This is a genomic window from Vibrio sp. BS-M-Sm-2 (genome assembly GCF_041504345.1).
GTDB classification, from domain to species: Bacteria; Pseudomonadota; Gammaproteobacteria; order Enterobacterales; family Vibrionaceae; genus Vibrio; species Vibrio satsumensis.
The window spans coordinates 3,344,941-3,402,611 of sequence record NZ_CP167894.1 but is presented as its reverse complement, the minus strand read 5'-3'; the positions used below and the strand labels follow the sequence as shown (position 1 = coordinate 3,402,611).

The 57,671-nt window shown below is 44.2% G+C and carries 47 protein-coding genes (2 of these 47 only partly in view); 23 read left to right on the top strand and 24 right to left on the bottom strand.

Annotation, left to right across the window (positions count from 1 at the left end; all coding sequences use genetic code 11):
- The 3 genes from AB8613_RS15500 to speA form a co-directional block, all read right to left on the bottom strand.
- Positions 1–1,481, bottom strand: the beginning of a protein-coding gene (locus tag AB8613_RS15500) for a retention module-containing protein (protein WP_372384087.1). The gene continues 16,462 nt to the left of window position 1, outside the view; 1,481 of the gene's 17,943 nt are visible here — the first part of the coding sequence; the start codon lies at positions 1,479–1,481; the stop codon falls past the left edge of the window.
- Positions 1,482–2,145: 664 nt separating this feature from the next.
- Positions 2,146–3,075 (bottom strand): agmatinase, encoded by a 930-nt coding sequence (speB, locus tag AB8613_RS15495; protein ID WP_371713916.1) that lies wholly within the window; start codon positions 3,073–3,075, stop codon positions 2,146–2,148.
- Positions 3,075–4,964, bottom strand: coding sequence for an arginine decarboxylase (speA, locus tag AB8613_RS15490; protein WP_372384828.1), 1,890 nt, complete (start codon positions 4,962–4,964; stop codon positions 3,075–3,077). The genes speB and speA overlap by 1 nt, the downstream gene beginning before the upstream one ends.
- A 441-nt stretch (positions 4,965–5,405) precedes the next feature.
- Between speA and AB8613_RS15485 the strand changes: the two genes are divergently transcribed.
- The 5 genes from AB8613_RS15485 (at position 5,406) to AB8613_RS15465 (ending at position 11,771) form a co-directional block, all read left to right on the top strand.
- On the top strand, positions 5,406–6,110 hold the full coding sequence (locus tag AB8613_RS15485) for a class I SAM-dependent methyltransferase (RefSeq protein WP_372384086.1): 705 nt from the start codon (positions 5,406–5,408) through the stop codon (positions 6,108–6,110).
- 233 nt (positions 6,111–6,343) lie between these two features.
- Positions 6,344–7,780 carry a coniferyl aldehyde dehydrogenase gene (locus AB8613_RS15480; RefSeq protein ID WP_372384085.1) on the top strand — a complete coding sequence of 479 codons (1,437 nt, stop codon included), beginning with the start codon at positions 6,344–6,346 and terminating at the stop codon, positions 7,778–7,780.
- A complete protein-coding gene (locus AB8613_RS15475; protein WP_372384084.1) occupies positions 7,777–8,355 on the top strand; it encodes a TetR/AcrR family transcriptional regulator in 579 nt (192 codons plus the stop codon). Before AB8613_RS15480 ends, AB8613_RS15475 begins: the two co-directional genes overlap by 4 nt.
- A gap of 487 nt (positions 8,356–8,842) precedes the next feature.
- Entirely contained in the window at positions 8,843–10,417 is a 1,575-nt protein-coding gene (locus AB8613_RS15470) for an ABC-F family ATP-binding cassette domain-containing protein (RefSeq protein ID WP_372384083.1), read from the top strand.
- Positions 10,418–10,532: 115 nt separating this feature from the next.
- The gene (locus AB8613_RS15465) at positions 10,533–11,771 is read left to right on the top strand and encodes a leucine-rich repeat-containing protein kinase family protein (protein ID WP_372384082.1); all 1,239 of its coding nucleotides are present in this window, start codon (positions 10,533–10,535) and stop codon (positions 11,769–11,771) included.
- Between the two features lie 132 nt (positions 11,772–11,903).
- On the opposite strand, the gene AB8613_RS15460 is transcribed toward AB8613_RS15465, so the two are convergent.
- The 7 genes from AB8613_RS15460 to AB8613_RS15430 form a co-directional block, all read right to left on the bottom strand.
- Entirely contained in the window at positions 11,904–12,353 is a 450-nt protein-coding gene (locus tag AB8613_RS15460; RefSeq protein WP_372384081.1) for a hypothetical protein, read from the bottom strand.
- Positions 12,354–12,402: 49 nt separating this feature from the next.
- Positions 12,403–12,717 (bottom strand): N(4)-acetylcytidine aminohydrolase, encoded by a 315-nt coding sequence (yqfB, locus tag AB8613_RS15455; RefSeq protein WP_017055195.1) that lies wholly within the window; start codon positions 12,715–12,717, stop codon positions 12,403–12,405.
- 208 nt (positions 12,718–12,925) lie between these two features.
- Positions 12,926–13,279, bottom strand: a complete 354-nt coding sequence (rplT, locus tag AB8613_RS15450; protein ID WP_004733517.1) for a 50S ribosomal protein L20 — start codon at positions 13,277–13,279, stop codon at positions 12,926–12,928.
- Between the two features lie 42 nt (positions 13,280–13,321).
- Positions 13,322–13,516, bottom strand: a complete 195-nt coding sequence (rpmI, locus tag AB8613_RS15445; protein WP_004738430.1) for a 50S ribosomal protein L35 — start codon at positions 13,514–13,516, stop codon at positions 13,322–13,324.
- Between the two features lie 104 nt (positions 13,517–13,620).
- Entirely contained in the window at positions 13,621–14,109 is a 489-nt protein-coding gene (gene infC, locus AB8613_RS15440; RefSeq protein WP_372384827.1) for a translation initiation factor IF-3, read from the bottom strand.
- 65 nt (positions 14,110–14,174) lie between these two features.
- Positions 14,175–16,103 carry a threonine--tRNA ligase gene (gene thrS / locus AB8613_RS15435; protein ID WP_016768282.1) on the bottom strand — a complete coding sequence of 643 codons (1,929 nt, stop codon included), beginning with the start codon at positions 16,101–16,103 and terminating at the stop codon, positions 14,175–14,177.
- A gap of 377 nt (positions 16,104–16,480) precedes the next feature.
- Positions 16,481–17,224: a sporulation protein gene (locus tag AB8613_RS15430; protein ID WP_371713913.1), complete on the bottom strand. Its 744-nt coding sequence runs from the start codon at positions 17,222–17,224 to the stop codon at positions 16,481–16,483.
- 181 nt (positions 17,225–17,405) lie between these two features.
- Between AB8613_RS15430 and hutC the strand changes: the two genes are divergently transcribed.
- The 6 genes from hutC to AB8613_RS15400 all read left to right on the top strand — a co-directional run bounded on the left by hutC (position 17,406) and on the right by AB8613_RS15400 (position 24,785).
- Entirely contained in the window at positions 17,406–18,119 is a 714-nt protein-coding gene (gene hutC, locus AB8613_RS15425; RefSeq protein ID WP_102393422.1) for a histidine utilization repressor, read from the top strand.
- Between the two features lie 113 nt (positions 18,120–18,232).
- Positions 18,233–19,483, top strand: coding sequence for an imidazolonepropionase (gene hutI / locus AB8613_RS15420; RefSeq protein WP_372384080.1), 1,251 nt, complete (start codon positions 18,233–18,235; stop codon positions 19,481–19,483).
- The gene (hutG, locus tag AB8613_RS15415) at positions 19,470–20,519 is read left to right on the top strand and encodes a formimidoylglutamase (RefSeq protein ID WP_372384079.1); all 1,050 of its coding nucleotides are present in this window, start codon (positions 19,470–19,472) and stop codon (positions 20,517–20,519) included. The genes hutI and hutG overlap by 14 nt, the downstream gene beginning before the upstream one ends.
- A gap of 72 nt (positions 20,520–20,591) precedes the next feature.
- The gene (gene hutU / locus AB8613_RS15410; RefSeq protein WP_372384078.1) at positions 20,592–22,286 is read left to right on the top strand and encodes a urocanate hydratase; all 1,695 of its coding nucleotides are present in this window, start codon (positions 20,592–20,594) and stop codon (positions 22,284–22,286) included.
- 14 nt (positions 22,287–22,300) lie between these two features.
- Positions 22,301–23,833 (top strand): histidine ammonia-lyase, encoded by a 1,533-nt coding sequence (hutH, locus tag AB8613_RS15405; RefSeq protein ID WP_048663594.1) that lies wholly within the window; start codon positions 22,301–22,303, stop codon positions 23,831–23,833.
- A 226-nt stretch (positions 23,834–24,059) separates the two neighbouring features.
- The gene (locus AB8613_RS15400) at positions 24,060–24,785 is read left to right on the top strand and encodes a DUF3581 domain-containing protein (protein ID WP_010438254.1); all 726 of its coding nucleotides are present in this window, start codon (positions 24,060–24,062) and stop codon (positions 24,783–24,785) included.
- Positions 24,786–24,918: 133 nt separating this feature from the next.
- On the opposite strand, the gene AB8613_RS15395 is transcribed toward AB8613_RS15400, so the two are convergent.
- From AB8613_RS15395 to AB8613_RS15385, 3 genes are all read right to left on the bottom strand, one after another.
- Complete coding sequence (locus AB8613_RS15395) at positions 24,919–26,574, bottom strand: trypsin-like serine protease (protein ID WP_372384077.1); 1,656 nt, start codon at positions 26,572–26,574, stop codon at positions 24,919–24,921.
- A gap of 145 nt (positions 26,575–26,719) precedes the next feature.
- Entirely contained in the window at positions 26,720–27,181 is a 462-nt protein-coding gene (locus tag AB8613_RS15390) for an isoprenylcysteine carboxylmethyltransferase family protein (protein WP_372384076.1), read from the bottom strand.
- A gap of 67 nt (positions 27,182–27,248) precedes the next feature.
- Positions 27,249–30,284 (bottom strand): FAD-binding and (Fe-S)-binding domain-containing protein, encoded by a 3,036-nt coding sequence (locus AB8613_RS15385; protein ID WP_372384075.1) that lies wholly within the window; start codon positions 30,282–30,284, stop codon positions 27,249–27,251.
- A 222-nt stretch (positions 30,285–30,506) separates the two neighbouring features.
- Here AB8613_RS15385 and AB8613_RS15380 point away from each other — a divergent pair, with 222 nt between their 5' ends.
- The 7 genes from AB8613_RS15380 to AB8613_RS15350 all read left to right on the top strand — a co-directional run bounded on the left by AB8613_RS15380 (position 30,507) and on the right by AB8613_RS15350 (position 36,675).
- Positions 30,507–31,190: a DUF3334 family protein gene (locus AB8613_RS15380; protein ID WP_019821868.1), complete on the top strand. Its 684-nt coding sequence runs from the start codon at positions 30,507–30,509 to the stop codon at positions 31,188–31,190.
- A gap of 209 nt (positions 31,191–31,399) precedes the next feature.
- Positions 31,400–32,089, top strand: a complete 690-nt coding sequence (locus tag AB8613_RS15375) for a DUF2786 domain-containing protein (RefSeq protein ID WP_123961915.1) — start codon at positions 31,400–31,402, stop codon at positions 32,087–32,089.
- A gap of 143 nt (positions 32,090–32,232) precedes the next feature.
- On the top strand, positions 32,233–32,898 hold the full coding sequence (locus AB8613_RS15370) for an OmpA family protein (protein ID WP_019821864.1): 666 nt from the start codon (positions 32,233–32,235) through the stop codon (positions 32,896–32,898).
- A gap of 163 nt (positions 32,899–33,061) precedes the next feature.
- The gene (locus AB8613_RS15365) at positions 33,062–34,162 is read left to right on the top strand and encodes a hypothetical protein (protein WP_372384826.1); all 1,101 of its coding nucleotides are present in this window, start codon (positions 33,062–33,064) and stop codon (positions 34,160–34,162) included.
- Between the two features lie 165 nt (positions 34,163–34,327).
- Positions 34,328–34,516 carry a hypothetical protein gene (locus tag AB8613_RS15360; protein ID WP_004733419.1) on the top strand — a complete coding sequence of 63 codons (189 nt, stop codon included), beginning with the start codon at positions 34,328–34,330 and terminating at the stop codon, positions 34,514–34,516.
- 369 nt (positions 34,517–34,885) lie between these two features.
- Positions 34,886–35,293 (top strand): SulA-like leucine-rich domain-containing protein, encoded by a 408-nt coding sequence (locus AB8613_RS15355; RefSeq protein WP_017055178.1) that lies wholly within the window; start codon positions 34,886–34,888, stop codon positions 35,291–35,293.
- Positions 35,294–35,571: 278 nt separating this feature from the next.
- Positions 35,572–36,675 (top strand): phosphoribosylaminoimidazolesuccinocarboxamide synthase, encoded by a 1,104-nt coding sequence (locus tag AB8613_RS15350; RefSeq protein WP_061018304.1) that lies wholly within the window; start codon positions 35,572–35,574, stop codon positions 36,673–36,675.
- A 172-nt stretch (positions 36,676–36,847) separates the two neighbouring features.
- Here AB8613_RS15350 and AB8613_RS15345 read toward each other — a convergent pair whose 3' ends face one another.
- Together AB8613_RS15345 and AB8613_RS15340 are read right to left on the bottom strand one after the other, a co-directional pair.
- Entirely contained in the window at positions 36,848–37,225 is a 378-nt protein-coding gene (locus tag AB8613_RS15345) for a hypothetical protein (RefSeq protein ID WP_019821854.1), read from the bottom strand.
- Positions 37,226–37,428: 203 nt separating this feature from the next.
- Entirely contained in the window at positions 37,429–39,807 is a 2,379-nt protein-coding gene (locus AB8613_RS15340; protein WP_372384074.1) for a helicase-related protein, read from the bottom strand.
- 184 nt (positions 39,808–39,991) lie between these two features.
- On the opposite strand from AB8613_RS15340, the gene AB8613_RS15335 reads away from it, so the two are divergent.
- The 3 genes from AB8613_RS15335 (at position 39,992) to AB8613_RS15325 (ending at position 44,242) form a co-directional block, all read left to right on the top strand.
- A complete protein-coding gene (locus AB8613_RS15335) occupies positions 39,992–41,680 on the top strand; it encodes an NAD-dependent malic enzyme (RefSeq protein WP_060982468.1) in 1,689 nt (562 codons plus the stop codon).
- A gap of 193 nt (positions 41,681–41,873) precedes the next feature.
- Positions 41,874–42,674: a vancomycin high temperature exclusion protein gene (locus tag AB8613_RS15330; protein ID WP_372384073.1), complete on the top strand. Its 801-nt coding sequence runs from the start codon at positions 41,874–41,876 to the stop codon at positions 42,672–42,674.
- Between the two features lie 197 nt (positions 42,675–42,871).
- Positions 42,872–44,242: a DASS family sodium-coupled anion symporter gene (locus AB8613_RS15325; RefSeq protein ID WP_048607137.1), complete on the top strand. Its 1,371-nt coding sequence runs from the start codon at positions 42,872–42,874 to the stop codon at positions 44,240–44,242.
- Between the two features lie 255 nt (positions 44,243–44,497).
- Here AB8613_RS15325 and AB8613_RS15320 read toward each other — a convergent pair whose 3' ends face one another.
- The gene (locus tag AB8613_RS15320) at positions 44,498–44,848 is read right to left on the bottom strand and encodes a GlpM family protein (protein ID WP_105057310.1); all 351 of its coding nucleotides are present in this window, start codon (positions 44,846–44,848) and stop codon (positions 44,498–44,500) included.
- Positions 44,849–44,967: 119 nt separating this feature from the next.
- On the bottom strand, positions 44,968–46,263 hold the full coding sequence (locus tag AB8613_RS15315) for a GGDEF domain-containing protein (protein WP_372384072.1): 1,296 nt from the start codon (positions 46,261–46,263) through the stop codon (positions 44,968–44,970).
- A 303-nt stretch (positions 46,264–46,566) separates the two neighbouring features.
- Here AB8613_RS15315 and AB8613_RS15310 point away from each other — a divergent pair, with 303 nt between their 5' ends.
- Positions 46,567–47,391 carry a DUF2797 domain-containing protein gene (locus AB8613_RS15310; RefSeq protein ID WP_017063586.1) on the top strand — a complete coding sequence of 275 codons (825 nt, stop codon included), beginning with the start codon at positions 46,567–46,569 and terminating at the stop codon, positions 47,389–47,391.
- A gap of 110 nt (positions 47,392–47,501) precedes the next feature.
- On the opposite strand, the gene AB8613_RS15305 is transcribed toward AB8613_RS15310, so the two are convergent.
- Both AB8613_RS15305 and AB8613_RS15300 read right to left on the bottom strand, forming a co-directional pair.
- Positions 47,502–48,752, bottom strand: coding sequence for a sensor domain-containing diguanylate cyclase (locus AB8613_RS15305; protein ID WP_146489890.1), 1,251 nt, complete (start codon positions 48,750–48,752; stop codon positions 47,502–47,504).
- Between the two features lie 302 nt (positions 48,753–49,054).
- Positions 49,055–49,939: a LysR family transcriptional regulator gene (locus tag AB8613_RS15300; RefSeq protein WP_372384071.1), complete on the bottom strand. Its 885-nt coding sequence runs from the start codon at positions 49,937–49,939 to the stop codon at positions 49,055–49,057.
- A gap of 185 nt (positions 49,940–50,124) precedes the next feature.
- Between AB8613_RS15300 and AB8613_RS15295 the strand changes: the two genes are divergently transcribed.
- Positions 50,125–50,796, top strand: coding sequence for a type 1 glutamine amidotransferase domain-containing protein (locus AB8613_RS15295; RefSeq protein ID WP_372384070.1), 672 nt, complete (start codon positions 50,125–50,127; stop codon positions 50,794–50,796).
- A 155-nt stretch (positions 50,797–50,951) separates the two neighbouring features.
- On the opposite strand, the gene AB8613_RS15290 is transcribed toward AB8613_RS15295, so the two are convergent.
- From AB8613_RS15290 to AB8613_RS15270, 5 genes are all read right to left on the bottom strand, one after another.
- Complete coding sequence (locus AB8613_RS15290) at positions 50,952–52,187, bottom strand: cysteine desulfurase-like protein (RefSeq protein ID WP_372384069.1); 1,236 nt, start codon at positions 52,185–52,187, stop codon at positions 50,952–50,954.
- Positions 52,171–52,827 (bottom strand): 2OG-Fe dioxygenase family protein, encoded by a 657-nt coding sequence (locus AB8613_RS15285; RefSeq protein ID WP_186728011.1) that lies wholly within the window; start codon positions 52,825–52,827, stop codon positions 52,171–52,173. The genes AB8613_RS15290 and AB8613_RS15285 overlap by 17 nt, the downstream gene beginning before the upstream one ends.
- A gap of 865 nt (positions 52,828–53,692) precedes the next feature.
- Positions 53,693–56,275 (bottom strand): AAA family ATPase, encoded by a 2,583-nt coding sequence (locus AB8613_RS15280; RefSeq protein ID WP_372384068.1) that lies wholly within the window; start codon positions 56,273–56,275, stop codon positions 53,693–53,695.
- Positions 56,276–56,560: 285 nt separating this feature from the next.
- Entirely contained in the window at positions 56,561–56,947 is a 387-nt protein-coding gene (locus AB8613_RS15275) for a DUF6575 domain-containing protein (RefSeq protein WP_372384067.1), read from the bottom strand.
- 316 nt (positions 56,948–57,263) lie between these two features.
- Positions 57,264–57,671, bottom strand: the 3' portion of a protein-coding gene (locus AB8613_RS15270) for a transcriptional regulator (RefSeq protein ID WP_372384066.1). 222 nt of this gene lie beyond the right edge of the window; the window shows 408 of its 630 coding nt (coding positions 223–630); its start codon lies off the right edge, out of view; its stop codon occupies positions 57,264–57,266.

Below are 57,671 nucleotides of genomic sequence, written 5' to 3'. Positions count from 1 at the left end.
ACTGGCGCCGTGCCCTCTTGTGAGCCGCCAACAATGCCCGCTTCATCAACATCAATACTGTCAACATTAGTGATAACAGGGCTATCACCATCAGTGATGGCAATGTTGATGGTATTGGTTACAACATCTTGGTCAAAATCGGTAACCGTGATTGGTAATGCAAACAAAAGAGTGTCGGAGCTCACTTCTTCGATTGGCTTAAACTGTTGGAAATTGTACGTGCCATCGGTATCAAGCGAGATAGTGAGAACAACCTCACCTCGGCCTTGGATGGACAGAGTAATCGTTGTTCCATCATCAGAAAGTCTGGCAAGCGTGTTTTGATTATCACTAAGCAACCCATCAAACTGGTCCAGAGCACTAGCATCAAAGACTGCCGATTGAAGATGATCACTTCCAATAATCGAAAAGGTCCCTTCGATAGCTGCACTACTAGTTTCAACGTTAGTGATAGTCACGCTTTCTGCTGACGGGTCCTCCCAGTCAAACACCGTAACTTGTGCGCTGATTGGTGCTGCTATCGGGTTTCCTGCGGAATCTTCACCTTGAACATCAAAGGCAATATTAATTTGATCGCCAGTATAAGAAACCTGGCCACCACCAATAGAAGGCACATGGTCAATAGGTTGAGAAACTGTTGTGGTCAGCGATAGTTCAATGTTATTTCCAACACTGATAGCTTCAATATCAATGCGTAGTACTTCGTCCGAACCTAGAACACCGACGATAGAATTGGTCGCCGCATCATAAGTGAACGTAACGGGCTGACCACTTGAGGTAATATCACTGTTTAGTTCATTGAGTAGTGAAGCAAGGGATAGTGCTTCTGGAGCGAAGGAATCAGGAGAGAGAGCCAAACTACCAGCAACAATCGTTTCGATAATCGTTAAGGATTGAGGATAGGTATTGCCTGATATCGAGCCTTCATGGAGCTCTTCACTAATAGATTGACCACCCGATGAGAGCGTGATCGATCTAAACTCTTCCCTATCTTCATCAACAGATTGATCTTCTAGGCCTGAAGTTTCAAAGAAGGTCGAAGGACGAGTTTCTATATAGTTGTAATCAATGGTGACAAAGCCCGCATTTGCAGAACCTAGACCGCCACCAGCTGCGGTAGCTTCTAAAATTTGAGTTGGATCGGCACCACCTAAAATGGCTTCTTGAATCGCCGCAAGATCGTCATCAGTAAATGAATCATCAGCAGCTTGCGCCAAATCGATATTCACCTCTCCGGCGACCGGCACATCTGCCCAAGCCAAGTCTTGATCGACACACCCAACACAATTGCCTTCAACCTCAACAGGGCCGCTAGGCAAGCCAATTAGGAGTTCAGCATCATGCGCAGTAATAACAATCTCATTTTCACGGATGATATCGCCAACTGAAATCTTTCTTGCGCTGCCGTCAGGCTTAACTACGACGACATCTCCACTAGTTGCTTCAACTACCGCAACCTGGCGCGAAACTTCGATATCCATACATCCCCCGATGTCACAAAGCACTATTCTCTAGAGCTGTGAAAATTATTTGTAATAGCAATTTCAGGTTTTAATTAAACACATATTTAGCTCTCATCAATGGCAATCCATTGTTATGCCCAATCGGCTTGAAAAGAGAGAAGTATTTCACCTGTTTTTTTATAGTTTACTTACCCTTAAGCCTAGTCTTCCTCATAAAAAATGCCATGTCTGTGCGACGAGACGTCTTTTCACAAATCTAAGTATTGTGGCTGGGATTTGAAAACCTGAGTTAAAAGTTAGTAGGATGCTGATTTATATGCAAATAAATGCACAATGTAATTGCACCTCTTCGTTTTATAAATATATACAGTAATAAGGTTGATAAATCATTAGCGAATATGGGGTATTAATAGAGGTGAGATATGCGTTAACAGCAAAGCAGAGGTAAGTCCCATATTTGAGACAACAGCCAGAGTAAAGATGATGTTTTTCTACCCAGAAAAAATTAAACGACTTGCATAAGCAACACCTGATAGCACATTAATTCATAACAGGGAGAAGCTGCTCATTTCCAACGATGAGTTACTCTATTTGTCCACCACCAAAAACAAAAAAGCCCACCAAGTTAAACCTGGTGGGCTTTTGAATCAGTATGCAGCGTTACGCATTTAGCTGTAAAAGATTATGATTTAGCTAGGCGATTTGCCGTCCAAACATAAAGAAGCTCAAGCGCAATCGTCGCGCCAGCCAATGCGGTAATCTCACTTTGGTCATACGCTGGAGACACTTCTACAACGTCCATACCAACCATATTGATGCCTTGCAGGCCACGGATGATTTTCAGAACTTTATCTGAGTTCAAACCACCACACACTGGCGTACCAGTACCCGGCGCAAAAGCAGGATCCAGACAATCGATATCAAACGTTAGGTAAACTGGCTTATCACCAACAATGCCTTTCACTTGAGCAATGATCTCGTCCACGCTCATGTCGTTCGCTTGCATCGCGTTAATTACGTTAAAGCCGTGACCTTCCTGCTTGTACTCTGTACGAATACCAATTTGCACTGAATGTTCAGGCGAAATTAAACCTTCGTTTGGCGCATGGTAGAACATAGTGCCGTGATCGTAACGACTGCCCTGACTGTAAGTGTCAGTGTGCGCGTCGAAGTGAATCAGAGCCATCTCACCGTACTTCTTGCCGTACGCTCTAAGCAAAGGCAGTGTAATGAAGTGATCGCCACCTAAACCTAACAAAGTTTTACCACTGTTTAAAATCGCATCAGCTGCTGCTTCCAAACGTTGAGTTAGGTCTTCTGCATCACCACAATCAAATACAAGGTCGCCAGCATCAATCACCGAGGTGTGTTCAAATACATTGAAGTCCCAAGGGAATTTTTTGCCTTCCCACGCCAAGTTAACTGACGCACGACGAATCGCATCAGGGCCCATACGAGCACCCGGTCGACCAGACGTCGCCATATCTAACGGCGCACCTAGCACAACCACATCAGCATTATTGTCGATTGGGTTCTGCACCAATGGACAGCGCATAAACGTCATCGCATTGGAATACAGCGAGTAATCTGGTTTCGTAAATAGATCGTTCATTAAAAATCCTCAAGATAGGTATAACCCATCAAGCCTTGCTCTAACTCTTCAAGTACGCTTTGCTGCTCTTGAGCTGGTACTTTAGCCGTTACCAATTCTTTGTAGTTCTGACGAATTAGGTCCATATCAATGTGAACGTAACGCATCATGTCTTCTACTGTGTCACCTTCATTGATGTAGTCAATGTTCGCTTCTCCGCTCTCATCAACATTCACCACGACACTGTGCGTGTCACCAAATAGGTTATGCATATCACCCAAGATCTCTTGGTATGCACCTACTAGGAAGAAGCCCATTAGGTATGGTTCATCTGGGTTCCACGCAGGCACTGGCAATGTTGTTTCAATGCCTTGACCATCAACATACTGGTCAATCGTACCGTCAGAGTCACAAGTGATGTCCAACACCACAGCACGACGCTCATCCGCATTGTCTAAACCGCTCAGTGGTAATACAGGGAACACCTGATCAATACCCCAAGCGTCTGGCAATGACTGGAACAGTGAGAAGTTCACAAAGAACTTGTCCGCTAGTCGCTCGCTCAACTCATCCAAGATAGGACGGTGGTAACGGTTCTTAGTGCTCATACGAGTGCTTAGCTCGTAGTTGATACGCAAAGACATCTGCTCAGCCCAAGCACGGTGCTGAAGGTTCAGCATACCGGTCGCAAATTGGTTGTGTGCTTCTGCAATATCACTTTGCGTATCGTTGTAAATCTCAATCAGCGCGCGGTCATCATTGCCTGCATCTAACTCCAAGAAGTTCTTCCACATATTATTAAGTAACAGTGGTGCGTCTGCTTCTGGTGCTGCCATATCTTCCGGCGAGTAGCTTTCAGTACCAATCACGTTGGTGATCAACACAGCATGGTGCGCAGTCAGTGAGCGACCAGACTCAGAAATAATCACAGGTTGTGGCTGATTGTAGAGCTTACAAATGTCCCCTACTGTCATCACGATGTTACGAGCGTACTCAAGCAAGCCGTAGTTCATAGAGTTCGACGATTGGCTACGAGTGCCGTCGTAATCGACCGCCAAACCGCCACCAACATCTAAGAACTTCAGTTGAGCACCAATGTCACGCAGTTCACAGTAGAAACGAGCTGCTTCACTCACGCCATTTCGCACGTCACGAATGTTCGCCATTTGCGAACCAAGGTGGAAGTGCACAAGTTCAAGTACATCCAGCTGGTCTTCTGCTTTCAAGCGATCGATAACGGTAAGCACTTGTGATGCGGACAAGCCAAACTTCGACTTCTCACCACCACTTGCTTGCCATTTACCCGCGCCTTGAGAAGCAAGACGGATGCGTAAGCCCAAACGAGGTTTTACACCCAGTGCTTTCGCTTCAGAAAGAACAAGATCAAGCTCAGACAGTTTCTCTAGAACGATAAAAACCTTGTGCCCTAGCTTCTCGCCAATCAGTGCAAGGCGGATGTATTCTCTGTCTTTGTAACCGTTACACACGATCACAGAGCTCGCTTTTTGAGCCAACGCCAATACCGCTAATAGTTCAGGCTTACTGCCCGCTTCTAGGCCTAGCTGCTTTTGCTCTAGTTGAGCTTGGCTCGCTAAGATCTCATCAACCACTTCTTTTTGCTGGTTAACTTTAATCGGATAAACAAGTAGGTAACGGTTGTCGTACTGATATTCTTCGATCGCTTGGTTAAATGCGTTACAGATATTGTGCACACGCTGATGCACGATTTGAGGAAAACGCACAAGAGCAGGTAAACCAATATTTCTTTGCTCTAACTGTTTTACGATCTTACTTAGTGGGACTTGATGATTCGTTTCGCTCGGTGATACATACACCTCACCGTTATCATCAATGCCATAAAAACCTTGGCTCCAGTGCTTTACGTTATACTCAGCACGGATGCGTTCCAAATTAACCGAATTTTCCAATTCTAGAGACCTCACACTATAGGGCCATCGACAGAAGATACCTCTTTGGAATAGCGAGGTATAACCCAACAAAAACGTTCGAATACGATTTGTTGGCTGCATTAACCGATATTATTAAGAGCGAGTCCAACCATTGATATTTGTGGTTACGATTACGTTTTTTTATCGACAGATCGACTTAAAGTGACAGGTAAGGAATTACAAGGTTTTAGGCTAAAAATCAGGCGGGAGCGCATTAAATTTAAAGCACTTTCTAACAAGAAATCAGGTAAACAAAATAGCAATCGCACCTAAAATTCCAAGCTAATTTGGTGATGTTAAGTCAGGGTTGTGACAAATATCGGCACTTCACTATCACAACTCTCGCTATCACCAAGATAGTCAGTATCCTGTTCTTCCATACCCATTGATGAGTGTTAAATCATGTCTGAAATGTACACCACCTACGCAAAGCAATACGACTCTGCTGCTCGCGATAATATTTATAATGCCCTATTAGAACGCCCATCAACCGTAGCCTTACTAGACGATGTTAAAGGGCTCGATATTGTCGACCTTGGTTGCGGCTCAGGTATATATGCACAGTGGTTTATCGACCAGGGTGCCAACAAAGTCACGTGTACCGACCTGTCTCAAGATATGGTTGACCTAGTGAACGGAAAACAAATCCCCAATGTGACCGCATACGCGCAAGATGCAGCTCTTGGTTTACCCAAGGAAGCTGATAACAGCGCTGATGTCATCGTGTGCCCATTGGTGCTGCATTACATTGAAGATCTAAAGCCTGTCTTTGATGACGTGTATCGCGTTTTAAAACCGGGCGGCTACATCGTGTTTTCCACTCATCACCCTTTTGCGGATTTTGAGTGCACCCTTTCAGGTAACTACTTTGAGCGCGAATTCATTCAAGAAGAGTGGAACACGGTTGGAACACCAGTTCAGGTAAGCTTCTACCGCCGTTCATTAACCGAGCTTTGCCAAGCTGTCAGCCAATCTGGCTTGCTGATTTCACAAATCACTGAAGGCACAGTCGACGAGAAAGCCAAAGCCATCTCTGAAGAAACGTACGAGCGCCTATCAAAAAACGTTAACTTCATCTTTATGCGTTGCGAGAAAATATCAGCCTAACCCGCAAGCAAATCGCGTGTGCCTTTAACTACCCCAAAGGCACACGATCACTTCTCGCAAACCTGTCATTTCTTCCTTAATACCCGCTTTTCCGTTGTTGGACCCACTTAACTAAATTGCCAGTTCATTACACAAAAAATAAACTTTTCTCATCCGTATCTTGTATTCGACCATAACTTCTTGTAATTTTAACTGACCAACCAATCGGTCAGCCTTAGAATTTAGGGGATACTATGAGCCATAATCTAGACCTTGAACCAAACACGTCGAGCACCAACGACATGGATCAAATATTCAACCGACAACAAGATCACTACCGTAACAACGTTAATCCAACACTTGAGCAGAGACGAAATGATCTCTCAGTCTTGAAAAAACTATTAATGCGCTACCAAGAGCAGTTAATTGAAGCGGTATCAGAAGATTATGGCCATCGAGCAAAGCACGACAGCTTAATTGCTGACATCACCCCTTCCCTACACCAGATCAATTACAGTGATAAAAACCTTAAGAAGTGGTTGAAGCCTTCACGCCGCAAAGCTGGCTTGATGCTAACCCCTGCCAAAATTACTGTGCATTATCAACCTGTAGGTGTGGTTGGCATCATCGTGCCTTGGAACTTCCCAGTTATGCTCTCTTTGGGTCCTCTCATCACGGCATTGGCAGCAGGTAACACTGCAATGCTCAAGATGTCTGAGTTTACTCCTGCAACCAACCGTATTTTGAAAACAATGTTGGCCGAAGGTTTCAGTGAAGAACAAGTGGCGATCATCGAAGGTGAAGCCGACGTTTCTGCTATGTTTAGTCAGCTGCCGTTTGACCATATCCTGTTCACAGGCTCAACCTCTGTTGGTAAGCACGTAATGAAAGCCGCAGCTGCTAACCTAACGCCAGTCACACTAGAGCTAGGCGGAAAGTCTCCAACCATCATCGCACCAGATTTCGATGTCGCTGACGCGGTTGAACGTATCCTATTTGCCAAGAGCTTAAACGCAGGTCAAATCTGTGTCGCACCGGATTACATCTTGCTGCCACGAGAGAAAGTCGATGCATTTATCACCGCTTACAAGCGCTACTTTAAGAAGCTCTACAAAGCAGGAATTGAGAGCAAAGACTTAACCTCAGTGGTTAACATGCGCCAGTACAATCGATTAAAAGGCGTGGTTGAAGATGCGAAGTCAAAGGGTGCTGTGATACACACCGTTACCGCGCAGGCACAAGACGACGTGAACCACAGAATGACACCGCACCTTCTCACCGAAGTGAATGACGACATGGTGGCAATGCAAGAAGAGTTGTTTGGCCCTGTGCTTCCTATCGTGCCGTATGATTCGATTGACGAAGCTATAAGCTACATCACCACCAGAGAACGTCCACTTGCCCTGTACCTAATGAGTCACGACAAGAAAACCCAAGACAGATTCCTATCGGATACACACTCAGGCGGCGTTTGTATCAATGACTCTTTGGTACATGTGGCAGCGGAAGACGCGCCATTTGGTGGTATTGGCCCTTCAGGCATGGGACACTACCACGGCATTGAAGGCTTCAAGACCTTTAGCCATGCAAAAACCGTGTTGACTCGAGGCAAGATCAACTTCACTAAGTTGATGCACCCTCCATACAACAATCCAATCAAGAAAATGATGTTCAAAGTACTGAATCGATGATTACAAAAAGGCAAAAAATCCTAGATGCTGCACTACTACTCTTTTCCCAACAAGGGTTAGAGGGCACATCTACTGGGCAAATAGCGAAGACCGCCGGTGTAGCAAAAGCGACACTGTTTCATCATTTTGAGAACAAATCTCTACTGATTGATGAGCTGTTTCGTGAGTTGAAAGTAGAGCTATTTTCTACTCTGGCTCAACACACAGAAATCGCTGAACAAAACCGCTATCAAGCCTTTAAATTCATGTGGATGACAGGGATTGAGTGGGCATTAGAAAACCCAGTCGCCATGAAGTTCTTCACCAATGTTCATTTTGACCCAACGACTCAAACTCGTGAAGTCATCGTGTCGCAGATGTTCGCATCACTCGATGACATCGTACTGAAAGGACAAGAGGCTGGTGAGTTAATGGTGTTAGACATTAATCTTGTTAGACACTTCATTCACAGCCATTTTTTGATTTGTGCAAACTGGCTAATCGAACAGGACGAGTTATCGCAAGAGCAATCAGCCAAGTACATCAATGATAGCTTTGATATGTGTTGGCGTGCTGTCGGCGGACAAAACCTGTAATCTCCACACTCTTCGAAGCTATTCTTTCAAAGAACACTCTAAAGCGCCTCAGGTTATCTCATGGTTATATAGGCGCTTTAATTATTTGGATACATTTTAATCAGGCCACCATATTGACTTTAAGCACCCTCTTTCAGTAACATCCCACCATCATTTCAAAAGAGAATAACGCCATAATGAAGTACTAACATCCTGACATCCGATTTATTTTTATAAAAATCATTTGGACACTCGGGGTTAGTGGGCGTTACTTCGTCATCTATTTTCGCGACAAATCAAGTTCTTAAAGAACCGTCTTTTGACAACATGAATCTTACAGAACTGTACCTCAAAGACAGAAATCATCTCATCACAGGTTTTCTATTTTTGATTGGTCATCTACCTAAGTAACGTCTTTGGCGATCTATTGTTAGATTCCTACATTAGAGTCTAGATAGAAAAGCGCCTCACCCCTTTTACTCGTTTACACGTAAAGGGAGGTATTCTTATGCCTACTATATTAGCCAATAATCTCTCATTTCAGCTTGATACTGGTGAGTGGTTATTCAAAGACATCACCTTTAATTTGAACATGCGCCTTACAGGACTAGTTGGAAGAAATGGGGCTGGAAAGTCGCTGCTACTTTCGTTACTCACCGGGCAAAAACAACCGACATCAGGCAGTGTTTCCAGACAAGGTTCGATCGGCTTTTACTCGCAATTACCTTCAGAGCTTTTGGATAGCGCAATCAGCATTGCTGACTTCTTAGGTATCACTGAAAAGCTCAATGCCTTGCAAGCCATCGAACGAGGTAGCTGCGAACTTGAGCACTTCAATATCGTTGGTGACGATTGGGATTTACAAGGAAGCATTCAACAGCTTTTAGCTACATTGAAAATAACCAGTGAGTTAACCACACCATGCAACACATTAAGCGGGGGCCAACTTGCCCTCTTGCAACTTCATCGCTTGTTTACGTCGAATCACGACATGTTAATTCTCGATGAACCTTCTAACCATTTGGATAACGACGGACGTCATTGGTTACTAGAGCAGTGCCAGTTGTTTGAAGGCAAAATACTAATCGTAAGTCACGATCGAAGCTTATTAAGACACATGGAAGGAATCTACCACCTCAACAGTTTGGGGTTACGTTTCTACAAAGGAAACTACGATGATTACTTCAAACAAATGTCGAGCCAAAGTGAAGCATTGGACAAGCAGATTGCGCATCATCAATCTGAAAAGAAACGTCTGGAGCGCCAAGCTCAGGCTAATAAGGAAAAAGCACAACAGCGAGAGGCGCAAGGAAATCGACTGCGTAAATCAGGCAGTCAGCCCAAGATCTTAATGGATGCAATGAAAGACAAAGCCGGACGAACACAAGCAGCGTCAGCTACTAGCCACAGTAACTTAAAGGAGCAAAATCAAAATCAGCTTCAATCTCTTAAAGAACAAAAAGAGCAGATGAAACCGCAGGCCTTGTATCTACAACAGAGTAATAGCAAGAAAAAGAACGCGCTGTTAACTGTTAAAGATTGCCGACTTGAGTATGGGCCTGGTACTGCTATCCACTTTTCTCTGTCACAAGGCGAACGCTGTTATCTAAGCGGTGCAAACGGCTGTGGTAAATCGACACTGTTGAAAGCGATTCACAACGAGCACAAGAACTACACTGGCACCATCAAACGCTTAGGATCTACGGTGTACCTTGATCAACACTTTGGTTTATTGGATACCCATAACACCATGTTCGATAGCCTCATGACACATAGTGATGGGCTCACAGAGAGTGATGCTCGGACATTGTTAGCTGGCATCGGCTTTAGGCGTGATTCTGTGTACCGCAAAGTCGCTCACCTAAGTGGTGGAGAGAAAATGAAACTGGCGATGTTGATTGTCAGCCATAAGCAAGACTCTCCACTACTGCTGCTTGATGAGCCAGACAATCATTTAGATATCGACTCTAAGCAGATATTAGCGTCAGCTTTGCGTGAATACCGAGGCGCTTTTATCTTAGTCAGTCATGACGTCGATTTTGTTGAGGAGGTCGGCGTTAGCCAAAATCGTATTCAGCTTTAACCTTGATACCAACGACCACTGAGCTTAGATAGGAGGGTATTGTTGCGGATACTCGCCTTTCTCGATTGAGACAAGTACACTACGCGCCTCGAACATCTATTCATAAGGCTAAGGTTTGCATACTCTAGAACAATTAAAATCAGGGCAACTTAAAGGTATTAAGCGCTTAAAACTATCAGAAGGTCTCACTGAGTTTCCATTAGAAATATTGGATCTCGCCGATTCACTAGAAATTCTGGATCTTTCGGGGAATCAACTATCAGACTTACCTGAAGAGTTATCACAGCTGACTCACCTGCGTATTATCTTCGCGTCGAATAACCTATTTACGCACCTTCCTGATGTTCTTGGGTCACTTCCTCAACTTGAAATGATCGGTTTCAAGACCAACCAAATCAAAACCGTGAGTGAAGAGTCTCTGCCACCTCAATTACGCTGGTTGATCCTGACAGATAATGCAATCGAGGTTCTGCCTAACTCACTGGGTGAAAGACCAAGACTGCAAAAGCTGGCACTCGCAGGCAACCAGCTTCGCGCTTTACCTGAGAGTATGGAAAAGCTATCCAACCTCGGACTGGTTCGGTTGTCTGCAAACCAACTGACGGAATTCCCAGAGTTCCTTATTAAGCTTCCGAAACTGGCTTGGTTAGCCTTTGCGGGTAATCCATTTTGCAAACACCCGAGCAGCTTAGATAGCGTGCCAGCGGTGAGCTCGCAATGCTACTCATTGAACCAAGTGCTTGGCCAAGGCGCATCAGGCGTGATATCTCATGCTAATTGGTCAAACAGTGATTTTGACTTCCCTCAGGAAGTGGCAGTTAAAGTATTCAAAGGCGAAGTAACAAGCGACGGCTACCCACATGATGAACTGGAAGCGTGTCTTCAAGCTGGTCACCATAGCAACCTAGTGAAGTCTATCGCTCAAGTGGACGAGCAAGATTACCTTGCGTTGGTAATGGAGCTTATCCCAAGCAGCTATTACAACCTAGGCTTGCCACCGACACTCGAGACTTGCACCCGTGATACTTTCCCAGAAGATTTCGAACTTCCAATCGCGCAAATCGACAACATCGTTACTCAAATGATTGATGTATTTAATCACCTACACGACAACAAGGTGTGCCACGGTGATTTGTATGCGCACAACACCCTAGTCAATAAGCAAGGCCAAATGATCTTTGGTGACTTTGGCGCTGCAACTATCTATGGCTACCTAACTGAAGAACAGCAACAAGGCATTCGTCGTATCGAAGCTCGCGCATTAAAGTACTTTATTGATGACTTGCTAACGGTTTGCGCGAAACAAGATGTTGGAAGTGAACTGCACTCTCGCCTAACAAACTTTGAAGCGTAAACGCCGTAGATAAACAGAACTTAAAGAATGCTAACGCTTAGTTAGCTTCGCCAGAAACAACAAAGCCAACATCACTGTTGGCTTTGTTATTTCTGGGAATATTGCTCACTTTAGTAAGCTCGACGAAAGGAGTTAACACTCAGCTTGCACCAGCTTCAGATACGAATGCAGGTCGCCGTTCTTATGTTCCACCGCTGAATGGATATTAAGATCTGCCCTAGCAACAACCGCAAATTGATATCGGTTATCGCCCTTAGTAATCTCAACGTGCAATAAGCCGTCTTTTAACTGCCATTGCCCTACCGTTTTAAAGCGGTCAAACAAACGGTACTCCGTTAGAGTGCCATCCGCTTTAAAATGCACTTCAGTAATGTAACCACCCGTGCAGCTTTTTACCCAAACACGGTTATCAATATCACTGATAACAAAGTCGCGCTTGGTTGCACGCCAAACTAAAAACGCTTCGCTGTCGTAAAGATCGATGTCGAGATCGGTACGAGGAATTAACGGCTGGTCAGTTTGCTCACGACAATAAAGTTGAAGCAAGATTTGCTGCTTAGTGTCGCTCGAGAACTCAGTCATAATCCCTCCTATCTATCCAAGAACTGTACTAAACGTGCGTTGTTAGCGATTAAACCAGCTCGTAAGAGACAACGTAAAGCTGAGAAATACCTGGGTAGATATCTTGAATCACATCTTTCAGAACTTGCAGCGTCATGTTCTCTTGTTGTGCATGAAACTCACCCAGTTCATCGAACAGGATTGGTTCTACGCTGATGATCTTAAGATTACAGAACACGCGACCTTCTTCTAACGTTGATACTTCAACAACGCTACCGGGTTGGTAATCGCGTTCAGATTCATCGCGAATGGTAATGGTCTTTTTGCCAGAAAGGATGTCAGCTTCAAAACGTCCAAAGAACGTCATAGTAGTTGGTGCGGTCATTTATTCAGTCGCTTAGCATTAAGGGTTAGGTAGATGTTTATATACCAGAATGCCTGTCCAAGCGAATAAAAATTAGATGCGGAAGTTTGTCTCGTCATTCCCAAAACTGACGGAGGAAGGAGTTGGGAATCTCTTGAGGCCAAATTACAGGCAATAAAAAAGGAGAACCGAAGTTCTCCTTTTCTTAAACCTTTAAGCTAACTCTAAATTATAGAGATGCTTTCGCTTTTTCAACTAGAACAGCAAATGCTGCTTTGTCGAATACTGCGATGTCAGCAAGAATCTTACGGTCGATCTCGATAGATGCTTTCTTAAGGCCATTGATGAAACGGCTGTAAGATAGACCATTTTGACGAGATGCCGCGTTGATACGTGCAATCCAAAGTTGACGGAATTGACGTTTCTTGTTGCGACGGTCACGGTAAGCGTATTGACCAGCTTTGGTAACTGCTTGGAAAGCTACGCGGTAAACACGTGAACGTGCTCCGTAGTAACCTTTAGCTTGTTTTAGAACTTTCTTATGACGTGCACGAGCTTGTACACCACGTTTTACGCGAGGCATTGTGCTTCTCCTAAACTAAACGAATTTATAAACTAAAAAGAATTAAGCGTATGGCATCATACGTAGAACTTGAGCAACTTCACATTTAGGAAGGATCGAGTTCGGACGTAGCTGACGCTTGTTCTTAGTAGTACGCTTAGTCAGGATGTGACGTTTACCAGCGTGCTTAAACTTAATACCACCAGCAGTTTTCTGGAAACGCTTAGCAGCACCTTTGTTGGTTTTCATCTTAGGCATGATGAATAACTCCGCATTGTTGAGTTGTTAATAACATAGTAATTAGGGCGAATAAAACCCCGCAACCTGAGGCTGCAGGGTTTAATTACTTGCAAAGCCGTTAATTACTTCTTTTTAGGGGCCAACACCATGATCATCTGGCGACCTTCAATTCTCGTTGGGAAAGATTCGACTACTGCAAATTCTTCAGTATCCGCTTTCAAACGATTAAGAACGTCAACACCGATTTCTTGGTGAGCCATTTCGCGGCCACGGAAGCGAATTGTTACCTTCACTTTGTTGCCGTCTTCTAGGAAACCAGTCAGGTTGCGTAGTTTTACCTGATAGTCTCCAATATCAGTTCCAGGTCGGAATTTAATTTCCTTGATCTGAACCTGCTTTTGCTTCTTCTTCTGCTCTTTCGCAGCTTTGCTCTTCTCGAAGAGGAACTTACCGTAGTCCATCACACGACAAACTGGCGGCTCGGCGTTAGGGCTGATCTCTACAAGATCCATACCAGCTTCATTTGCAGCTTCCATCGCTTCAGCGATTGATACTACACCAACAGCTTCGCCGTCTGCGCCAGTTAGACGCACTTCACGAACGCCACGAATGTCACCGTTTAAACGGTGCTGGTTTTGTTTGGCCGGTTGTTGGCCACGTCTTCCGCCTTTAATAGCTATTCCTCCAGATTGAGCTTACGGCTTGAAACCTCGGCTTGGATGTATGAAATAAAGTCATCCACTTTAAATTTGCCAAGGTCCTTACCTTTACGTGTACGTACTGCAATTTCGCCGGCTTCCATTTCTTGGTCACCACACACAAGCATGAACGGTACACGTTTCAAAGTATGTTCGCGGATTTTAAAGCCAATCTTCTCATTTCTCAAGTCTGCTTTGACTCTAAATCCACTTTTTTGCAGTTTTTTCGTAATTTCTTGTACATATTCAGACTGTTTGTCTGTAATGCCCATTACAACTGCTTGTTCTGGCGCCAACCACGTTGGGAAGAAACCAGCATATTCTTCAATAAGAATACCGATGAAGCGTTCTAGTGAACCTAAAATCGCGCGGTGGATCATAACTGGCGTGTGACGCTCGTTATCTTCACCTACGTAAGTCGCACCTAAACGTTCTGGTAATGCAAAATCGAGCTGCACTGTACCACATTGCCAAGCGCGGTCCAAACAATCATGCAAAGTAAATTCAATCTTAGGTCCGTAGAACGCACCCTCGCCTTCTTGAATCTCGTATGCAATGTCCATTGCCTCTAGCGCTTGCTTAAGGTCAGCCTCTGCACGGTCCCACATTTCGTCTGAACCTACACGCTGTTCTGGACGAGTAGATAGCTTAACAACGATGCTTTCGAAGCCGAAAGTTGTGTAAGTATCGTAAACCATTTCAATACAAGCTTTAACTTCTTGTTGAACTTGGTCTTCAGTACAGAATACGTGAGCATCATCTTGAGTGAAGCCACGAACACGCATAATACCGTGAAGTGCGCCAGACGGCTCGTTACGGTGACATGAGCCGAACTCAGCCATACGTAGCGGTAGATCACGGTAAGATTTCAAACCTTGGTTGAAGATTTGAACGTGACCAGGACAGTTCATTGGCTTGATAGCGTATTCACGGTTCTCAGAAGAAGTTGTGAACATTGCTTCAGCGTACTTATCCCAGTGACCAGAGCGTTCCCAAAGAACACGGTCCATCATTAATGGGCCTTTAACTTCTTGGTAATCGTACTCAGTCAGCTTCTGACGAATAAATACTTCTAGCTCACGGAAGATAGTCCAACCGTTATGGTGCCAGAACACCATGCCTGGTGCTTCTTGCTGCATGTGGAATAGGTCAAGCGCTTTGCCGATTTTACGGTGGTCACGTTTAGCCGCTTCTTCTAGGCGCACAAGGTGAGCTTTAAGCGCCTTCTTGTCGTGGAATGCAGTGCCGTAGATACGTTGAAGCATCTTGTTGTCACTGTTACCACGCCAGTATGCACCTGCTACGTTAAGTAGAGTGAAGTGCTGGCAGAAGCTCATGTTAGGCACGTGTGGACCACGACACATATCGATGTATTCTTCGTGATGGTACAGGCCTGGACGATCGTCTTTAGAAACGTTCTCGTCCAAGATTTCAATCTTGTAAGTCTCGCCGCGAGCTTCGAATGCGTCGCGCGCTTCCTGCCAGCTAACTTTCTTCTTAACAACCTGGTACTTGGTCTTCGCTAGCTCTTTCATGCGCTTTTCAATCTTTTCTAGATCTTCTTGCGTTAGAGAGTGCTCAAGGTCGATATCGTAGTAGAAGCCGTTATCGATAGTAGGACCGATCGCCATTTTCGCTTCTGGAAAAAGCTGCTTAACCGCGTGGCCTAAAAGGTGAGCACAAGAGTGACGAACGATCTCAAGGCCATCAACTTCATCTTTAGCTGTGATGATTTCTAGGCTTGCATCGTTTTCGATAAGATCACAAGCATCAACACGCTCGCCATCTACACGACCAGCAATGGTTGCTTTCGCAAGACCAGGACCGATTGATAGGGCAACATCTAGAGTTGATACAGGGTTGTCAAATTGACGCTGACTACCGTCAGGAAGAGTAATAATTGGCATTATTTGTCCTTTACAGTGGTGTTGCACACCAAGCAACACATGAAAATGTTTAATATATGTCTTTCAATCAACTAGTACGTTGATTGGGGATATATGCATAATAAATATACCCACATAGAAGCAAATACAGATGCCACATTTGTGAGTAGCCGAACATTGTAACGAAATAATATGAAATGACAATGTTAGTCCCGTAGCACCACAAAAACTATATGACTGAAATGTCTCTTCTATATAGATCCTTCTAACGCCTTACCCATAGCTCAATCATTAATTCGTTGGCTTTATCTACAATACAAAAAAGCCGAACGTTTAAGTTCGGCTTTAGAAATCATATTGAACCTATTAATAGAAAGACACTACTAACAGAGAGGCAACTACGCACTCATGATTCTTGAAACTGCATTGCGAATATCTGAATCAGCAGCATTAGCAGGTAAGCTAAATGAAATATATTGGTCACCGCGGAAGCTCAGTGAGCGGTCAATTTCGGCTAAGCAATGAACCATAGAACCATCTACTATGAATGACAGTTCAATCTCTTTGTTATTCATAAAGCCGCCGCTGCGAAACTCAATCTCTTGGTAACAGCCTGAGCGAGAAGCAAAGCTATTGCCTTTTAAGAAGCCCTTCTCTACGTCTGCCTTCACCATTGCCATGCCCGATGCTTCCACACCTTGGATGATTTTAGCGACTGTTGGCAGTGGGTGTACGGAGATAAAGTCACGGTCTTTAGGGTCAATCGCGAAGCCAATATCTAGGTTGGTTTCTACCCAAACATGGCACTGGTTCATTTTTGCGTTCAACGCAGTCACTGGCGTTTCATCATTAAGTTTAAGACGGAATGGAACCAGTTTGGTTTCGCCCGGTTGGATCACGAAAGGCTCTACGGCTTGAATACGACCCAGTGAAAAAGTTTCGTAACTGGTGCTGTCTTCTGTTTCCACTTTCACTTCTGTGTTGAGAACCAAGTTAATCATATCGATTTGTTGCTCAACATCGCCACCAATGATGTGAACGTTACCAGACAACTCGCCACCTTGGAAAACGTCAATATTATCTAAGACGGTATCAACCTTTGCTGCACCAATGCCCAACGAGGCCTTCAATTTCTTAAACATATTATTTCCCTTTCTAATTATCTGATTTACGAATAGTTATTGCGTGACAATTTGCGACACTTGCCTCACAGAATCAAGCAATTTGCCCCATCTATGTTGAATAAGGTCACATTGCCCGAGGAAATGTTGAAATCATGAAAAAATCCGTTACTCTATTTGTATAGTCAAATAAGGTTTCATTATGTCGAAAGCGCCGCTCTACCTTCAGATAAAACAGTTCATAGACGACAAAATCACCAATGGTCACTGGCCGGTGGGTTATCAAATCACCACCGAACTCGAACTCACAGAGCAGTTCAATGTAAGTAGAATGACGGTCAACAAAGCCATTCGAGATCTTGTGTCTGAAGGCAAGCTCATCAGGAAACCAAGACTAGGTACTTTTGTTTGTGAACCAGACGAAAAAGCGCAATCTCCGCTGCTCGATATCAACAACATCGCACAAGAGATCAAAGACCGCGGCCAAACGTATACTAGCGAAGTTATCAAGCACGATAGCATCAAGGCTGATGAAAGCACGGCTACACGGTTAGGTGTGATGATTAACGCAGAGGTGTTCTATAGTGAAATCATACACTTTGCCGACAACACGCCGATACAACTGGAAGCGCGCTGGGTGAACTCTCAAGCCGCTCCAAAATACCTAGAGCAAGATTTTTCAACCTCTACACCCAACGAATACCTTTCAAAAAGCTGCCCGTTGAGTGCGATCGAACACACGGTTGAAGCTATTATTCCGGACTCTCAAATTAGAACGTCACTAAAGCTTTCTGAATCAGAGCCTTGCCTTCTTTTGAATAGAAGAACATGGAGTAAAGAACGTCTCATCAGCTTTGCATTACTCTACCATCCTGGCTCTAAGTACAAATTAAGCTCCAAGATACTTCTAGATTAAAGAACATCATCCTGATCGCCGATCACATTTTTGCAACATCAACTTGATTCGGCTCAGCGTTTAGCCTATTTATTTGTATATACATTTAATGTTTAGCAAAGATCTAGGTGATTATGAATTTGATCCTCAAAAACGCACGAGTGGTCTCCATGAGCTCGGGAGCCGACGGCTATCAGCCCTCTTCCTCTCAAGATATCGTTATCGAAAGTGGTAAAATCGTGTCTATCTCTTGTTCAAACCACGAAGTACATGCTTCTGAAATAGAACAACCGAGCATTGATAGCTCTGCGGATTACATCACCTATGATTGCAAGAACAAGCTCGTCACCCCAGGGCTGATTGATTGCCACACTCACCTCATATTTGCAGGCAATCGCGCCAACGAATTTGAACAGCGTTTGAATGGTGTCTCTTACACGGACATCGCCAAACAAGGCGGCGGGATTCTAGCAACAGTCACGGCAACACGCGCAGCACAAGAGTCTGAACTGGTTGAAATGGCATTACCGAGACTCGATGGCCTGCTAAGAAGTGGCGTAACCAGCATCGAAGTAAAATCTGGCTATGGTTTAACACTTGAAGATGAACTCAAGATGTTACGCGCGGCTAAAGCGTTAGAAAATCATCGTCGTATTAAGATCACCACTACTCTCCTCGCTGCCCATGCTGTACCACCAGAATATAAAGAGCAGCCCGATCGTTACATTGATCTGGTCTGCCAAGAGATTATCCCTAAAGCTGTAGAGCAAGGGTTAGCTGATGCAGTTGACGTGTTTTGCGAATCTATCGGCTTCAACCTAGAACAAACCGAACGCGTATTTGCAGCGGCTAAACAGCATGGCCTCGCGATTAAAGGCCACACTGAACAACTTTCGAATATGGGTGGCAGCGCGCTTGCAGCAAAATACGGTGCACTCTCTGTTGACCATGTTGAATACCTTGATGAAACCGGAGTCAAAGCGCTGGCAGAATCAGGCACAGTTGCAACCTTATTACCCGGCGCTTTCTATTTCCTAAAAGAGACTCAACAGCCACCTATTGCCCTACTTCGCGAACACAACATTCCAATGGCGATAGCGACCGACTTAAACCCCGGTACTTCTCCTTTTGCTGACCTAACGTTAATGATGAACATGAGCTGCACCCTGTTTGGCACAACGCCTGAAGAAGCACTGCGTGGCGTGACGTGTAATGCTGCGGCTGCCATTGGCGACTCACAAACCAAAGGCAAAGTCGAAGTGGGTTATGCCGCTGATTTAGCTATCTGGAATATCGACCACCCTGCCGATCTAAGCTATCAAGTAGGTGTACCTCATCTGCATAAACGCATTGTTAATGGCGAGGTGTGTCATGACTCAATCTAAGTCCAACGGCATTCAAGAGAACGTAAAAACCATACATAACTTTGTGTGGACTGGGCGTAATGATCTTGAAGATGGCGCACTCGGCACTCGCGTTCATCACATTACCAAGCAAGTGCAAAGTAGTGATTTAAGTGACGATCTGACTGACAGCGCTATCGCCTTGGTGGGCTTTGCCAGCGATGCCGGTGTCGCAAGAAATAAAGGACGCGTGGGCGCGAAACAAGCACCCAACCTGATTCGTCAAGCGTTAGCTAATATGGCTTGGCACAGTGACGCACACATCGCGGATCTCGGTGATATCGAGTGTAATGATGGTCAGCTCGAAGTTAGCCAAAAACAGTGTGCTTCTGTGATTGCCAATGTTCTATCCACTAACAAAGTGATTACCCTTGGCGGCGGTCACGAAGTGGCTTGGGCATCGTTCCAAGGCCTCGCTGAGCATCTACATAAAAAAGCTGAACACCTTGATAAAATTCAACCAGAGCGCAAACCTAAGATAGGCATCGTTAACTTTGATGCTCACTTTGATCTTCGTGAATTTGAAAGCGACATCGCTGACGTCAAACCAAGCTCAGGCACACCGTTTAACCAAATAAGTGACTACTGCCAAACGTATCAATGGCCGTTTCATTACGCTTGTCTTGGTGTGAGTGCAGCTAGCAATACCAAAGCGCTGTTTAACAAAGCCGACCAACTGGGCGTTTGGTATGAACACGACCGCAACATGACCCAAGTAAACCAAGCCGCTCAACTGGTTAAGTTGCAAAAATTCATCGCTGACTGTGATTACCTCTATCTCACTATTGATCTCGATGTCTTCCCTGCGGCGACTGCACCGGGTGTAAGTGCACCAGCAGCAAGAGGCGTGAACTATGAAGCACTCGCTCCTTTTCTAGAACAGATTTTCAAACACAGTGAAAAACTCATTATCGCGGACATTGCGGAATATAACCCAGACTACGACATCGATGGCCAAACGGCTCGATTGGCGGCACGTTTGTGTTGGGATATTACCAGTGCAATGGCAGGCGACTAATCCAGCTATACCGATAACTACAACTACAACTACAACTACAACGATATAACGTGAAACAGAAGGAATTCCAAAATGACGGAACACCACAACAGTGACCCTCGTCTCGACACGACTCGCGAAATTCGCGCACCTCATGGCACCACTTTGCGCGCTAAATCTTGGTTAACAGAAGCACCGCTGCGTATGCTGATGAACAACCTAGACCCTGATGTGGCAGAACACCCACATGCACTGGTTGTGTATGGCGGTATCGGTCGCGCGGCACGTGATTGGAAATGTTATGACAAGATTGTTGAAGTATTAGAGCGTTTAGAAGACGATCAAACGTTACTTGTTCAATCAGGTAAACCTGTAGGCGTATTCCCGACTCATAAAAACGCACCTCGCGTACTGATCGCTAACTCGAACCTTGTTCCACACTGGGCAAACTGGGAACACTTCAACGAACTCGATAAAGAAGGCTTGATGATGTACGGCCAAATGACCGCAGGTAGCTGGATTTACATTGGCTCACAAGGCATCGTTCAAGGTACTTACGAAACCTTTGTCGCTATCGCGAAGAAGCACTTCCTAGGTGAAGCGAATGGCAAGTGGGTTCTAACTGGCGGCCTTGGCGGTATGGGCGGCGCTCAGCCTCTTGCTGCAACTATGGCTGGCTTCTCAATGATCGCGGTTGAATGTGATGAATCACGAATCGACTACCGCTTACGTACTGGCTATGTAGACAAAAAAGCCACCAGTTTAGATGAAGCAATGGCAATGATTAAAGAGTCAGACACACCTATCTCTGTTGGTCTATTAGGTAACGCCGCAGACGTATTCCCAGAGTTAGTTGAACGTAACATCACGCCTGACGTAGTAACTGACCAAACATCTGCCCACGATCCACTGAACGGTTACTTACCGCAAGGTTGGACAATGGAGAAAGCAGCGCAAGAGCGCACCATTGATGAAGCAAAAGTGGTGAAAGCCGCGAAACAATCGATGGCGATTCAAGTTCAAGCGATGCTCGACCTACAATACCGCGGCGCAGCAACCGTAGATTACGGCAACAACATTCGCCAAATGGCACTAGAAGAAGGCGTGGAAAACGCATTTGATTTCCCAGGCTTCGTTCCTGCTTATATTCGACCTTTATTCTGCGAAGGTATTGGTCCTTTCCGTTGGGCTGCCCTATCTGGTGACCCGGAAGACATCTACAAAACAGACCAAAAAGTAAAAGAACTGATTCCAGACAACCCGCATCTACATAACTGGCTAGATATGGCGCGTGAACGCATTCAGTTCCAAGGCCTACCAGCGCGTATTTGTTGGGTTGGATTGAAAGATCGTGAACGTTTAGGCCAAGCATTCAATGAAATGGTTAAAAATGGCGAACTAAAAGCACCAGTTGTTATCGGTCGTGACCACCTAGATTCAGGTTCAGTAGCGAGCCCGAACCGCGAAACTGAAGGCATGATGGATGGCTCAGATGCAGTGTCTGATTGGCCTCTATTGAATGCCCTTCTGAACACAGCTGGTGGCGCAACTTGGGTTTCTTTGCACCACGGTGGCGGCGTTGGTATGGGCTTCTCACAACACTCGGGTATGGTGATTTGTTGTGACGGCAGTGAAGATGCTTCGCAACGTATTGCTCGCGTACTTCACAATGATCCAGCAACCGGCGTGATGCGTCATGCAGATGCGGGTTACGATATTGCCAAGCAGTGTGCTAAAGAACAGAAGCTTGATTTACCTATGCTAAACGAAGAACTTCGTCGCCTTTAATACCTGGAGATAACATGTTGAATTTATTACTTAAGCCAGGACTTCTAGGCCTATCTGAACTTCGTAAAATCAGCCGTAGCCCTGTGAACCTGTCACTGGATCCTGCAGCTATCCCTGATATTGAAGCGAGCATGCACGTTGTCGAACAAGTGATTGCTGAAGATCGCACTGTATACGGCATCAACACAGGTTTTGGCTTACTAGCAAATACCAAAATCGCCCCTGAAGATCTCGAAGTTCTACAGAAAAGTATCGTACTTTCTCACGCAGCGGGCATTGGCAAATTTATGTCTGATGAAACCGTGCGTTTGATGATGGTATTGAAGATTAACAGCTTGTCTCGCGGTTACTCGGGTATCCGCCTCAAAGTGATTAATGCCCTTATTGATCTTGTAAACGCACAGGTTTACCCATGTGTACCACAGAAAGGCTCAGTAGGTGCATCTGGAGATCTTGCTCCCCTTGCCCACATGAGTACCGTTCTGCTAGGTGAAGGTCAAGCACGTCACAACGGCAAGATCATCACAGGTTTAGAAGCAATGCAGATCGCAGGCCTTGAGCCAATCACGTTAGCGCCGAAAGAAGGCTTAGCGCTGTTAAATGGCACACAAGCATCGACTGCATTCGCATTAGAAGGTCTGTTCGCAGCGGAAGACTTGTTTGCATCTGCAACAGTGTGTGGCGCGATGTCTGTTGAAGCAGCACTCGGTAGTCGCCGCCCATTTGACCCTCGTATTCACCGCGTTCGTGGTCATCGTGGCCAAATGGATGCAGCGCTTGCTTACCGCCATATGCTCGATCAAAAGAGTGAGATTGGTGAATCACACACTTGTTGTGAAAAGGTTCAAGATCCTTACTCACTGCGTTGTCAGCCTCAAGTGATGGGTGCCTGCTTACAGCAGATTCGTAACTCAGCTGAAATTTTAAATGTTGAAGCGAACTCGGTATCGGACAACCCGCTGGTTTTCGCTGATGATGGCGATATTATTTCAGGGGGTAACTTCCACGCAGAACCCGTCGCAATGGCAGCCGATAACCTTGCGTTGGCCATTGCCGAGATAGGTAGCCTGTCTGAACGAAGAATGGCATTGCTGATTGATAGTGCACTAAGCAAACTACCACCTTTCTTGGTCGATAACGGCGGCGTGAACTCAGGCTTTATGATTGCTCAGGTTACCTCTGCAGCATTGGCGAGTGAGAACAAAACCTTAGCGCATCCTGCGTCAATAGACAGCCTACCTACTTCTGCAAACCAAGAAGACCACGTATCAATGGCCACCTTTGCCGCTCGTAGGCTTAGATACATGGCTGAAAACACCCGTGGAATATTGGCAGTAGAATACTTAGCAGCAGCACAAGGACTCGATTTCCGAGCACCAAATCTATCGTCCCCTCGTGTCGAAGAAGCGAAACAGATTCTGCGTGAAAAAGTCAGCTTCTACGATAAAGACCGATATTTTGCTCCGGATATTGAACAAGCTAACCTATTACTCAAGTTATCAGTGCATAACCACCTAATGCCTGAGGGGACTCTGTGTAGCTTTTAAGACAGAAACAATCTGAACAACGCTCATTAGAGTGTTATATAAACAAGGGCTATTGATTAGCCCTTGTTGCATTGAGCTAATCACCATATCCTCCTTAAAATCCCCACATACCATCCAACGTATTTATCTAATCGGTTGATATATAAGAAAAGTTAACTGGATAGACCATTAGAGCGAAGTTAGTTAGCTATAATCCACCCCAGATTTGATGACTAATAGCGATACTATGTTTCTGACACCTTACTTTTCTACTGAAGACAATCAATTTCAATTCACTCGTGAACAGGCTAGCCACTTTGCTAAAAAAGTAGCCGCTGACTTCAACCCAATTCACGATGAAGACAACAAGCGCTTCTGCGTGCCTGGCGACCTTTTGTTTGCAGTTCTTCTGCAGAAAGAAGGCATCAGCCAAAAAATGCGTTTTGATTTTTCAGGTATGGTTGGTAACGGTATTGCGCTAAGCGTTGACAACAAATGTGAGAAAGAAAGCTCACTGGTTGACGAGAAAGGCAAAGAGTACCTACACATGTCTTGTGAAGGTGAAAAGAGCCACGACCAAGCGTTCATCGAGCACGTAGTAACAAACTACGTTAAGTTCTCTGGCATGAACTTCCCACACATCATGGTTCCTCTTATGGAAGAACAACAGATGATGATCAACTGCCAACGTCCTCTTGTGATTTACGAGAGCATGGAAGTTGAATTTACTCGCCTAGACCTGTCTCACCCAGAAGTTGAATTCTCTGGCGCAACTTTTGATGTTGAAGGCAAGCGTGGCATCGTGACTCTGAACTTCGACTTCAAAGAAGACGGCGAAGTAGTCGGTAAAGGCGTGAAGCGCATGGTAGCAAGTGGTCTTAAGCCATACGACCAAGCTTCTGTCGACGACCTAGTAAACCGCTTCAACGAGCGTAAAGAGATGTTTCTAGCTCAGTTCGCAGCTGCCGCTTAATCAGCATCCTTATTTACACATCTCGATGTAAATAAGCTCTAGAGTAAGATCAATAAAGCCCAGCTTGATATCCTCAAGCTGGGCTTTTTCATTCTTAACAATAGACCATGGTTTAAATGACAGTCACAGGTCTTTAATGACTACCTTTCCTCTTAAATAACGAAAATGACTTACGTCTCATCGCGCCGCCTAAAAGCATCACCAGCCAATACCAACCTAGTGAACCACCTGTCTTTTTGATGATTGGGTCTTCCGTTAAGCTTAACTCTTTAATCTCATCGGTATAAGCAAAGTTCTTAATGGTCACTCTGTCATGCCCTGCAGCCCCCACCTCATCTTTGCTGTACGCAATCATAAAACTATTGTCTTTAGCTCTCGCCATTGGCAATTCAACAGTCCCAGATAGTTGCCCCGCAAACGCGCCGACTTCAAAGCCGTTAATATAGATCTCCATATAGTCATGTTCTTCTTCAGAAAATACGGTTAGATCCAAAGACACAGTACCAGTTGGGATACCTTCAACAATGAATGCGGTGGATTGGCCATTGCCGATATCCGGTGAAGCTATCGTATTCCCTTCAACATCCCAAGCTTCGGTGCTGTATACACCATTTTTAGGTAGAGTGACGAGCACGTTCACCGTGTCAGAAACCTCATTCGCGCCAATAGCATATGCCTTTGACGTCACCACATCGACTAGTGAGTCGGTCGAAAGCTTGACACCAAAACCATGGTTACCCACTGAGTCTATGTTGTAGCTTACAGCCACTTCACAACTCTCATTCGGCGATAGCGTCATACAACTATTGCTCTTTATGATTGCACTGCCATTGTAAGTTATGGGATCGTTTGTACCGACAGCTAAAGATACGTTGGTTACATTAATCTCTTGATCTGATTTGTTCGTAAATTCAAACTTGTGTTCAAGTAGGCCCAAAGGTTGAGCGCCTAACATCACTTTAGTTTGGTAACTAAAACCTGCCGTCTTCTTATCAATCCAGTCAGCAAAGTGGCTTATGTTGGTGTATACGCCGAATGCATTTGGCTGTGCACAACCTTCCCCCCAACTCACAAGACCTAGCTGTTCGTAGTTACCATTGGTGTATAACATGATTGGGCCACCGCTATCTCCATTACATGAGTCACGACCACCTTCTTTGTAACCAGCACAAAAAGCATCAGAGCCAATATCTGAATATCCATCTCCTTGACCAAGGTTACATTCACGCTGACTAACCAAGGGAACATTCACTTGATGCAACTTACTCGTCGATGAGTATTGCTCTTCTGATGAATTCTGGTCACCCCACCCTATGACCGTTAGCATCTGACCTGCATTCAAATTATCACGGACATGACCATCGACAAGGTTGACCGCAGACTTCGTGGGCCTGTCACTAAGCTCAATAATGGCAATGTCATTGCTCGCAGGCTCTTGAGTATAATTTTCATGGGTATAAATTTGCTCAACAGAATAGCGGTGCTGCTCTACGTCGGGCGAAGAAAGATCAGAGACACCAATGACAACCTCAAAATCTTGGTTACTGCTTGCTTCGATACAGTGTGCTGCTGTGAGTACATATCGCTCACCAATGAAACTTGCGCCGCAGAACTGCCCTTCGTAGGCGTCCATATTTTTTGAAACGAGAGCGACCATGAATGGCCAACTACCTTTTGTCGCTTCGTTACCGTTGATAATTTGAGGGGAGATATCTGCCAACACCGGCATTGAAGAGAGGCCAACCGCATAAATACTTAGTGGCAGCCATTTTGTCTGGATAACTTTCATTACCTAACCTTTCATTTGTTTTAATAATGACGGGCAGGTTATTTGATAAAAAATAAATATAAAAGGTAAGCACACCAAAATATGGCTTACCTTGAAAACGTAACGGATATTAGTGATTGGTTAACTCATTACCCCACAGAAAAAATCACACCCAACGTCTAACCTTTTGTTTGTAATCAACATATTCCGCACCGAACAATTGCTCTAGTGCTCGCTCTTCTGGTTTGATTTGGAAGTAATTCATGTAGATTACGAAGCCAAAGCTGAGTAGTACACTGAAGATATTCTGGAAGAAGTAACCAAAGCTGAACAGTAAGATGAATAGCCCTAGATACATTGGGTTTCGCGTGTAGCCAAAAATCCCGCTATCGACGACGGTAGAAGCTGTCCCGACCTTAATAGGATTAACAGTAGTTTTCTGTTTTCGAAATTCCCAAACACCAGCCAATCCAATAACACCGCTCAAAACTATTCCGACACCAAGAATGATGAACTTAAACGGCAATCCTACTGCCCCTGTATTCAACTGTTGAGCGCTGAAGTAAGAGGCGACTAAGACCAATATAAAAAGAGCAACCGGGGGGACTTTTAATTCAAGAAATCTCATAGCTTTCCTTATTAACAATTCCATTGTTAGTTTAGAAAAAAGCCCAGCAATTGCTGGGCTAAATGTATTAAAGAATTTTGGCTAGCGCCTGTAATGGGTGGGCAAGCTTCTCACCCTCAAAACGCTTCACTTGGCTTCGGCATGAATATCCTGTCACTAAGCAACGCTCTTTCGGTAAGTCTTGCATCCTTGGCTTCCAACTTAGACCGTATATGTCTTTCGACATTTGTAGCTTATCGACTTCGTGACCAAAAGTACCCGCCATACCACAACAGCCGACAGGAACACTGGTTAACGCAGCACCAAAGTGTTTAAAGATTGCGCCCCACTCTTTTTCAGCGTTTGGCATCTTGGTCTTCTCAGTACAGTGAGCGAACAAGTACCACATCTCTTCACTTGATGAGCGCGCTTCGAATTCACCCAACGATGGCATTAACCATTCATGCACCGTGAGCACATCAAAGTCGCCACGTTTGTCACCTAAGATCTCGACATATTCATCGCGATAACAAAGTACTAACGCCGGATCGACACCCACTAAAGGAATGCCGATGTCAGCTACCATCGACAAGAAATCAGAAGTCGATTTAGCCTCACGTGCAAAACGATTTAAGAAACCCTTGATGTGCAGCGCTTTACCATTCGGTTTGAACGGCAGTAGTACTGGTGTTTTGCCAAGCTTTTGAGCCAGAGTGACGAAGTCTTCAATCACCTCTGCATCATAGAAGCTGGTAAACGGGTCTTGAACGATCAACACATGCTGTTTCTTCTGTTCAGAAGACAAGCCTTCTAAATACTGTAAGTCGAAGAGTTGCAGCTCTTTATTTGACAGACGATTTTTTAGCGTCGGCACCGACATCAGTGGTGCATCAACATAACCAATCGTTTTAGCCGTTGCGGTTTGGATCCACTTTTGACCCAATGCTGCGTTCACCACTTTCGGCGCTTTCGCCATCAATGGCAGCATGGTCTCGATATTAGCCACCAAGTAATCTTTCGCAGGACGTTGGTAGCGAGAGTAATAGATATTTAAGAATCGTGAACGGAAACTCGGCACATCAACTTTGATCGGACACTGGCTCGCACATGCTTTACATGCAAGACAACCGTTCATCGCTTCATGGACTTCATGCGAGAAATCGTACTCATGGCGTTTGTTCATCGTGTTGCGAACACGCTCAACCATGGTTTTAACGGGTGTGTTGTCTTTCAACGCTTCTTGTTCAAGGTCGAGAATATCTACACCTTGTTCAGTCAGTTGGCGCAACCATTCTCGAACCAAGCCTGCGCGGCCTTTCGGTGAATGACGTCGGTCAGCCGTAACTTTCATTGAAGGACACATTGGCGAGCTCGTATCGTAGTTGAAACACAAGCCGTTACCGTTACATTCCATCGCTTGCTTGAAGCTGTCACGAACTTGTACGTCGATCTGACGATCGTAGAAACCACGCTTAGTATCAGTGACCTTCACCAATTCAGCGTCACTTTCTAAGGGCGTACAGATCTTGCCAGGGTTCATTTTGTTGTGCGGGTCGAATGCCGCTTTAACACGTCTTAATTCGGTAAATAGCTCTTCACCAAAGAAGTCTGGTCCATACTCAGAACGGAAGCCTTTACCGTGTTCACCCCACATTAAGCCACCGTATTTCGCCACCAGCTTAACCACTTCATCAGAGACCTCATGCATCAAGGCTTCTTGCATCGGGTCACACAAATCTAATGCTGGACGAACGTGCAAAACGCCAGCATCAACGTGACCAAACATGCCGTAGTTCAACTCTTTTGAATCAAGCAGGACTCTAAACTCAGCGATGAAGTCAGCCAAGTTTTCAGGTGGGACACAAGTATCTTCCGCAAAAGCGACTGGCTTAGCTCGGCCTTTCGCCGCACCTAATAAACCCACCGCTTTCTTACGCATGTTGTAGATTCGGCCAATGCTCGCCAAGTCGCTACACACTTGGAAGCCAATCACGCCCGCTTCTTCGCTTTCAACCATGGTTTCAAGGCGCGCAGTCAGCGCTTGAACTTGCTGTTCAACTTCCGCTTCATCTTGACCTGCAAACTCAACCATATTGATGCCAAGCATCTCTTTGTTCGGTACATCGGTCAGCAGGTCGCTCACGGTGTGCCAAACAATATCTTGCTTCGCTAAGTTCAATACTCTTGAATCCACCGTTTCAACAGACAGCGCTTTAGCTTCTACCATGAACGGCGCATTACGCAGCGCAGAATCAAACGTGTTGTATTTGACGTTGACCAGTGTGCGCGCTTTTGGAATCTTGGTTAAGTTTAACTTTGCTTCTGTAATGAATGCTAACGAGCCTTCAGCGCCACATAGAACGCGAGTCAGGTCAAAGCTATCGTCTTGTTCACTTATCGCGTTCTTTAGGTCATAGCCTGTTAAGAAGCGGTTCAGCGGAGGGAATTTATCTAAGATTTGAGCGCGCTTGTCTCTACAAACCGCCTCAGTCACCGCAAGTGCATGGTGAGCGAATTCACCCTCAACGGGTAAGCCATGTGATAAATCAGATTCTAGACATGAACCATCTGCGAACACCGCTTGCAGCGACAATACATGGTCTGACGTTTTACCGTACTTCAATGACCCTTGACCCGAAGCATCGGTATTGATCATGCCGCCTAAAGTTGCTCGGTTACTGGTAGAAAGGTCTGGAGAGAAAAAGTAACCATAAGGGCGAACTGCATCATTCAATTGATCTTTAACGACACCAGACTGAACTCTTACCCAGCCTTCTTTCTCGTTAATCTCAAGAACCTTATTCATGTATCTTGATAGGTCAACCACGATACCTTTTGTTAAAGATTGTCCGTTGGTTCCCGTACCACCACCGCGAGGGGAGAAAGTCACACGTTCGTAAGCGGATTTAGAAACCACTTTACCGATAAGCACAACGTCTTGCGTTGTTTTAGGAAGGATGACCGCCTGCGGCAATTGCTGATAGACACTGTTATCAGTCGCCACAGCCAAACGGCTAGAATATTGAGATTCAATGTCGCCAGTAAAGCCCGCTGTTTTTAGTTCATCTAAAAAGCGTACGACAACTGGATCGACATCAGCATTGAGTTGAAGTCTTGGTAACATTTGCTTCCTGCCCCTACTTCGCTGATCCTATCAGCATTGGGTTATCTGAGATTTTTAATAATTTTCTTTGAATTTCGTCACTTTACTACTATTAAGATCATATAAAAAGGTGATCAAATCAGAATCTCAGTGCAAGAATGGAGAAATAGTCACTTTCGTCTTAATTCAGTAGCAATATACTGAATAACATTTTGTTTAAGACATCTCCACGAGCACATCACAATGAAAAAAAACAAAACAGTCACAACTGAAGATATCCTTCTTAAACTATGCCAATCAGTCTCAAGCGTACTTACTTCAGCGACGGCTTCTCAGGTGTCCTATTCAGCCATGGTTCAAAAGATCAACAAGACAAGCTTAAAGCCAGACTTTGGTTGCTTCGTTCTGTTTGACGGCGGTTTTTCTGGTCTTGTTGTTATCAATTTTACGTCGAAAGCAGCGCTAGAGATCTACACCAATTACATGCGCAATATGGGCATGCCTGAAAACGAACTCGCTGTACTTCATACTTCAGACGAAGTAGGTGATGTATTAGGTGAATTGATGAACCAATTGGTTGGTGACTTCACCAATAAGATCCGTAAAGAGCTACAAACTAACATCACACAAAACCAACCGAAGATGCTTGCGCTGAACAAGCAAGTGAACTTGTCTGTTGATACCAACCTAGATCGCCCACAAGCTCGCCGTGTGACCTTCTCTACTGCAAATAACAACATCTTCTATCTTGAGCTTGCAATGGATAAGACAGAGTTCATCCAGTTGGAAGAATTTGAAATCGCAGAAGACGAATGCCCGGATAGCATTCTTGAAGCAACTCAGAAAAAAATGCAAGAATCAAACAAGCCAGCACAAAGCTCAGGCAACGATTCTGCAGCAGATCTACTCGATGAACTGGGTATCTAGCGTGCTAATGCTCTAGTCACTCTAAAAAATCAAGTCACTAACGCCATCAATGCTCTTGATGGCGTTTTTGTTTGTGTAACCAAGCTAGCTTCTGCTGTCCGATATTCCCCGTCTCACTGAGTCATCAAACGAGTTTTGCCTTTCTGTTACCCGCGAAAACATGTAAAATGTTGGACTTTTAAAAATTTGCGGTACTGATTAAATTGTCGATGGATAAGAAAAAAGCCCTAAAGAAAATTGCCAAGTGTCTTGAGCTTGGAAATTCTGCGAACGTCAATGAAGCTGCCAATGCGATAAAAATGGCGCATAACTTGATGCTGAAATATGGTCTCGAAAAAGACGATATTGAATTTATCAAGATGGGGAAAACTCAGTCCAGTCACCTGTTACCTGCAAATATCAGTTCTACACTGCTGCGTGTTATTCGCGGTATCAACACCAAGTTTGGCGTAGAAGCCGTGTTACTGAATCACAAAGGCCTTAAGCGTGTTGAGTTCATTGGTGAAGCCGATCGCGCTATCTTCGCAGCCTTTGCGTTCGATATTATTTATCGCGAACTGAATGAGCACACTGGCCAATTCAGAAATAGCTTTGCTGGTTCAGGCACAGGATCCTTAGAAGTGACACGTCGCGTTAACTCGTTTGTTTCAGGTTGGGTAGAAGGTGCGCTTGAAAAGCTGCCAACCATCACTCCAGACGACGAATCAAACAACAAGATCAATAACTACATTGATAAAGAATTCAAAAATATAGACCGCGAAACGTTCAAGCAACAACTCAAAGAAGCGATGAAAAACCTTACTGCTGATTATGAAGTTGGTTTGAAGAAAGGTCGTAAATTGTCTGTTAATCGACCTGTTGGCGGCACCCAGGCAGCTAAAAAAATCACCAAATCGTAGAGCATGTCATTTACCTACATCATAATGCTTGCTCTTTACATTTCCTCAGCAGATTGTTAAAACCATCAACAATATTTATAGGACTATATGTTTGTCATTCGTAACTCATGCGTTTGACAGTAGTACATGATGGAGAAAATACGTTGAAGAAAATCACACTAGCCCTAGCACTTACTGTCGCTCTAACGGGTTGTCAGGCAACTCAACGCCAAAACGCGACAACTGGCGAATCTGAGACTAACTCTGCAACTCAAGGCGCTCTAATTGGTGCACTCGCTGGTGCCGTTGCTGGTGCTGCAACTGGTGACTCTAAAGACCGTGGTAAACGTGCACTTATCGGCGCAGCAGGTGGTGCGGCTGTTGGTGGTGGTATTGGTTACTACTTTGACCGACAAGAAGCAGCCCTTCGTGAAGAGCTAATGAATTCAGGCGTTCAAGTTGAACGCGTCGGTGAGAACCAACTTCTACTTCGCCTAGAAAACGGCATCGGTTTTGATTCTGGCTCTTACGCTTTGGAATCAAGCATTCACAACACCCTTCGCGGCGTTGCTCGCATCCTCGTTGAATACCCAGACACTAGCCTAGTGATTGAAGGTCACACTGACAGCACTGGTAGCGAATCGACGAACCAAATCCTTTCTGAGCGTCGTGCTGAATCTGTTCGCGCATTCTTGATCTCTCAAGACGTTGCAGCAGGTCGTGCTATTGCTCGTGGTAACGGTGAACGTTACCCTCTATGTGACAACAATACCTCTCAAGGTCGTGCTTGTAACCGTCGCGTAGAAATTCAAATCTTGCCGCTTAAGTAGCACGATTAAAGCCCAGTCCGTCTTTATCTATTGAATTAACCTCTATATAGTTGTTTATCAGTTATGTTACTCAATTAATGTAATACTAATAACCAACAACCATAAAGCGTATTCATACTGACATATCGACTCTGGGCTTTTTTACGAGACTTATCTTTTGCTTATCCTAATCCTATCCAACTTTTTGTCATCGTCACTGCTTAGAACTCTATTTCTAGCCCTCATCTTTTCCACGATACCGTTGGCCACACCACATTTAGTGCACGCTGCAAGTAATGACGAGCTTTCGCTAGAATCACAACCTCAAGATCCCATTTCTCAATACCAATTAGCTCAAGCTTATGAATCGGGTGTTGACGTCCCTCTTAGCACCAGTGATGCATTATATTGGTACACGCAATCAGCAGAAAGCGGTAACCCAAACGCGCAATTTAGACTGGGCGAATGGTACTTGGCAGGAACTGGTGTTGAACAAAGTAATAAGCTTGCTTTGGAATGGTTTATTAAAGCAGCATTGCAAGGTAACCAGCGCGCGCCTATCGAAGTCGCAAAGATCTACGAATCCTCGCTAGAACAAGACCTCCTTCAACCGCTAGATGAAGCGCAGCTATGGTATGAAGCAGCCTTAAAAGATAATCCACAAGCAGAAGTGGGGTACAACCGTATTTTGGAAGCGCAATTCAATCAGCAACGTGCAAAGCAGATCTCTTCGATTGAGAAGCTCAACGACAACGTCAAAAATAAAACCAGCGCGAATCAAGGGCTATCTAATCAACAGGGAGCAAGCACTCTCCCTTCGCCTCTGCCATACGAAGAGCAGGCGACACGTTCCAACCTAACGTATTCAGACTATCTGATTGGCACAGCCTTGACCGTGTTGATTTCAATTATCAGCATCATTGCGACTCTCGTTATCTTAAGAAAAAGACAAGCTCTAAAGTCAGGTGATTCGCGACAGCAACAACAATCACTTGAAGCGCAGCTTAGCTCGAAGGACCATACGATTAAGCAGCAGAAACGCCAGCTGCACACTATGTTCCACGAATTGAAGAAGCAGAAAAACAGTAAAGGTCTGAGTAATTTGCAGGTGGCCTGCGCGCTATTTGGCTACACACCTAGCTCAATCCCTGACCAAAAAAGCATCAAGATCCGATACAAACAGCTATCAAAGATCTACCATCCAGATGGTCACGGATGTGACGAAGAAATGAAACGTTTGAACAATGCGCTAAAAACCATTTTACAAAATGTTACAAAACCGTAAACAAATACACATCTTCATTTTTCTAGATCTCAAAGATATCGATTTTATTGGTGTTGCAATCGATCCCCCTCTCAAAAACGGGTAACAAACTATTAACTAATGGGTCTTACTTGTGTCATAATTTGCGCCGAAAATACACCTGACTTAAACAGGTGAGGAGAGAATATGTTCACAATAGAAGGCGTTTGTGATTGGTGCAAAAAGCCAAGCCTAGTTAAAAAGCACGACTACCTAGATGGTAAGTGTCATCATGCATGTAAAGAGTGCAATGATATTGCAACCATTGATGTTCGCCAGTTCAATATTGGTGAAATGGAAATGAGAGCAAAACTCTCCCAAGCGACATTGAGATAAGCAACACCGTGAAATATAAGAAAGCGCCTAAGGCGCTTTTTTTGTGCCTGTGGTTTTAGATCTTCTATCTCTATCTCTATCTCTATCTCTATCTCTATCTCTATCTCTATCTCTATCTCTATACAGGTGTATACAGTACTTTTCTGTCAAAACCACTGTATACACCTGTATAAAGCTCACATTTTTTCAACTTATGAGACAAAATAGCAAATTCATTCAAATTTAATTTATCAAATTATTTCAATGACTTAATTGCATTTCATTCATAATATCAGACGAAATCGTCCAATAATCCCGCAAAAAACGCTTGATCTTATAAGCAACTAAAACTACTGTATACACATACAGCATGTATATAAGGACAGCAAAATGATTCAAGCACACGTTAAAGCACAACACTCTAGCCCGCTAGTTCACTGCGCATTTACATCAGTTTCTCGTAAAAGCAAAAATTCAAACGAGGAAGCGTTGTTTGCAAGAATGGCGTTGCTGTCCAATCAACATCAGTGGTTACTGTTTACAGCTCAAACACCAAGACCATCGGCAAAGCAGCTTAAGCAACATAATGTTTGCTGTGACCGCGTTATTCATATGAAAGCCTCTCACCAGATGACGGAAGTTGAAACGGTCGAGAAAGCCATCCGCTCTAAGAATGCGAGTGCGATTGTTGCAAGTGCATCGATTGATCAGTTCAGCCAACAGTACCTAAGAACATTAGGGTTACGTTTTCAATGTGAAGTCTTCTTTATGGATGCAAATTCAGAGCGTATTCACTAAGCTACCTTGCTTAGCCTTTTAGCTAACAAACATAGCTTAACCTTTGAGCTCACAAAACATAGCTCCAAAACACAGTCCAAATATACTGCCTTCCCCTGCCCTATAATTCGCCAATTTTTTAGCGGATTGTTAGGCGGGGGTTTTTATTTAAACAATAGATTTAGCAATCGTTTGCTTTTTTCTCTGGAAGCAAATAGTAGATTGAGTATAATGCCCGTCTAATCATGTGCACATTGCACTTCTCTGTATGACGTTTGATAAAAGATAGGAATGTCTAAATGAGCCTCGCTGATCAAGTTCTTGCCGTAAATGATGACCTCCCAATCCGCACTGATAAACCTGTCCACAGTGGCAAGGTTCGTTCGGTTTACTGGTTAACTGAAGAAGATAGCCAACGACTAATTAAAGAGAAAGGCTACGATGTAGCACCAGATGCACCTTTAGCAATCATGGTGATCAGTGACCGTATCTCTGCATTTGATTGTATCTGGCGTGGTGAAGGGAATCTGAAAGGTGTTCCAGGTAAGGGAGCGGCTCTGAACGCTATCTCTAACCACTGGTTCAAATTGTTTAAAGACAACGGACTTGCTGACAGTCATATTCTTGATATCCCTCACCCGTTCGTATGGATTGTACAAAAAGCTCGCCCAGTGATGATTGAAGCGATTTGTCGTCAATACATCACAGGTTCTATGTGGCGTGCTTACGCAAATGGCGAGCGTGAATTCTGTGGTATCGAGATGCCTGAAGGCCTTGAGAAAGACAAAAAGTTGCCTGAGCTACTGATCACGCCTTCAACAAAAGGGATTTTGAAAGGCATTCCTGGCGTTCCAGAAGCTGATGATGTGAACATCACACGTAGCAACATCGAAGATAACTTTGCAGCGTTCAACTTTACTCAAGCAAGTGACATCGCGCATTACGAGAAGCTGCTAAAAGAAGGCTTCAACGTGATCAGTCAAGCACTGGCGAAAGTAGACCAAACCTTTGTCGACACTAAGTTCGAGTTCGGTTACGTGAACGATGCTCAAGGCAAAGAGAAGCTTATCTACATGGATGAAGTGGGCACTCCAGATTCATCTCGCATTTGGGATACTCAGGAATACAACAACGGCAACATCGTTGAGAATTCAAAAGAAGGCTTCCGTCAGTTCTTGCTTAACTACTTCCCTGATGCCGACATTCTTTTGAACAAAGAACGCATGCCAGAACGTGAAGCATTGGCTCGTGACAATGAACTGCCTCTTGATTCGCTAATGTCTCTGTCTCGCACTTACCTTGATATCGCAGCGAAAATCACAGGTGCGGAGATCGTACTGAGCGAAAATCCTAAGCAAGAGATCATTGATGTACTGCGCGCTGACTATGGTCTAATCGACTAATCGACTAATCGACTAATCGACTAGTCGCTTAATTGCTTAATCTCAAAATAAAAAGCTAGAAAGCTAATAAGCTCGTAAACACAGATTTTAGATACTAAAAGGGCCTCAACATTGAGGCCCTTTTCACGTGTACGTTTTACTATTCCTGAGAGAGGTTATCGGCGAACTGAAGTTACAGCCTAATAGTGAACTCTTCTCCTGAATTACCCGCAATCACTAAATGACTGCGCGATTCAATATACTCGATCTGCTCTTCTTCAAGAGAATATGGCATCACCACTTTGAGCTCATTGATTCCTTCCAGCTTCGCGAGCTTGAGTAAGGTCACAATGTTCGACTCATCACTTTTACGCGTCGACATCGATTTCAATGCCATCTGCCATAAACGATCTTCAGGGCTTGCTAGCTCTTTAATGCTATCTCGCCAGACGGTACTAAACACTGGCGCAATTGTGGTGAGTGCTTCCAGAAAAGTCCATTTTTTACTGCATGAGGCGCCAAGAAATGTTGTGTAATCGAACTCTACACGCGTCTCTTCCTGTTTATCCATGATGTCCCCCGACACTTTGGCAACACAATATACTCAATATCTATCAACTCTTTCTTTATAGCAATAGGATATAGAAGAATAGTCTTTTATGACCTTTTGATTGGTTAAAAAGGCATATAAAAATCAAACTTGTAACAAAATAAGCACTGAAAAATCATATATGCACCTATTTGATTAATATTTTAGAGATAAAACTTATCCATCTATTTGATATCAATTATTCGGCTCGCTTTTTTGTACTGAATACGCCAGCCTGACCATGTCGGCAGCTCCCAACGTTTTGGCGATAACTTTCGACTACCCGATTGATAGTGAACGTAAATCAGCTTTCTCGCAGGCAAGTATTCTACATCGAGTTGCAAGTCGGCAAGGCTCAATGCAAACGGATATTTCTCCGAAAATTCTGAATAGAACCAAGTTGGAATGCCATCGAACGGTATGTCTGCGTGGTCAAACATTTCCAATTCGCTGACATCAGTAACACCTAACACTTCAAGCTGCTCTATAAACCATAGCTCAAAGTTAATGTTCTCAATTTCTGGTGTGTATTGTGTTTGCTCATCGAGACCGAGTTTCACATACAGTTGCCAGTGTTTGATTTCTTGAGTGCGAACCTTTGCAAAACCGGGAAGCTGAACCCCACTTAACACAAGGTCGACGATAGGCTTCAATGATAGTTGCCCTTCAGCCACGACGAGCTTGGTTGTAATTGTACGGCCTGCATACATCAACGCCATCTCGGTAAAAACGCCATCGTCATTTACTATTGTTTCGCCTTGCTCCCACTCTCCTAGCTGAGCATCAACTATAAGCTCAAGAGGAATGGGGGCCGTGACCGTCGCTAAGGTCAGTGTCTGCTTAACACCTCTTCCCGGCAAGCTGTGGGTATCAAGCACCAACATCGCTTGTGCATTGTCTGGGAAACGGTTCTGACGACCAAGTACTACCTCTAACGCTCCATTGGCAAAGGCTTCTTTCCTTTTCAGTCGGCGCACAAACACCAATTCAGGATGCAGATTTACAATAGTCTTAAGCAGTTCAATGCGCTGGAAACGTGACGCGACTTCTAACTGAGGAAGTTCAAACACCTCACGCATTTGCTTCGCCAATCCTTGTGCTTCATTCAGTGCTTGTTGATCTATTTCTAGATTCGGATATTCGCGACCACGCACAATCTGAATCAACAGGCATAAATCACACCCTTCTTTCTCCTGTTGCGCGAGCGCTTCCAGATGTTCAGCATTGCTCGGTAATTGATACAAGCGAGCCGGAACGGATAACGCCGCTGTAAGATCGACCATCGCTTCTTTTAATGCTTTGGTTTTGATTCGAGTAACGATATCGGCATACAGAGCGTCAATCGGCAACGGATACAGCTTTTTGCCATGCTCGGTAATTTGATGGTTGCCGTTAATTGCTTCCATCGTCAGCAAGGTTTGAGTTGCGCTATTTAGTGACTTCTCAGGAATAGGATCGAGGAAAGACAAACTCTCAAGCGGAGATCCACAACATGCCGCGGCCAACATAGGCTCGGTCAGCTCTTCACGCTGCAATTCAGGCGGTGTGACTAACTCTAACGCCGCATGCTCACCATATAGACGCACACAAACGCCGTCCATGACCCTACCCGCGCGGCCAGCTCGTTGTTTGGCACTGGCTCGTGATATGGATTTAAGCATCAGAGTTGTTCTGCCATTACGCTGAACGGTGCGCCTTTCTAATCCTGAATCTATCACCACACCGATGTCAGGAATGGTTAATGAGGTTTCTGCAACGTTGGTCGCAAGAATGACCTTTCTCAAACCATTACCTGCAGTATTGATATTCCGACCCGATAACGCTAAATCTCGCTCTTTATCACTGACCGACGCATGCAATTTAATGACTTGGATATCTGGATTTTTCGCTAAGGCTTGTTCGCATTGCACAATCTCTTTTTTACCCGGCAGAAAAACCAACATATCGCCGGAAGACGCAATTAATTGATGATTCACTTCTTCCGCGATGCGCTGCTCTAGATGTCGGATATCAGGCAGAGTTCTGGATTCATTCGCTCTGTGTTCAATCTCAACTTGATAAGTTCGGCCTTCACAACTGATTCGATTCGCATCCAAATAATAAGCAAGGCGTTCACCCTCAATGGTTGCTGATGTGATCACCAAACGGTGACTCGCTTTTTGTTTCAGAATCGCCACCAGCAAGTCGATGTCCCAGCGTCTCTCATGAAACTCATCCACCACGATCACGTCAAAGCTAGCGAGCCCATCTTCTGACAGCCAACGCAGCGCGATACCAGGCGTCACAAAAACAACGTCAGTTTGCTCGTTGTACTCAGACTCTAGCTTAATCGCATAGCCCACTTTGCTCCCAAGCTTCTCGCCCGATTGTTGTGCGAGATATTTAGCCAGTGATGTACACGCGATGCGTCTTGGCTCCACCACCAACACTCGCCCATGTTGGGAAGCCCAAATTGGCAATCGCGTAGATTTACCCGATCCGGTTTCAGCCTCTACGACAAGGTGAGAATTAACGATTTGTTCGTGGAATACATTTTGATAAGCATCGATGGGAAGTAATGACATAAAAAAGGAGCGTCGCGAAAAAGTGTGAGCAAAGTATAACGAATTATCGTGTTGAAATTCGATAAGTGTGGGACAGAGGTAAGAATATCATTTTGTTTGCTCAGATCGCGGAGAAACTATTTACAATTGAATAACTAAACCGTTATCATTTTTCAGTTACCCTTTCTCCCATATTAGGCATCCAATGAACAACGATAAACGCCCTCTATATATCCCTTATGCTGGTCCTGCTCTACTAAGTACACCTCTTCTAAACAAAGGCAGCGCATTCTCTGCTGAAGAACGCAGTTCTTTCAACCTTGAAGGCTTGTTACCGGAAACAACCGAAACAATCCAAGAGCAAGTAGGACGTGCATACAAACAATATTGTAACTTCGAAAGTGATATGGATAAGCATATCTACCTTCGCAACATCCAAGACACTAATGAAACGCTTTTTTATCGTTTAGTTCAAAACCACATCTCTGAAATGATGCCTATCATTTACACGCCAACGGTTGGCGCAGCATGTGAGAACTTCTCAAATATTTACCGTCGTGGTCGTGGTCTGTTTATTTCATACCCGAACCGCGATCGTATCGATGATCTACTGAATAATGCGACAAACCACAACGTTAAAGTTATCGTGGTTACGGATGGTGAGCGCATTCTTGGTTTGGGAGACCAAGGCATCGGTGGCATGGGTATTCCAATTGGTAAGCTAGCACTTTACACAGCGTGTGGCGGCATCAGCCCAGCTTACATGCTACCAATCGTGCTCGATGTGGGTACTAACAACCCGCAACGTCTTGCTGATCCAATGTACATGGGCTGGCGTCACCCTCGTATCACAGGTGCTGACTACGATGCATTCGTTGAAGAGTTCATCCAAGCGGTTCAACGCCGTTGGCCTGATGCATTAGTTCAGTTCGAAGATTTCGCACAAAAGAACGCAATGCCACTGCTTGAGCGTTACAAAGATCGCATCTGTTGTTTCAACGATGACATCCAAGGCACAGCTGCCGTAACGGTTGGCTCTCTACTTGCAGCATGTAAAGCAGCAAACAGCAAACTGTCAGATCAGCGTATTACCTTCTTAGGTGCCGGTTCTGCAGGTTGTGGTATTGCTGAAGCTATCATTGCTCAAATGGTGTCTGAAGGTATCAGCGATGCACAAGCTCGCTCTCAAGTTTACATGGTTGACCGTTGGGGTCTGCTACAGGAAGGCATGCAAAACCTGCTTGATTTCCAACAGCGTCTGGTTCAAACCAACGAAAACACCAAAGACTGGGAAAGCGACGGCACTGGTTTCTCTCTACTAGACGTTGTTCGCCACGCGAAACCAACAGTATTGGTTGGTGTATCTGGTGCTCCAGGTCTATTCAGCAAAGAAGTCATCAAAGAAATGAACCTGCACTGTGAACGCCCTATCGTGTTCCCACTGTCGAACCCAACAAGCCGTGTTGAAGCAACACCAAACGACATTATTCGTTGGACTGATGGCCAAGCACTTGTTGCGACAGGTAGCCCATTTGAGCCAGTAGTTCACAACGGCACGACTTACCCAATTGCTCAGTGTAACAACAGCTACATCTTCCCAGGTATTGGCCTTGGTGTATTGGCTGTGAATGCTTCACGTATCACTGACGAAATGCTAATGGAATCAAGCCGTGCACTTGCTACGTGTTCTCCACTCGCTATCAATGGTTCGGGCGCTCTACTTCCACCACTAGAAGAGATCCACACCGTATCTAAGAAGATTGCTTTTGCTGTTGGTAAGAAAGCGATTGAGCAAGGTGTTGCTCTAGAGATCACTGAAGAAGCATTACAACAAGCGATTGACCAGCACTTCTGGCAACCAGTTTACCGTCGCTACAAGCGCACGGCATTCTAATAAAGCGTGCTGTACTTTGAATAAAGCGTACTGCGCTTGGAATAAAGAGCGTTAATTCCTCTTCTAAGAGCCTCTGCCATTGCAGGGGCTTTTTTCTTTACACTGTCTTGTCTTTTTAACTGATTTTTCTCATTTTTATTTGGTATTATCGAGCACTCAAAAAATAATGCTCAGTCAAAGGACTATGCCGAGAGTGAAATTCAATTCTCACATTTGCCGAAACTACTTACTAAAAACATACAAAAAACTGCAAGGTTTTCTGTATGGCTCATTTATTGTGTTCTTGGTAGGCAGCGCTGCGGTTATTGCGATCGATTATTGGGTTTCATGGCAAGCGGAAGATCGCATCATCTACGATATTGATGAAGTGCCCGAGCTTGAGGTTGCAGTTGTGCTTGGCACAAGCAAATATTTGGGTAGAACACTCAACGACTATTATAAGCACCGAATTGAAGCGGCGATTGAGCTGTTCGATCGTGAAAAAGTGGACCAATTTCTACTGAGTGGCGATAACGCTCATCGCTCTTACAATGAGCCGTGGACGATGAAGCGCGACTTGTTGAAAGCCGGCGTCCCCGATGAACGTATCAATCTCGACTACGCGGGGTTCAGAACCTTAGACTCGATTGTTCGCGCCAAAAAGATATTCGATACCGATAACTTCCTGATCATCACTCAAAAATTCCACTGTGAAAGAGCGCTATTCATCGCCAATTCTTACGATATTCACGCGCAGTGTTTAGCCGTTTCAGGACCAACCCACCATTCCGGAACCACGATACGTTTACGTGAAGTGTTTGCGCGTACCAAAGCATTCCTTGATCTGTATATTATGGGGACAACGCCAAAGTTTCTTGGCCCTAAAGAGCCTATTCAACCGAGCCCAAAACCGGAATCATTTCCGATTCCAAACCCTATTACTGACCCCACTGTAAACCCTGTTGTCGACCCTACAACAAGCCCGATTGCAGCCCCTGAAGAGATCGATGTGTAGAAAACTACACATTTTGAATTTGTTGCCTCACACTTCCCCATTGTTAAGCAAAAACACACCAACACTCCTTTATTAACTTGAGTAACATTCTTCCAACAAAGTCTGACCCTACATCAAGCTATATACCTCGAAAATAATAAGCACGACTCAATGAAGTCGTGCACCAATAAAACGAGGATAAACAAAAGGAGCGTCTTATGACGGCACTTGTTACTACACTGAAACACTGGTTGTTTACCCGCAACAGCATGATATTAATTGGTAATTTCACGCTATTTGCAGTTTTGCTTAATACCCTGCCATTCGAAGCGCAAGTGAATACAGGTTTAAGTATTCTCGTGTTCGTTGCCATTCTATGGTTAACAGAAGCTATTCACGTCAGCATCACCGCTTTGCTCGTTCCCCTATTGGCTGTCTTGTTTGGTGTATTCAACACGCCCGCAGCGCTGGCTAACTTTTCAAACCCAATCATCTTCTTGTTCATGGGTGGCTTCGCATTAGCAGCCGCACTGAACAAACAAGAGCTAGATAAAGCGATTGCTGACAAAGTACTGCTGATTGCAAAAGGCAGAATGTCGGTCGCTGTGTTCATGTTGTTCGGTGTGAGTGCCGGTCTATCTATGTGGATCTCAAACACAGCCACCACTGCAATGATGCTTCCTCTTGTTCTTGGCATCATGAACAAAGTCGACCAAAGTGAAGACCGCAACACCTACGTGTTCGTGCTATTGGGTATCGCTTACTGTGCATCAATCGGTGGCATCGCAACCTTGGTTGGTAGCCCACCAAACGCAATTGCAGCGGCAGAAGTTGGCTTGAGCTTCACAGAGTGGATGGCGCTTGGCTTACCTATCTCAATGATCTTACTGCCAATCGCGATGATTATTCTTTACGTGATGACTAAACCAAAGCTTGACCACAAATTCGAGCTAGACCATGCCCCAGTTGAGTGGACAAACAGCAAGAAAATCACACTGTCTATCTTCCTTTTAACGGTAACGCTTTGGATATTCGGTAAACCAATCAATGCAATGATTGGCGGATTCTCTAAATTTGATAGCTTGGTAGCGATTGGCGCTATTGTACTGCTTGGCGCTTCTAGAGCGGTGGAATGGAAAGATGTAGAGAAAACAACAGACTGGGGTGTGCTTATCCTGTTCGGTGGCGGTATCTGTTTAAGTAATATTCTGAAAGCGACAGGAACCAGCGTATTCCTAGCACACTCACTAAGCGGATTTTTAGAAACAGCTGGCGTACTGCTTACGATTCTAGCCGTGGTAGCGTTCGTGGTATTCCTAACGGAATTTGCGAGTAACACGGCGAGTGCGGCATTGCTTGTCCCTGTATTTGCGACTATTGCTGAAGCGCTGGGGATGTCTCCAGTTATCTTGTCTGCACTGATTGCGGTTGCTGCATCTTGTGCCTTCATGCTACCAGTAGCCACACCACCTAACGCAATCGTGTTTGGCTCGGGTCACATCAAGCAGAAAGAGATGATGCGAATCGGTATGGTGTTGAACCTAGTTTGTATCCTAGTTCTGACTCTGTTCGCTTGGATTTTCTGGTAAGCACTAACGTCCAATAGACTTATGTTTATAGACAAGTACTTTTAGGGAATACTCCTCTAAACTGGTTGAGTTTCCCCCCAGCTCAACCAGTACAAAAATGCCCGCTCAGTTTGAAACTATCACTTAGTATGAAGTCACCACTGAACGGGCACATAAAAAAAGAAACGCTTTTCCCTTTTGGTGGCCCCGCGCCACCTTTTTTGTTTGGGTATTTGCATTCCTATCAAGTAATCATTCCCGTTTAAGAACGCCCTCTTACGCCACACTCGGCACAACACGAGTCCAACCAATGAGCAGCATAGATGCGCACAGAACCCACACGACTGTTGCTAACGACAGAGTCGACACTAAGCTGTAACGATAGCTAAACACATACACGGCACCTAGGTAGGCAGCGTACGGCACCAAAGAAAACAAGCCAAACAGCGCTGTGGTACGTAACTCCACCATGGTTTGTTCCGTGCCGACAATGTAGTGAGCAATCAGAGCAAAGGTCGGAAACAGCGGCACTAAACCAGAGATGTAGAAGCTCTTACTCTTCGACAATAGCGCAATCAACAAAACCGCCGCTGCACCCAGCAAGCATTTAAAGAACAGAGAAATCATTTTTGTACATTTTCCAAACAAACAAAGGCTCTAGAGGGTAAACTCATCTATCAGCCATAAAAACGCCACACGTCACATATGCACGCGTGGCTTATAAACTAATCAAAACAATTTTCAGATTAGTGACTCAAGATCACCTGATTTCGACCTGAATGCTTCGCTTGATATAAAGCTTCATCAGCGCGAGCAATGGTCTCTGTCACTCGCTCTTGTTTCATCTCAGCAACACCAATACTGCATGTCAGTGGATCGCCATGAACCCAAAGGTGCTGGCTGACTAAGAGTCGGATTTTCTCAGCCTTTCGTTGTGCTTCGCCAAGATCAGTCTCCGGACAAAAAACAATAAACTCTTCACCACCCCACCTCACCAACTTATCGGAAGCGCTGATCGAACTACCGACCACCATACTGAACTCTCGTAAAATATCGTCGCCCATTTGGTGTCCGTACTTGTCATTCACGCTCTTGAAATAGTCGATATCAAGATACAACATACTTAGCTTTCCATGCCCCTGCTTAACCTGCTGAGACTGCATTTTTAGCCAATCACGAATAGCATGACGATTTAAAACTCCAGTTAATTCGTCTCGATGAGCCATTTCCGAGAATTCGAAATTCTGTTCTCTCAATGCTCGATTGACGTTCTTTAAGTGATGATGTCTTTTCTCTGCGATCACCATGCGCTTTCTGGAAGTATGTAATTCTGATACCAAAAATACGCTGCCTGTTCCAACCCAAACAAACAGTAAAATAAGGAACAAGCTTTCGCCTGAAATATAAGATCCCTCGAACTCAATACTACGGATAACCATTCGATGGTGGCCAAGCTTTGCACCAGATGCAGTAGCAAATTCAACCATATTCACATTCGAAAACTCAGGTGCTGAGTGCTCTAACGCAATATCGTTATCCGCCAACCACCATGTCATCACTTGCAGGTTTTTAATCGGAATCTCAATCACACCACCATCGATTCCTGGAGAAAATTCCATTCCGTTGTACTTATGTGTGTACTCATCATCAGGAACCGAATAAGCAGGGTTGTAGTTACGTAGGTAGGTTCTCAAACGGCCGCTTGAGTCGGCCTCTGCATGGTAATCGATGTTCACTCTAAAAGTGTGATACTGAGAAAGGTCAAGACCTGTGGTTATATCTGGATCGATACGAATTGATAACCCGCAGTAAGGCCAAGGATACTCCGAGGCCTTCAACTCACAATCGAGAACATGTAACCCATTTGCATAGGATAATTGAGAGGTACTCGTCCCCCTGTCAACTTGATCGCTGGTTGCGATAAACTCATATCTATCAGGAGTAATTTCAGTTATCACACGATTCCCACTCACACGGTAATACTGCACAATGGCAAGTGTTGCGATAACTAAAAAAATAACAATCTTATGGATCCAATTCACGTCTAAGCTTCCGGCTTAAGATCCCTATAGTTGGGATTTCACGATAAAAAACAAGTCAGATAAATTAGTGATCTTGATGCCAATAAATCACTAAAAAACGTTATATCACGGCTGAACAAAATGTCATACTATATTTTTATGCCTATATTTCATTCAGATTATTTACATCGAGAATCAAGTAATATTGCGTATAAAAACAGGTACCATTTGTTATACTCATCGCATAATCATCGTTAACCGTACTGCCTGCTCGCAGCGCAATCGAGTCGACGAAATAATAATCAAAATACAACGAGTAATGTCATGTCTTTATTAGCAAAAGGTACACTCAAAAAGATGAGTGCTTCCCTTGATGGCGCGGTTACCTACCGTTTGCCTGTAGGCGAAGAGTTTGTAGAGCTAAACCCTCTGATTGGTAAAACCATCAACCTCACTCACACTGGCAATATTTTTTGCTGCTCATGTGGTAAGAAAACCAAGAAAAGCTACTCTCAAGGCCACTGCTTTGTGTGCATGAAAAAGCTAGCAAGCTGCGACATGTGCATCATGAAACCAGAGACTTGCCACTACGATGAAGGCACTTGTCGTGAGCCTCAATGGGGCGAAGAGAACTGCATGGTTGATCACTTCGTTTACTTATCGAACACATCAAGCCTAAAGGTAGGTATCACTCGCCATACTCAAATCCCTACCCGTTGGATTGACCAGGGCGCGACTCAAGGTTTACCTATCTTAAAGGTAAAAACACGTCAGATTTCTGGCCTGATCGAAGTTGAATTAGCAAAGCACATTGCTGACAAAACCAACTGGCGCACGCTACTAAAAGGCGACGGTGACGATATGGAATTGGTAGAAAAAGCCAAAGAACTATTGCCATTGGTTGAGGATAAAATCCAAGAGATCAGAGCGAAGTTTGGCGACGATGCTATCGAGATTCTGAGCGAAAACATCACTTCACTGAGCTACCCCGTTGAACAGCACCCAGTGAAGATTGTATCGCACAACTTTGATAAGAACCCTGAAGTGACTGGTGTACTTCAAGGCATTAAAGGTCAATACCTTATCTTGGATACTGGTGTGATTAACATCCGTAAATTCGGTTCTTACGAAGTTGAGGTTTCTGCTTAATCAGCAGAGCGCCATCACAAGTGAGATACAAAAATGCCCTGAGGCTTCTGCTTCAGGGCATTTTTCATTTCAGATGAGACGATCAGCTTTAATAAAGCAACGTACAAAGACTAGAGCGCGACCACATCTCCATCGACACAGTTCTTGCCGTTGGCTTTCGCGCGATAGAGAGATTGATCGGTTAAGTTCACGAGTGCGTCAATAGTGACACCGTCTTCACAGGCTCGGCTATCACTTATTCCTATACTGACACTCACATTAAATCGAACCTTCTCATCGATTTTGAACTCGGCTTGATTGAACTCTTGACGAATTTGTTCTGAAACCTCGCGCGCAGTTTCAAGAGAGGCATGTGGGATAAATATAATGAATTCTTCACCACCCCAACGGCCCGCCACTCCTCCGACTTTCTCGGCATTGCGCTTGGTGATGTTAGCCAAAGCACAAATCACCTCATCGCCCACCATGTGACCGAAAGTATCATTAATCGACTTAAAATCATCGATATCCAACAGCATACAAACGAGGTAATTTTCAGAGATAATATGCTCTCTTAGCCATTCGTAAATCGCCCTACGATTGAGCAGATCCGTCATTTCATCGTAGTTCGCTTGGTGAACCAACTGCTTTTCCAACATCACCTTTTGCGTCACATCTTCAAGCACAACCTGAACCGCGGGCTGACCTTTCCACATAATGGCATTGTCGTAAATATTGAAGAATCGATGAACACCGTCGAAGCCAATGTTTTCGACCACCGTGCTGGTCCCCGACAACTCCCCCGACACAATCGCGTGATAATGTTTACTGATACCGTCTGTATTCTGCTGTGGCACCAATCCGAGGATCGAATCCAGCGCTAATACTTGCTCTATGGAAGTGCCACCTTGTAATTTGACCCACGATTGATTGACCATCAGAGGTTTGAAATCTCGATGAACCAAAATGCCCTGTCCTGATTGCATAATCATATCTTGATACATCTTGTCTTGTTCACGCACTGCATTTTGTAGCTGAATAGCTGGGGAAAGATCGATAACCGTGACTTGAAGTGCCGGTCTTCCCTGCCACTCCGTTACATGGTCGATAGAAAACACGGTGAACTCTCTACCATTGCGATCAACATTGGTATAAGTGTGGACCTGAGGGTCGCGTTGACCACTGACGGTTTCAAGATAATTTTGGTAAGCGAGAACGTGAAACTCTTCAGGTATGAGATCGAGAAAGCTATCTATATTGGAAAGTAGTTCTTCTGGTGATTGATATCCATAAATACGAGCATAATTAGCATCAACACTAACTACATTCATATCTTGAATAGTTATTACACCGTACGTGGATTCGAAATTTATTGAAGACATTGCCAACTCCGTACTCTAGCTACACTTCATCACTGGAGCATAAGAACACATCCTGCCAACGCTTCCACATAATCTATTACGCGTTAGGGACATTAATATAATATCTAGTATATCGTACTGTTGGTGGCTTCTCTACAATTCAATCGCTAACACGAGTCACCAAAAGTAGACAAGCATCTCAATCTGATTACGCGCGTCAAAAAACAAAAAAAGATAACGTATATCTATGTAAGCATTACCTTTTCTGCTTTCGGCTTAAATCTAAGTTGCTTAGCTAGTATTCACCGCCTAAAACTTGTTCGCTATTCATTCCAATCCGAAAAATAGGAGATTAAGAAGTCGATCGCCAGTCGTGCTCTCTGGGGTAAAAAACGGCGGTTTTGATATACGACCCAACTGCTGGTTCCTGCTCCCCAATATTCTTCAAGTACTGGGACAAGCTTTCCATTAGTCAGACCGCCATTGAAACTGCTTTTGGGAAGGTAGACAACACCAAGCCCCTCTTCACACGCTTTCAGTACTGCGCTCGAATTGTTGCTGCGCCAGCGCCCATGAACTCGTACTGCATTTAACGGTTTTCCCTCTTTCTCGAATAACCATTGGTCACTGTTGGCGATAATACAGCTGTGCATTTTTAGCTGTTCTGGATGAGTTGGCGTACCAAATTGCTCTATATAGTCTTTACTGGCTGCAGCCGCCATTGGGCGATCGACAAGCTTTCTTGCCACCAGCCCAGAGTCATCCAACCGACCGTAACGAATCGCGAAGTCGATACCGTCTTCAATAAAGTTCACCATCTTGGTGTTGAAGTTCATTTCAATGGTCAGATCGGGATGATCTTTGGCAAACGTCATCAGCGCTGCCGCGACATGGTTTTCTGCAAATGCACCTGCAGCACTGACACGCAAAGTACCGCTAAGTTGAGCTTGCTGAGACGTAACTTGCTCATTCGCTTGTTGCAACCCAATCACTAGGTCTTTGCACTGTTGATAATAAGTGTGGCCAGACTCAGTCAGGCTAACCAACCTTGTTGAACGCGCAAGCAGAGCCACTCCCACTCTCTCTTCCAACCTTGAAACCTGCCGACTCACATGGCTGGTACTGCAACCTAACTGCTTGGCGGCTGCTGAAAAGCCGTGACACTCAGCAACCGCAACAAATTCATTAATCCCTTCAAAGCTATCCATACTTAATCTACTCGTATTTTATCTTTGCTATATAGCAACAATGTTTTGCCTATTTTGCATATTATCACTTAATTGGTTTGGAACTAGTATTAGATACAACAAGACGGCGATAGCTAAGTAACAACACGATACCTAGCACTAAGCGTCAGCACCTAAATAAAAACAGCAGCTCAAAGGGATGAATCATGAAAAAAATACTAATTCCAGTAACTAACCACGCAACACTTGGCGATACAGACCAAGCTAACGGTACTTACGCTCCAGAACTTACCCACGCTCTTAAAGAGATCATGGCTGCTGGATTCGAATACGATATCGCTTCTATCAATGGTGGCAAAGCCCCACTCTACGGAACGGATATTGAGGGAGATACGGTTAATGCTGATATCTTGGCGGATGATGATTTCCAAAACCGCATCAACAACACGATTCCAGTAAGCCAAATTAATGCAGAAAGCTACGACGCTATCTTCTACCCAGGTGGTTTTGGTCTACTTTCAGACTTAGCAACCAATGAACAGTTCGCTAGCATCGCAGCAAAGCATTATGAAGATGGTGGTATTGTCGCGGCAGTATGTCACGGCCCTGCAGCCCTACTTCCTATCGTACTGAGCAACGGCGAGAAGCTACTAAGCTCTAAATCGGTGACTGGCTTTACACGTGAAGAAGAGATCGACTTTGGTACCATCAATGACATTACGTTTCTACTAGAAGAATCGCTTGCTCGTGGCGCAGCACGTTTCAACAAGGTTCAACCTTGGCAAGAGCTTGTGATTGTTGATGAGCGAGTAATTACAGGCCAGAACCCAACTAGCGCACACGCAGTGGGTGTAGCGATTGTTGAGCAGCTTTCTTAGTCGAATTACTGTCTTGATTAGGTCACTGGCGCTAACTAAATAATCGCGGTGAAACCAAAAAGAGCATACTTCCAACTCAATATTCATGAGAGAAATATGCTCTTTTCTAATTCTGTCGCTATTAAGTGCTAGTGACTTTTTGCTAATTACTTCTGCTAATGGCTTCGCAAGATCCCTTCAAGCACATTGAACAGCAAGTCGATCTCTTCAATCGAGTTGTAATGCATACAACCAATACGCACTACACCCTGCTCTTCAATACCCAACTGCTTCACTAAACCTAATGCGTAGAAATGTCCGTTCCACACACAGATATTATGCTCACCCAACTTCTTAGCGATGAACTCTGGAGAGTGGTTATCAAAGGTGATGGCAAACGTTGGCGTTCTTAGGTTCGAATCAAACTCCGTCTTACCATAGAGTTTTGCCCCTTCCAGATCACCTAAGCGCTTTAGGAAGTACTCGCTCAACTGGCTTTCATGCTTGTTATAAAGCGCGTAGCTTTGTTCCAAACGAGAACGCAGTGAATCTGTTGGTTCACCAAACTGCGCTAAATAATCCACCGCCGCAATCACACCTGCAAGACCTTCGAAGCTTTGTGTTCCAGTTTCAAATCGGCCTGGGCCAATGTTAGTTGCAGGCTCAACCTTGTATGGCTTTAACGTATGCAGCCATTGAGGTGCAATGTATACAATGCCAACATGCGGGCCGAAGAACTTATAAGCCGAGCACGCTAAGAAATCACAATTGAGTTTTTGAACATCGATCAAGTGATGAGGAGCGTAGTGAACCGCATCGACATAAACCTGCGCACCGTGCTGATGTGCAAGCTCAATAACTTTCGCCATATCAACAATCGAACCCGTGGTGTTCGAAGCAAAGGTCACAGCAACCAGCTTGGTCTTCTCATTTAACAGAGACTCAAAGTGTGCCATGTCTAGACTGCAATCCGACTCGTCTACACGAACTTGGCGGACAATCGCGCCTTTGTCGTCTGCTGCTTGTTGCCAGCTCGATACATTCGAGTAGTGGTCTAGTGCAGTAACAATCACTTCGTCGCCAACTTGCCAATCGCGGCTAATCGCTCGGCTCAATTGGAAGGTCAGCGATGTCATGTTCGCGCCGAACACAACGTTGCCAGAAGACTCCGCATTAAGCAGTGCTTGCGCCGCTTCTCGCGCTTGCTGCATTAAGCTTGTCGTCTTTTGGCTAGAAAAGTAGTGACCGCCGAGGTTTGAATTAAAGTGCCCAAGGTATTCCGTCATGGATGCTAAAACATTTTCAGGAACCTGAGAGCCACCCGGCCCATCAAAAAAGGTCACCGGCTTACCGTTATGGTACTGGCCTAGCGCGCTAAACTGCTGGCGCACATCATTAAGAGTGAAGGACATTGCGCGCATCCTTAGCCGTTAGAACAAACACATCCATGTAGCCCATTTCATCGTGGTCTATGGTACGAATCGGTTGTGCGTTGTGCCAAAGCTTGCTGTCGGCCAGCATTGCGACTTCACCGTCTTCCAGCACTTTTCTAAAGAACGGTGCTTCATGTGAGTCTTGGTACAGCATGATTTCGCCACCCACAATGTTATGACGGTTAACGCCAATTAAAGCGATGTGGTCGAAGCCATCTTGGTGAACACCTTCTGGTGCAACCTGCGTCTCTTCAAAAATGGCAGCGATACGAATTTGGTGGATTTCGATTTCTTGTCCGTCTTCAAGCCCATTGGTTTCAATAAACAGTTCACACATCTCTTGCATGCCTTCGCTGCTTAGAATTGGTGCTTCAATTGGCTCGAATTGGCGAACAACGTCACCTTGAAAGTGATTAATGTCTTCAGACTGAACAAAGTTATGTTTGTCTAGCTCTACGACTTGTCCATTACTGAATTGAACCACCGAGTACCTTCTCAATCGAAACTGACCATCCGCGTGCTCTGTACTTGGAAGCTTAGAGAATGACGGTGACAACTCCTCAATTGCGTGGTTACTGAGGTGGGTAATATGTAGGGTATTTTCGTGAGCATGTAACATCATCGACTCCTTAATGATTGTTAATTAACTTTCGATATTTAACGTTTTGTTTACATAAAGGATACTTGAAGATCTTGCCAAATCAACATTAAACAATCATTTATCCCGTCAGATTTAATAATTCAGACACTAAATCTAACTTGAAATTCAAAAGCAGTGTATAACACCAGAATAAAAGATGACCAACTCTTAAAACTAGCACACTCCACTAGCTAGTTATAAATCCCTACAAATTTAAATTTAACGATATTATAAACTAGCAAGCTATGTTTCATATTGTGTCAGCCCTTGCACTTCAATACGTCAGCCTCCTTACATGAGCTCAGCCCTCACTCTCGCCATTATTCATTTCTATGCTTTTGCACAGCAAAATACGACCTACCTATCAGTTGCCAAGCTATTGATTATTTACACAACAAACGGGAATTGGTTAATTTATGACTAAGCCAGAAACCAAACGCCTTTGCTTGCGCGTCTGGAACAGGTCGAGTTCGGGGGGAACTCGGCCGCCCTCAATGGCTTACTTCTTTTAAAAGAGCAACTTGATAGTTCTTTTAGTCTCGAAGATGTTTGAAGTGAAATGTTGCGGGTGGGTTTTTCTCAGTGGCATCTAAAAACCAAAAGCATGATGCGTTTGAAATCTACTAAAACGACGACGTTACTTCCAGATAAACGGCATGTGTTCACAAATGTTAGGCACTCTTCGCTAACACGTGTATGCCCCATTATTGGCTAGACCTTTTTCTCATTCACACCCTATTCATGGGCTTTTACCATACTAAAACTTATTCATTTTTCTTATGCTGTTAACCCCCGTGATGTTTCACGGGGGTAGATTCCACCTGTCTTTCAGCGTCAGCTAACCTTAAGTTCTTTTTCGATCAGTTTGTAGGTGTTTGAGGTAGTCTTTGATTTCTTCAAAATCTGCTACCACTTCATCGATCGTTGGGCATGGACGTATACCTGCGGCTGTGTCGTGACCAACAAGGTCGATACAGCATTTATCATATGCACGGTGAATACGCTCTAAATCAACATTAGTAATATCCTCTACTCGATTTAATCTTTGTAGATGCACACCTCTTTCGAACCTATTTACAACTTTGTTTAATAGTTTCTCTTCAACCAATCGCTCCCATGCTTCACGTAGAAAACTATAGAAAACCGCAGCAGCTTCTCTAAATTCAGTCTCTGTTCCTGTCTCATCAATCTTTCGAAGCTTTTGGAGCTTAGTAGTTAAAACTCCAATTCGCTTCGATGTAGGAAGCGCGTCCCACGGAGGATTGGTTCTTACAAGGCCGGAGTTATTTCTAGATCTTTCGAGGCTGATGCAATTGACCTTATCTTGCTTTAGGCTATCCGAAGCTTCTAGTAGTAGCTTGTAGAATACTATGTCGTGAGTAAACACAATGACTTGGCGTTCTAATGATTCCTCTATTAACCTTTTTGCGACTTTTGCACTCCATTGATGGCTAAGCGAGTTCACTGGATCATCAAATAGAACAGCAGATCTTCTAGAATCAGCTTTCATTTCTGATAAAAAGCTCGCTATTGCGATACACCTTTGTTCACCTTCACTAGCAACTTTACCAACAACAGATTCGTTTGACTTTGCTAGCTCTAATTTGAATTGCTGTTGTCCGGCTTTATTTCTTGTTTTAACGTTGATGTCAAATCTATTAAAACCAAAGGATTTAAGCTCTTTCACAAAATACTCTTTTAGTGGCTCTATAACACCTTTCGAATAAATCCTAGCTGACAACGTTGATATACTTCTCGTAGCGCACTGACCTGAGATTTCATTTAACTTAGCTACTATTTTTGACCGTCTTACATTAGTTATGATGTTTGCTTTGTGTTTGGCAATGTAGGCCTTATCTGTTAACTCGGTCAGCCTTGCTTGTTTCTTAGCCACAAATTCGTTGTTACTGCTTTGCTGTTCAAGTTCTCCGATTTGCGTGAACAGATCTTTATCTATTTCCCGCAGTGCTTGGAAATGAGACAAGCTAATTCCGTCTAACGACTCGGGTAGCATTCCTGATAAAACAGCCTGTCTGTTTATTAAACTCTGGTTTAATTCCTCAAGCCCAACTTTTAACCCAGGTTTAATTACGTCAAGGTCGTTCAATACACCTTCAAATTGGGCAACATTCAAACTCAAAGACTTAACGAAAAATTTAGCCTGAGTTAGCGCTTTCAGAGCTTCAGCTGTATTTTTTGCGGCCTTGTCATTAAGAAAAGCTTCGAGTTCTTGTAATTTGTCGGCCGACGTCTCTTGGATATCTTGTAAGCATAACGGACAGGAATCGCCTTGTGTTGGAGGGAATTGTTGGCCTTTATTTTCTTTTACCAAGAAGTCTTTTGCTGCTCCCCAAAGAACAGTCCATTGTGTATCACCAATATTATCAAACGGCAGATCACTCAGTGTCTTTTGTCTCAACGCGTCAGATACTTGTTTCTTTTCTTGATAGTCGAGTTCTAAACCTTTTAACACATCGAAATTACTAGGACCGAGTACTTCGATAGGCCTCTTGTATGACTCAAGTAAGGGGGCAATATAACTACGCTGCTTAATTAAACTTTTTCTGATTTGTTCTGGCGATTTGGCCATGTCGCTAACCAATTCGTCCTGCAATGGTTTTATAGATTCAATTTCTTCCTTAGTTGCGCAGTGCAATTCAATATCAGCTTCATTTGTTAACGCTGAAATTTGATTAAGGAATAATGCAGCTTTACTTTGTGAATTTAACGATGGAATAGCAACAAAACCGTTACTACCCATTACATCTTCACTTATTCTGTTTTTTATACTTTCCACAACCTTTGTAAGCTCTGTGATTAAGTTCAAACCTATTGGTTTGTACCCTAAAGCATCTTCATTAGATAAATAGTGGTGTGCTGAAGATGTATCGAATACACGAATAGACTTGGCAGCATTATTGTTTGATGTACCATCACTCCAAGTTAATTCTGTCGGTGTCTTATCAATCTCGAGTGTGAGTAAAGCTTGCGGAGGTTTAGGTGCAGAAGTGAAAACATTACCCGCAATAGGTTTCAATGCTCCCCGAGTCAAACACGCATGTTTTAAAATTGACGTATAGCTCGACTTACCGGCCCCGTTGTCTCCATATACGATAGTTAATCCATCTTTTCTAAAATCTAATTTTTGCTCTTCCGCTAACGCAGCAACACCTTCAACTTGAGACAAGCTAATCAGTCGAACCGAGTTTTCTTCGGCCGTGTAGCCCGATATGTCAATCGGTGATAACAACTGCTCATGGTTTGGATGTTTTGGTTCCAAGCCCTCAACACTTTTCGCAAAATTAAAAATAAAATCGATATGGTTTTGGTTTAGCTCTCCTTCTTCAAGAGCAACCTTTAGTGCTAGATTCCACCATATGGGCTTATCCTTGGACCACTCTACTATTGATTCTACCGCATTCATCATCGTTAACCTTAACACGCAAAATAAGAACTAAGTATAATAGAGCTCAGTTGCACTTCAGGTATGAAGAATTGGTTTATCGTCTAACAACGTGCGTAAAATCAACAATTAATAGGATTAGTCATAATATTTATTATCTTCTCGAATAATTCCCTTGATAACTCACAAAGCCGAACTCAATGAGTCCGGATTCTTTTTCCTTGATATCCTTCAAAAGGAGGGCTGGCTAATCCAACAAACAAGCTTTTGTCCAATTGTGAGTTTAAGAATCTGTACGTCTTACACCCACTAAAAAACACAAACTTCTTCAAGATCGATTTCAAAATCAACGGGCGGTAGGTTTACTAGGTGCTTGTTCGAAGCATTCAGTAGTTCGACTTTTGCGGGCTTCCCTACTTCGTTTGTGTAGATAGTCGCTAGGTAAAGCTTGTCTGAACGGTGAAACGCATCGTGAAAGCTCATTTCTTTGTTTAGCAAGCTAGCTAGCAATGGTTTGGTCACAGGAATGTAAGCCCACTTAATGCACTGGCCATTGTCGTAGTCCCCACTCCAATACACCATAAACCTTTGGGTATTTTCATTCTTAACCGAAAAGCACTTCGGCCCTAAAACGTCTTGATACACTTCCAGTAGTTCCAATTTACCTAACTGTGTACCTGTTGGGAGTAAGTTCATTGCTCGTTCCTCATCTTTCTAACGTTGCCTATCAAACCTTGCCTATAATCTTATAGTTAAACACTGTCTTTATATACAGCTATTTGGGCGTATTTTGATATGGCCGTTCGAAATCGAAAAGACGTCAGCAACAATCAATGAAGAAGGCGATGGTTTCGCCGATCTTTAAACCACGAAAACGTTTGTCTCCATTAAGTTCTAATCTAAAATTTCTCATTGGTTTTTATATTTATAAAAACCAATGAGCTATACACATTACATACTAAACATTGCAATTAACTTGAACCGTCATAGTGCAGCTAGAGTTAAATGGTCATTATTTAAGCTGTTGCAAGTATTTATAAGCAGTAGGCTCAGAGATGTTTAATTTATTCGCTATTTTTCCAACAGCTCCTTTTAACAAAAATATCCCTTCATTATTTAGATCCGTAACAATAGCAATTTTGTCTTCCTTCGATAGTTCAGCTAGCGTCACAGGGTAAGCTTCAATCACTTTATCGATACGAATATCAACCATCTCAGGGATACTAACTCCAATATGCTCATCAACACTATTGCCTTCCTCATTTGGCACATAACCAGCAAGAAACGAGTCAATAAATTTCTTAGCATTTAAAAACTGCTCTACAACCATGTTGATACACAAAGCACCAACAATTCTCTTATTCTCGTCACGAATATAAAGAGTTGCACATTTTAACTTTTTTCCGTCCTTCGAAAGACC

Bases quoted from the DNA above. Each gene is read 5' to 3' on its own strand.
- AB8613_RS15320 (WP_105057310.1), bottom strand. From the start codon at position 44,848: ATGATTTCTCTGTTCTTTAAATGCTTGCTGGGTGCAGCGGCGGTTTTG.
- hutU (WP_372384078.1), top strand. From the start codon at position 20,592: ATGACGGAACACCACAACAGTGACCCTCGTCTCGACACGACTCGCGAA.
- AB8613_RS15475 (WP_372384084.1), top strand. From the start codon at position 7,777: ATGATTACAAAAAGGCAAAAAATCCTAGATGCTGCACTACTACTCTTT.
- AB8613_RS15390 (WP_372384076.1), bottom strand. From the start codon at position 27,181: ATGAGATTTCTTGAATTAAAAGTCCCCCCGGTTGCTCTTTTTATATTG.
- AB8613_RS15305 (WP_146489890.1), bottom strand. From the start codon at position 48,752: ATGTCTTCAATAAATTTCGAATCCACGTACGGTGTAATAACTATTCAA.
- AB8613_RS15430 (WP_371713913.1), bottom strand. From the start codon at position 17,224: ATGTTTAAGAAATTGAAGGCCTCGTTGGGCATTGGTGCAGCAAAGGTT.
- rplT (WP_004733517.1), bottom strand. From the start codon at position 13,279: ATGCCTCGCGTAAAACGTGGTGTACAAGCTCGTGCACGTCATAAGAAA.
- AB8613_RS15345 (WP_019821854.1), bottom strand. From the start codon at position 37,225: ATGGATAAACAGGAAGAGACGCGTGTAGAGTTCGATTACACAACATTT.
- speB (WP_371713916.1), bottom strand. From the start codon at position 3,075: ATGAACGATCTATTTACGAAACCAGATTACTCGCTGTATTCCAATGCG.
- yqfB (WP_017055195.1), bottom strand. From the start codon at position 12,717: ATGACCGCACCAACTACTATGACGTTCTTTGGACGTTTTGAAGCTGAC.
- AB8613_RS15285 (WP_186728011.1), bottom strand. From the start codon at position 52,827: ATGTTACATGCTCACGAAAATACCCTACATATTACCCACCTCAGTAAC.
- AB8613_RS15295 (WP_372384070.1), top strand. From the start codon at position 50,125: ATGAAAAAAATACTAATTCCAGTAACTAACCACGCAACACTTGGCGAT.
- AB8613_RS15335 (WP_060982468.1), top strand. From the start codon at position 39,992: ATGAACAACGATAAACGCCCTCTATATATCCCTTATGCTGGTCCTGCT.
- rpmI (WP_004738430.1), bottom strand. From the start codon at position 13,516: ATGCCTAAGATGAAAACCAACAAAGGTGCTGCTAAGCGTTTCCAGAAA.
- hutI (WP_372384080.1), top strand. From the start codon at position 18,233: ATGAATTTGATCCTCAAAAACGCACGAGTGGTCTCCATGAGCTCGGGA.
- AB8613_RS15360 (WP_004733419.1), top strand. From the start codon at position 34,328: ATGTTCACAATAGAAGGCGTTTGTGATTGGTGCAAAAAGCCAAGCCTA.
- AB8613_RS15385 (WP_372384075.1), bottom strand. From the start codon at position 30,284: ATGTTACCAAGACTTCAACTCAATGCTGATGTCGATCCAGTTGTCGTA.
- hutH (WP_048663594.1), top strand. From the start codon at position 22,301: ATGTTGAATTTATTACTTAAGCCAGGACTTCTAGGCCTATCTGAACTT.
- AB8613_RS15290 (WP_372384069.1), bottom strand. From the start codon at position 52,187: ATGTCCTTCACTCTTAATGATGTGCGCCAGCAGTTTAGCGCGCTAGGC.
- thrS (WP_016768282.1), bottom strand. From the start codon at position 16,103: ATGCCAATTATTACTCTTCCTGACGGTAGTCAGCGTCAATTTGACAAC.
- AB8613_RS15300 (WP_372384071.1), bottom strand. From the start codon at position 49,939: ATGGATAGCTTTGAAGGGATTAATGAATTTGTTGCGGTTGCTGAGTGT.
- AB8613_RS15340 (WP_372384074.1), bottom strand. From the start codon at position 39,807: ATGTCATTACTTCCCATCGATGCTTATCAAAATGTATTCCACGAACAA.
- AB8613_RS15355 (WP_017055178.1), top strand. From the start codon at position 34,886: ATGATTCAAGCACACGTTAAAGCACAACACTCTAGCCCGCTAGTTCAC.
- AB8613_RS15275 (WP_372384067.1), bottom strand. From the start codon at position 56,947: ATGAACTTACTCCCAACAGGTACACAGTTAGGTAAATTGGAACTACTG.
- AB8613_RS15375 (WP_123961915.1), top strand. From the start codon at position 31,400: ATGGATAAGAAAAAAGCCCTAAAGAAAATTGCCAAGTGTCTTGAGCTT.
- AB8613_RS15380 (WP_019821868.1), top strand. From the start codon at position 30,507: ATGAAAAAAAACAAAACAGTCACAACTGAAGATATCCTTCTTAAACTA.
- AB8613_RS15310 (WP_017063586.1), top strand. From the start codon at position 46,567: ATGTCTTTATTAGCAAAAGGTACACTCAAAAAGATGAGTGCTTCCCTT.
- AB8613_RS15460 (WP_372384081.1), bottom strand. From the start codon at position 12,353: ATGACTGAGTTCTCGAGCGACACTAAGCAGCAAATCTTGCTTCAACTT.
- AB8613_RS15395 (WP_372384077.1), bottom strand. From the start codon at position 26,574: ATGAAAGTTATCCAGACAAAATGGCTGCCACTAAGTATTTATGCGGTT.
- hutC (WP_102393422.1), top strand. From the start codon at position 17,406: ATGTCGAAAGCGCCGCTCTACCTTCAGATAAAACAGTTCATAGACGAC.
- AB8613_RS15350 (WP_061018304.1), top strand. From the start codon at position 35,572: ATGAGCCTCGCTGATCAAGTTCTTGCCGTAAATGATGACCTCCCAATC.
- AB8613_RS15400 (WP_010438254.1), top strand. From the start codon at position 24,060: ATGTTTCTGACACCTTACTTTTCTACTGAAGACAATCAATTTCAATTC.
- AB8613_RS15480 (WP_372384085.1), top strand. From the start codon at position 6,344: ATGAGCCATAATCTAGACCTTGAACCAAACACGTCGAGCACCAACGAC.
- AB8613_RS15470 (WP_372384083.1), top strand. From the start codon at position 8,843: ATGCCTACTATATTAGCCAATAATCTCTCATTTCAGCTTGATACTGGT.
- AB8613_RS15485 (WP_372384086.1), top strand. From the start codon at position 5,406: ATGTCTGAAATGTACACCACCTACGCAAAGCAATACGACTCTGCTGCT.
- AB8613_RS15325 (WP_048607137.1), top strand. From the start codon at position 42,872: ATGACGGCACTTGTTACTACACTGAAACACTGGTTGTTTACCCGCAAC.
- AB8613_RS15280 (WP_372384068.1), bottom strand. From the start codon at position 56,275: ATGATGAATGCGGTAGAATCAATAGTAGAGTGGTCCAAGGATAAGCCC.
- hutG (WP_372384079.1), top strand. From the start codon at position 19,470: ATGACTCAATCTAAGTCCAACGGCATTCAAGAGAACGTAAAAACCATA.